A 41,435-nucleotide genomic window follows, 5' to 3' on the forward strand; every position below is an offset into this window, starting at 1 on the left:
CACCCCGACCCAGGCGCCCCCCGCGCCGACACCGAGCGTTCCGGCCGCCGAGGCCGGAGGCGCGTGCGTCTACCTCGACTTCGCCGAGCTGGTCGAGGCGACCGGCCAGTCGTTCTCGATCGCGCAGGCCGGCGGCGCCGACGTGGTGGTCAGCTGCGTCCTGTTGACTACGGCCGGATCACTGCCCGACATCACGTTCACGAAGGCGTCGACAGCGGCTGACGCCGACACCTACTGGTCGGAGATCGCTCCCGACAGCGCGGACAAGATCGAAGACCTCGGGAAGACCGCGTACAGCGCGCTTCGCAAGAAGGTCAAGGGCGGCGGCCCCGTCGTGGAGATCGGCTGGCTGACGGACGGTCACATGTACAGCCTCCGCTTCACCACCGCCAAGGGCACGAGCAAGGACGACGCCTCGGCGACCGTGAAACCCCTCGTGAAGGTCGCGCGGGCGATCGCCGAGCGCGCGGCGGCCGAGGACGAATCGGACAAGGACGACTAGCACGCGGCGCTCGCGCGATGGGCGTTTCGGAGTCCTGGGTCCCGTTCGGGCGTCCATCGCACGAGGCGGCATCGGACGTGTCGGCGGGCACCACCGTGGTCGCCGACCATCGAGACGGTTCGGTGACCTGGCCGGATCGCGAACCCTCGGCTCAGCCGACCGGGACGACGAAGACCCGGCTCGCGTCCTGCGCGGAAATCCGGGTGGTCGTCTCCCCGTGTGACAGCAGCACCTCGTTGTCGTGCTGCACGACGTCGACGACGGCGCCCGGGTTCACCCCGGCGCTGTGCAGTTCGTGCAGGAGCGCGGCGTCGGTCTGGACGCTCTCGCACAGCCGGATGACTTTGACCGAACCCGGTAGCCCCGGGGACGCCAGGTGCCGTTCGGCGGGGTCGCCCGTGGCGTCGTTGACGTCGCCGCCGAGGGCGTCGAGGCCCGGAATCGGGTTGCCGTAAGGGGAGTGGGTCGGGCCTTTCAGCAGTTCGAAGACCTTCTTCTCGACCGCGTCGCTCATGACGTGCTCCCAGCGGCAAGCCTCCTCGTGGGCATCCTCATAGGACATTCCGATGACGTTGACGAGGAGCAGTTCCGCGAGGCGGTGTTTGCGCATGACGCCGACGGCGCGTTCACGCCCGGCGGTGGTCAGCTCGAGGTTGCGGTCGCCGAGGATGGTGAGCAGGCCGTCGCGCTGCATACGGGCGACCGTCTGGCTGACCGTCGGCCCGCTCTGAGCGAGTCGCTCGGCGATGCGGGCACGCAGCGGCGCCACGCCCTCCTCTTCGAGTTCGAGGATGGTACGGAGGTACATCTCCGTCGTGTCCACAAGATCGGTCGTCACGCCCGTATTCCTTTGCCACTGGTTGGCTTGTGCCGTGATCGTTTGAGTCGCCGCCGCAGTAGGCGGCGTGAGGGTAAACGACCGCACCACCGGGAATGTTCCCGGTGGTTGCGGCGTGTTCCACAGTTGGTCAAATGGTACCGGTCGGCTATGACAGCCCCCTCGCAGCGGCGGCGGTCACTCGCTCCCTCGCCGTGGATGGTGCCCCGTTCGTTCGTGCGCCCCTGTCGTCCCCGTTGACGGCGGAAGCAGCGCCCCTGCGCCTCCTGATCGTTCGTGCTCCGTCGACGCGGAGCGTGCCCACCGTTCCTCAGTGAGCGAAGTCGGCGAGCTGTGCTGCGGTGCCCGGTTGACGCAGTTTGTGCAGCGTCAGCTTCTCGATCTGGCGAACCCGCTCGCGGGAGAGCCCGAACGCCTTGCCGACCTCTTCGAGCGTGCGCTGACGGCCGTCGTCGATCCCGTAGCGCAGGCGCAGGACGCCCTGCTCGCGCGGAGAGAGGGACATGAGCACCTTGCCGACCTCGGCACGCAGCTGCGTGTAGGAGGCACCCTCACCGGGCTGTTGGTCGGTCGGGCAACGCAGGACGTCCGACAGGGGGGTGTCCCCGTCGTCGCCGACGGGCTGGTCCAGGCTCACCGGGTCCCGGTCGTAGGACATGAGCTCCAGGACTCGGAAAGGCTCGACACCCAACTCCGCTGCGATCTCCACATGGGAGGGTTCGCGGCCGAGTGAGGCGGTGAGCTCGCGACGGACGCGCGTCATCTTGTTGATGTGCTCGACCGTGTGAGCGGGAACGCGGATCGTGCGCGCCTGGTCCGCCATGGCGCGCGTGATGGCCTGACGAATCCACCAGGTCGCGTAGGTGGAGAACTTGAAGCCCTTGGCGAAATCGAACTTCTCGACCGCGCGAATCAGTCCAAGGTTCCCCTCTTGGATCAGGTCGAGCAGCGAGACTCCGCGGTTGGTGTAGCGCTTGGCGATGCTGACGACGAGTCGCAGGTTGGACTTGAGCAACATGTCCTTCGCTCGGGATCCCTCCCGTGCCAACTGTTCCAGATCGCGACGAAGAAACTCGTCGGAGATCGGGTTGTCCGGGTCGGACAGTTTGACTTCCGCGAAGATCCCCGCTTCAATGGCCTTGGCGAGTGCGACCTCTTCGGCGGCAGTGATGAGGCGGTGCTTTCCAATCCCGTTGAGATAGGCACGAACAGAGTCGGCGGTGACGCTCGAATCCGCGCGACGCTCCTTGGTGGTGTTGTCGTTGTCGATAAGCGTGGTTCCCACGTTGCTTGCCTTCCCAGAGTGCGGCGGCGTCAGTCCCGTACGTGACGCCTGGATCAAGCATCACTCCGTGTCTGTTAAAACCACGTGAAGCGACCATCGAGGTGGCACAAACCGGGGAGAAGAAATGCCCTGATTGCCGGAAATGCCGTGAATGCGACCCCGTTCTACGCACGGTAGAATCGTGTCAGGAACCCCCGTGTCGATCGAACAGAGGAGCTGAGTGTGGCGCGACTTGGAGAACTGGAACACGCCATCATGGACGTCCTGTGGTCCGCTCCGCGGCCGCTGACCGCTCGTGAGGTGCGCACCGCGATGCCGGACCGCGACCTCGCGGCCACCACCATCCTGACGGTCCTGTCGCGCCTGGAGGCGAAGGGCCTGGTCGCGCGCGACCGCAGTCAGCGGGCGCACCGCTATTCGGCCGTCGACGGCCGCGACGCCCACGTGGTCGAACTCATGCGGCAGGCACTCGACACCGCACCCGACTCGACGGCCGCGCTCGCGCGTTTCGCCGGCTCCGTCAGCCCCAGTGAGGCCGAAGCGCTCGCCGAGGCCCTGGGCGAGGCGATGCTCCGCCGCCGGAAGGAAGGCGGCTGACCGATCGGACCACACACCCTGGCCATCGTCCTCGTACTCACCGGCGCCGCGATCGCGCTGATGGGCCCGATTCCGGCGTGGCTCGACAACGCGGCATGGGCCACCCGTGAACCGCGCGCGGCACTGATCCTGTGGCAGGCCATCGGCCTGACCGCGGGCATCACCGTGCTCGGCGCGGCCGGCGCGATGGCACTGGCGCCGCTGGACGAGTCCCCGCTGGTCGCGGCCACCGTGTTCGTCCGCAACGTCGCCGAAGGCGATCTGACGGGCGGTCTGGGAATCGGCCACCTGATCCTGTTCGCGCTCGCGTTCGCGATGTCCCTTCGGCTCGCCGTGGTCCTGCCCGTCACCGTATGGCGAACCATGCAGGCGCGGTACCGGCATCGGCACCTCGTCGGCCTCGTCTCGAGCCCCTGGCCCGCCGCGCGGCCCGGACACGGGCACGTCCTCGATCATCCGGTCGCCGCCGTCTACTGCCTTCCCGGCCGTGTCGCCGCCGACGCCCCGCGCATCGTCTTCACCAGCGGCGCTCTGGCCACATTGGATGATGAGGAACTGGCCGCCGTCCTCGAACACGAGAACGCCCACCTGACGGAGCGGCACGACCTCGTCGCGATGCCGTTCTTCGCGTGGGTCTCCGCCTTCGGCTGGTTCCCCGGCGTGCGTCGATCCCGCGCCGCCGTCGGAACACTGCTCGAACTCGTCGCCGACGACCGCGCCGCGAACGCCTGCGACCCGGCCGCGCTCGCCTCGGCACTGGTGCGCATCGGAACGGCCGGACAAGGCGGCGCGACACCCGCCGGAGCGCTCGCCATCGACGGCACCGGAGTCCTGCTGAGAGTTCGACGTCTGCTCCACCCGCCCCCGCGATCCCCGCGCTGGCGGATCACGGCCTACGCGATGGCCGTCGGACTGGTGTGCCTGCCGGCGGTCGTCCTGTTGCCCGTGTGGTGACGACTCCCGTTCAGGGTCAAGCGCTCTCGGGCGGGAGCTTCGGGAGCGGAGCCGACCAGTTCCGCTGCACCGAGACCATGCGCAGTCCGAACACGACGACCGCGCCGATCACCGACATGACCCCCTCCGGCCAGTCGAAGACACTGCCGGTCGCGACGATCAACGCGCCCACCGCCGAGGCGACCGCGTAGATCTCCCGATGCAGGACCACCGGCACCTCGTTGGTCAGCACGTCTCGGATGACGCCACCGCCGACGCCAGTGATCATCCCGACCATGCACGCGCCGATCACCGGTAGGCCCGCGTCTATCGCCGCCGCCGTGCCGACGACCGTGAACAGTCCGAGCCCCGCCGCGTCCAGCGTCAACATGGTGCGTCGCAGACGGAACACCCGGGCATGCGTCCAGAACAACGCCGAGGACGTGAGGATCGCGGTCACCGAGTACCGCCAGTCGACGAACGCCACCGGCGGGGAGACGCCGATGACGACGTCACGGATCATTCCACCGCCGAGAGCGGTGATGAAACCGACGACGACCACGCCGAACAGGTCCAAGCGCCGGGCCGCCGCAGCCGCGGCGCCGGACGCGGCGAACACGGCTGTCCCGAGCAGGCTGAGTACCAGCAACAGCACCGCGTCCCCCGATCACGAAACCTAAGACGAGGTCAGTCCTCGGAATCGCCGCCGCCACCGCCGCTGCCGCTCATCGACTCGAAGATCTCCTTGCAGAGCGGACACAGCGGGAATCGCTCCGGGTCGCGCGAAGGGACCCACAGCTTTCCGCACAGCGCGCGGATCGGGACTCCCGACACCATCGAGTCCATGAGCTTGTCCTTCGGCACATAGTGCGCGAACTTCTCCTCATCGCCGTCGTCGTAACGGTATTCGGAGCTGGTGCGCTCCTGGAGAATCGTGCCGCCGTCGCCTTGGAAAGTCTCGGTCATCGTCGTCGCCTCTGTCGTCAACCCTGTTGTTTCGTGTCCCAGTCTGTCACGTCCGACGCCGAAATCAGGAATCGACATCGATGACGCGTGACGCAGGTGACTCATCCGGTTCGGGCGCCTCGTTCGAGGTGACCTCGCGAGTCCGGGAACGTCGGCGTTTCGGCCCCACCCGGTTCGACAATCGGTGACGCTCCTTCGGCAGGCGATCGTTGGCGACCAGCACCGCCATCCAAGGCAGCAACACCATTCCCAACGCGCACAACGACAACCACAACCACAGGAGCGGCGCCTCGACGCTCACGAGTATGAACGCCACGATCAGCAGCAGTGCCCGGATCGCCATCATGACGCCGTATCGGATCTGTCGGATCCGCAGCTGTTCGTCGCGGCTCGGCTCGGCGTCGGTGATCAGGGCCGGCTTTTCGTGCGCGTTCGGCATATCGCCAGCCTTCCACCTCGCGGACGAGACCGCCACCTCAGGGCGGACTCGCCCGACCGACTTGGCACGATGGTGGGCATGCGAGCGGTGGTGCAAACGGTGAGCACGGCGTCGGTGACGGTGGGAGACGAGACCGTCGGGGAGATAACGGATGGTCTGCTGGTGCTCGTCGGCGTCAGCACCGACGACTCGGTCGACGAGGCGGCGTGGATCGCCGACAAGATCTGGACCCTGCGGATCCTCGACGACGAACGCTCGGCCTCGGACGTCGCCGCGCCGATCCTGGTGATCAGTCAGTTCACCCTCTACGCCGACACCCGAAAGGGGCGTCGTCCGAGCTGGAACAAGGCCGCTCCGGGGCCGGTGGCCGAACCGCTCGTCGAGGCCGTCGTCGAGCGATTGCGCACTCTTGGCGCCACAGTGGAGACTGGAAGGTTCGGGGCGTCGATGCTGGTGCACAGCGTCAACGTCGGCCCGCGCACCATCCTCTTGGAACGGTAATAGATACATCGCTCGATGTGATGTCGCGCAGTCCGTGTCGCCGGAAGCACCGAGCGAGGGGCGCTAAACTCGAATTCATTCGACTGCCCCCGTCGTGAAACGGCGGGGGCAGTGCCGTGGGGTTGATCCGAAAAGGAGCATGACGAACGATGCCGGTGGTCGATCGCGATTCCTTGCCACCACTGCGAGCCTGGCAGCGCAAGGCGATGGTCACCTACCATCGCAACCGCGCGCAGGACTTCCTCGCGGTGGCCACGCCCGGAGCGGGAAAGACGACGTTCGCGCTGCGAATAGCGGCGGACCTGCTGGACGACAAGGTCGTCTCGCAGGTGACCGTCGTCGCCCCGACCGAGCACCTGAAGACGCAGTGGGCGCAAGCCGCCGCGCGCGTCGGCATCGCGCTCGACCCGAACTTCCGCAACGCCGACATCCATACCGCCAGTGACTTCCACGGCGCCGTAGTGACGTACGCGCAGATCGGCGCCGACCCGGCGGTCCACCGACGCCGCACCATGACCAAGCCGACGCTCGTCATCCTCGATGAGATCCATCACGCGGGCGACGCCCGATCCTGGGGCGAAGGGGTGCAGACCGCGTTCGGGCCCGCCGAACGACGCCTCGCCCTCACCGGGACACCGTTCCGCTCCGACGACAACCCGATCCCGTTCGTCAACTACGAACGCGGCGCCGACGGAAGCCTCCGCTCGCGACCCGACTCGATCTACGGCTACACGCACGCCCTGACCGACGGCGTCGTCCGACCCGTCCTGTTCCTCGCGTACTCGGGTGAGGCGCGCTGGCGGACCAGCGCCGGAGACGAACTCGCGGTCCGTCTCGGCGAGCCGCTGACGAAGGATCTCACGTCGCAGGCGTGGCGGACGGCCCTCGACCCGGCCGGCGACTGGATTCCCCAGGTGCTGCGCGCGGCGGACGCGCGCCTGACGGCCCTGCGATCGGCGGGCATGCCGGACGCGGGCGGCCTCGTCATCTCCTCCGACCAGCAGACGGCGCGCTCCTACTCGAAGATCCTCGAACGCGTCACCGGAACGAAACCAACGTTGGTGCTCTCGGACGACGCCGGTTCGTCCGATCGCATCGCTCAGTTCACGAACTCGGACGACCGGTGGATGATCGCCGTGCGGATGGTGTCGGAAGGCGTCGACATCCCTCGTCTCGCCGTCGGCGTCTACGCCACGAACGCGCACACGCCCCTGTTCTTCGCCCAGGCGATCGGACGCTTCGTGCGCTCGCGTCGTCGCGGTGAGACCGCCTCCGTGTTCGTCCCCAGCGTCGCACCCCTGTTGGAGCTCGCCGCGGGCCTTGAGAACGAGCGCGATCACGTCATCGGTCCGAAGACGGACGCCGACCCCGAGGACCTGCTCGCCGAGGCGCAGCGCGTTCGGGACGAGCCGGGCGCGGACCTCGGCATGGGACGAGAGACCCTCGCCTCCACCGCCGAACTCGATCAGGTGATCTTCGACGGGGCGTCCTTCGGCACCCCGATCCAACCCGGCACCCCGGAGGAGGCCGAGTTCCTCGGGCTACCGGGCCTGTTGACCTCCGAGCAGGTCCAGGCGCTCCTGCGGAAGCGGCAGGCCGAACAGATCGCGGCGAGAAGCTCCGCGGCGCCGCAACAGCGCGCCGCCGCGCCCGTTCAACTGAGTCCCGCCGAGCGTCGCGTCGCGCTGCGCAAACAACTCAACGCACTTGTGTCGGCCCAGCACCATGCGACGAACGAACCACACGGCAAGATCCACGCGAAACTGCGTCAGCTGTGCGGAGGCCCACCGAGCGCGCAGGCGACGATCGAGCAGCTCGAACAGCGCATCCGCGCCATACAGAAGCTGTGAGCCGGCCGGGGAGCCGATACGGTCCCCCGACCGACAGCCGGACATGACAACGGCGCCGGGTTCCCTTGGCTTTGGGAACCCGGCGCCGTGCTGTGGCTATGGGCAGTACTAGTTCTTCGACCCCAACAGGTCGCTTCCGCGCCAATCGAATTCGCTGTCGGCGGTGAAGTCGACGGTGATCTTGACGAGCTTCTCCGCGTATTTGTTTGCGTGGTGTCCGCAGAACACCAGGTCTTCCCCGCCCGCGAGGGTAATACGGAGCTTGGCCGCAGCGCTACAACGATCGCAGCTTTCACCTGTGACGGGTCGCGTGTCCGTCTCTGGTGGGGGCGTCAGGGTGGGTGTCATTGCCTCTCCTCCGCTGTGATCGGATCTGGTCACAGTTGACACTAGTTACTTGCTTCCGCCCCAGGGATTGGGGCCCTCTGACTCATCCTGCAACACGGAATCAACGACCAGACTTCCCGAGCCGGGTTGGTAAGCGACGGGGCTCACATTCTGTTACTCGATACCCAGGAGGTCGTGGTCAGAACACGGTATACGACGCATGCACTCTTCGGCAAGCCGCAAAGCCGGGCCGCGCGCGCCGCGTCATTTCTGTTTCTTTGCGCGAGACCGAAAAGCGCCGCAGAATATCGGTTCCCGGCCCGCGAGAAACCCGACGGCCGTAGCCGTGGGCCCGCGAACCGGGAACCGTCGTGAATGAGGCCGATGGCCGTCAGTCGAGATAGTCGCGCAGGACCTGAGACCGCGACGGGTGCCGCAGTTTCGACATCGTCTTCGACTCGATCTGCCGAATGCGCTCACGCGTGACGCCGTACACCTGGCCGATCTCGTCCAGCGTGCGAGGCTGACCGTCGGTCAGGCCGAACCGCAGCCGCACGACGCCCGCCTCGCGCTCCGACAGGGTCTGCAGCACCTGCTGCAACTGGCCCTGCAACAACGAGAATGACACCGCGTCGACGGCGACGACCGCCTCGGAGTCCTCGATGAAGTCTCCGAGCTGGCTGTCACCCTCGTCGCCGATCGTCTGATCGAGCGAGATCGGCTCACGCGCGTACTGCTGTATCTCGAGGACCTTCTCCGGGGAGATGTCCATTTCCTTGGCGAGTTCCTCCGGCGCCGGTTCCCGACCGAGGTCCTGGAGGAGTTCGCGCTGAATCCGGCCGAGCTTGTTTATGACCTCGACCATGTGCACCGGTATACGGATCGTCCGGGCCTGGTCGGCCATCGCGCGTGTGATGGCCTGTCGGATCCACCACGTCGCGTACGTCGAGAACTTGAAGCCCTTGGTGTAGTCGAACTTCTCGACCGCGCGGATCAGACCCAGGTTGCCCTCCTGGATCAAGTCCAGGAACGCCATGCCTCGGCCCGTGTAGCGCTTCGCCAAGGACACGACGAGTCGCAGGTTCGCGGCGAGGAGGTGGTTCTTGGCGCGTTCGCCGTCCCGCGAGATCCATTCCAGGTCTCGGCGGTCCTGGATCGGCAGTTCCTCGCCCGCCTCACGCAGCAGCCGCAGCCGCTCACCGGCGTAGAGGCCCGCCTCGATGCGCTTGGCCAGTTCGACCTCTTGGGCCGCGTTGAGCAGCGGCACCTTTCCGATCTGCTTCAGGTACGCGCGTACCGAGTCCGCCGAAGCGGTCATCTCGGCATCCTTGCGGGCCTGCTTCAGAGCCTCGGAATCCTCGTCGTCCCAGTCGAAGTCGGAGCCGCCCTCTTCGTCATCCTTCTTGGACTTCGAGGTCTTCTTGGTGGCTTTCTTCGTGGTCTTCTTGGCCGTTTTCTTGGCGGCCTTCTTCGGCTTGTCCTCGGCACCCGGCATGTCTTCGAGACCGTCGGGGCCGGCCGCGTCGGCGGCGGCCTGCTCGGCGATGGCGACGACGTCCTCGGCGGCCGCGTCCTCGGGAGAGGCGGCGGTCTTCTTCTTCGCCGTCGTCTTCTTCGCGGTGGCCTTCTTGGCGGCCTTCTTCACCGTCTTCTTGGCGGCGCCTTCGGCGTCGGACTCGGGGGCATTCAGGTCCGACACCCCGTCGACGTCCGCGGCCTTCTTGGCGGCGGCCTTCTTCGTGGTCTTCTTAGCGCCGGTCTTGGCCGTGGCGGCCTTCGACGCCGGCGTCGCCGAGCGGGCCGCAGGCACGGTGCGGCGTGTGCTCGCGGACCCATCCACAATGACGGTTACATCGGCCTCGGCGAGGGCGCGCAGAATCTTCTTTCCCTGCGCGGGCGCGATCTGAGCGCTTTCGAGAAAACCGGCGACATCGGCTGATGTGAGTTGCCCACCTCGACCATTGGCCAGCTGGAGAAGCGACTCTGTCAGTGAACGGACGTCAGTACCGTTGGGGCTCGCGTCTGTCACGAACTACCTTCCGAGGCGTTGGGCGGGCATGGCCGTACCAGGCATCATTGTGCACTCCGGCCAGCCGTAAATTGGCATGTGACCCGACATGGCCGTGTCGGCGACCATGAGGGCAGGCGTGAATTGTAACGCCGGGTTCTACCCAACAGCCACCGTGAGTACTAGTAGGCCACGAACGACCTGTACTCGAGCGGTTTTGTCGGGGCACGGCGCGTCGTGTCACGTTCGCGCTATTCGATGGCGCAGGTGCCATCGGGAGCTTTCGGGCGACCGATGACCGAGAGCTTTTGTCGTGCATCACTTTCGGTGTTGATCTGTTGAAAACCGGGGCCGAGCACGATCTCGACATAATCCTTATCGTTCTTGGGGTCGAAGATCGGCGCCGCGTCGGCGAAATACGCCACCAGCAGATGTCCGCCGCCGACCACCTTGGGGCCGTAACGAATTTCGGCGGAGGCTTTCATTTCGTCGGCCTTGGCGTCGTCGGTCGAATCGATGACAAAGCCATACTCGGCCAGTTGGGTCGCCGCCGAATCGGCGAGCCCGATTTGATCTGTCGCGTTGAGGACCCGAACCGTCACCTCGTTCGTCTCCGGCAACGTGAGGTCAACGGTGACCGCGTCGGCGGGGCAGTCGTCACCACCGGCGGTGGATTGACTGTCGTGGGAGATCGCCCACCACGACGTGCCTCCCGCGAGCAGCACGAGGACCCCCACGATGATCAACGCGCGAACCTGCGCTATGCGCACCACTGCCTCCCCGAGTCGGTCGTCGATGGAGAGGTTATCGTGTGTCGCCGTCATAGAACCGGTCGGGCGGGGGGCGAGTCGTGACTTTGTTATGTCCGTTTTATCCGGGATTCTGGCTCGGATTTTGTGGTATGCGACTCAACCAGGGAACAACTGTCGGGTACCCGACGTACAGAGCCTTGACGCGCGGGGTAAGGTACCGCGCTCGCGGGGAGGTGTCCGTTGGGGCGGGCGCCGCTCGCGGCCACCAAGCCGTGACCACGGTGCCCGCATCAGGGTGGCGGTTTGAGGGACCCTTCGCCACAGGGCTGTTGTGACCAGCGGCGGGTTCCGCGATAAATAGACGAAGTGGGAGTGAGGCAAGAATGGCTACCGATTACGACGCACCACGCCGAGACACCGAGGAATCAGGCGACGACAGTCTTGAGGAATTGAAGGCGCGACGGGCCGACGCGCAGTCTGGCAGCGTCGATGTTGACGAGACGGAGGTCGCGGAGAACTTCGAACTTCCGGGCGCCGACCTCGCCGACGAGGAGTTGACCGTCAAGGTGCTCCCGATGCAGAACGACGAGTTCCGTTGCTCCAGTTGCTTCCTGGTTCACCACCGCAGTCAGCTCGCTTTGCAGAAGAAGGGCAAGTTGATCTGTAAAGACTGCGCGGCCTAAGGGCTCGCGGCCATCGCCTGTTTCGGTGTGTGCCGTGCTGCGGCACACACGCCACGTTCTCCCGTCCGGACCGAGCACCCGCATGAGAGTCGGTCACGCGACGGGTCGAACGTAGTGCCGCGACGGCGAACCGCCCGTTCGGATCAGGACGCCCGGACCGCGGGCTCCTCCGACTTGGCGGTCAGCGCCGCGCGGAGTCGTTCGGGGTGTCGGGTGGAGATGATCCAGTACGGTGTCGGGTCTTCCGGATCGTCGAGCCAGACTCGGACGGCGGTACGCACCCACGGCCGCTGAACGACGAACGCCAACGGATGCAACTGCGCGGTGATTGCGTCGCGCAGCTCCGTTCCCGTCAACACGTCGACGCGATCCACGCACGACAGCGGCAGAATCGCGTCATCGACGCGGAAGTGTTCCGCGTCGACCGATACCCGCAGCCGACCCAGCCACACCATCAGCGCCACCGCGGCGGGAATCATCACGACGAACGGCAGCCAGGTCGTCAAACCGGGCGCCCCGAGCCCGATCTCGACCGCGAGGATCGTCGCGAACGCCAAACCGACCGGCCACACCCACCAGGGCACGGTGAGCCGTTCGACGAAAGCGGTACGGTCTACAGGCGCCATGCTCGTGAGCGTACCGCCTCGATGATCAGGGAAGGTCGGAAGCCATTGGGGGTTAATGGAGACAGTGGACTGACGATTGCCGTCGTCCGCCTCGATCCCGCCCTGCCCTTGCCGTCGTACGCGCATCCGCTTGACGCCGGCGCGGATCTGTACGCCGTGGCGGACCTGATCCTGGAGCCCGGAGAGCGGGCGCTCGTCGGCACCGGAGTCGCACTGGCCATCCCGGCCGGTCATGTTGGACTGGTACATCCACGCTCGGGCCTGGCGGCCCGGTGCGGTGTGACGGTGCTCAATGCTCCCGGTACGGTCGACGCCGGATATCGCGGCGAGATCCGCGTCAATCTGATCAACACCGATCCGACCGAGACGGCGACGATTCGCCGGGGTGATCGGATCGCGCAGCTGGTGGTGCAACGTGTGGAACGGGCCGAGTTCCTGGAGGTCACCGACCTTCCCGACTCGGCGCGTGGAACCGGCGGACACGGGTCCACCGGTGGATTTGCGGCCCCGGAGGCGGCCCCTGCCGTCGCCCTGGGCGATATGAAGATGGAGATGTAGCGGTGTTTGGACGTCGGCGTAAGAAAGACAGCGAGCCGGAAGTCGACGAGCGCGACGTGCTCGCCACGGATGAGGACGACGCGGATGACGCCGACGAGTCGTCCGGCCCCTTCGACTCCGACGACGCCCCTGACGACGAGGTCGCCCGCCTTGATTTGGGGAGCCTGCGCGTGCCGACCCTGCCCGGTGTCGAGGCTCGGATGCAGACCGACGACCAGGGCAATGTGAAGCAGATCCTGCTTGTCAACGGTGAGAGCGGGCTGCAGCTCGGTGTGTTCGCCGCTCCGCGCACGGCGGGGATCTGGGATGAGGTTCGCGAGGAGATCGCGTCCTCGGTTGAGAAGCAGGGCGGCAACGTCGAGACCGTCGAGGACGGGCCGTTCGGCGTCGAACTGCTCGTGCACCCGGCCGGCCAGAACAACGCCGCGGTGCGTTTCGTTGGTATTGATGGACCTCGATGGTTTGTGCGCGGCCTGTTCCAGGGCCGCCGCGCCGTTGACGTGGACGCCGCGCCGGCGCTCGACGAGACCCTGCGTGGCGTCGTCGTCGAACGTGGGGCCGGAGCCATGCCGGTGCGCGAGGGTCTGCCGCTTCGTCTGCCCGCGAAGATGGCAGAGGAGGCCAAGGCACGAGTGGCCGCCGCGAAGCAGTCGAACGCCACCGGTCAGACACCCGCGGCGTCCTCGCCCGGCACGGCCGGCGCAAGTGGTGTCAACGGATCGGCGCGGACCGCCAAGCGCAAGCCGTCACCGCGTCCTAAGAAGCGTTAAGGGAACGGAAGTTCGATGCCGCGGCAGCAGTCCCGCGCCGCCCGGTTCCTCGAAGGGCTGACCGCCACCGAGGAGGAGTTGTACGCCGCCTCGGTGCGCGACGAATCCGAGGTGGCGGCGTGCTCGCGTCCCGTTCGTGGGGAGCGCGTGCACATCGTGGGGCGATTGACGACGGTCGTGATGAGTCCCGCGTCGGGGCTGCCGACCGTTCAGGCCGAACTGTTCAACGGCGATTTCACGGTCACGTTGCTGTGGATCGGGCGTGGCCGGATCGTCGGGATCGAACCGGGTCGCAAGCTGATCGCGCGTGGCCGGGTGGCAACGGGGGAGTCAGACCGTATCGTTATGTACAACCCGTGGTACGAGCTGATCGGTAATCCCGACGATGAGTGACCACTAGGCGAGCACGTGGACGAGACGTCTGCTCCGTCCATCGAAAGGAACACATGGCGAACCAGGCGCCGAACGAACCAGGCGTGGCGACCGACGAGCCGGATCTGACGGACCCGACGGTGACGGAGACCGAAGCGGCGTCCGGGCGTGCCGACGAGTCCGATGCCGACGAGCTTCCCCCGTTCACCGAGCAGCTGTCGGAGCAGCTCGGCGGCGTGCGGGGCATCATCGAGTCGGGCATTCCCGTCGGAGTGTTCGTCATCACGAACATCGTCTGGGAGGGCGGCCTGCGCTGGGCCATCGCCGCCGCCGTGGTGGTGGCGCTGACGATCGCCGGGATGCGCGCGTTCCGCGGTGAGCCCGTCCGGCACGCCATCAACGGTCTGTTCGGCATCGGTCTGGGCGCGTGGCTCGCGTGGCGTAGCGGCGAGACCCGTGACTTCTATCTGCCCGGCATCATTCAGGGCGCCGTGACCGGGCTGGCCCTGCTCGGCTCGGTCCTGGTCCGGCATCCGCTCGTCGGTTGGTTCTGGTCGGTGATCGCGGGCGGCGGCAAGGCGCAGTGGCGCGACAATCCGCGCCTGGTGCGCGTCTTCTCGTGGCTGACGGTCCTGTGGGGCGCGGTGTTCCTCGTCAAGAACGCGGCCCGCTGGTGGCTGTACGAGCTGGACCTGGACAACGTGCTCGGTGTGGTGACCTTGCTGGGCGGGTACCCGGTCACGGCCGTGCTCGTCATCATCACGCTGTGGACGATCCGGCGGGTGCACCCGAAGGAGCCCGCGGAACCCGTGGAGCCGGTCGCGGAGACCGCCTGACCCGCCGCGTCTCAGTCGTCGTCCGGGGTGCCGAGGACGGCGGCCCGCATCGCCTGTTCGGCGCCCTCCGTGCACACGAACACGAGCTCGTCCCCGACCTCGATGGTGTCCTCCGGCGATGGTGGGATCACGCGCGAGCCGCGGATGATCGCGACGAGCGCGGCGTCCGGCGGTAGCGCCAACGCGGCGACCGGCGACCCGGCGTGGGGTGTGTTCGGCGGCAGGGTGATCTCGACGAGGTTCGCCTCGCTCTGGCGGAACGTCAACAGCCGGACGAGCTCACCGACGCTGACGGCTTCCTCCACGAGTGCCGCGAGCAGTCGGGGCTTGCTGACTGACACGTCGACGCCCCACTGATCGGTGAACAACCATTCGTTCTCGGCGCGGTTGACGCGCGCCACGACTCGGGGGACCGCGAACTCGGTCTTCGCGAGTAGGGACATGACGAGGTTCGCCTTGTCGTCCCCGGTGGCGGCGACCGCGACGTCGCACTGGTCGATGTGCGCCTGTTGCAGGCTCGACAGCTCGCAGGCGTCGGCGAGGAGCCATTCGGCCTCGGGGACCCGCGACGGAGTGAAGTTGGCGGGGGAGCGTTCGATCAGCAGGACCTGATGGCCGTTGCCGATGAGTTCGGTGGCGATGGACCGTCCGACGTTGCCCGCTCCGGCGATCGCGATGCGCATCACTCGCCCTGCCCTTCCGGCGTGCCCGCCGCGACGGCCCGCACAGAGTCGACGATGTCCTCGGTGACGAGCATGAACAACTGGTCGCCGTCCTGGATCATCATGGAGTTCGTCGGGAGTGTGCCGATGCCGAACCGCATGAGATACGCGACGCGTGTGCCGGCCGCGCGTTCGAGCCGCGCGAGGGGGTGGCCGATCCATTCGCCGCTGTATCGAACCTCCACCATGGACACGGTCGACGTCGGATCGCGCCAGAGGGGCGGTTGATCGTCGGGGACGAGGTGCCGCAGCATGCGGTCGGCGGTCCACCGCACCGTCGCCACGGTCGGAATGCCCAGGCGTTCGTAGACGACCGCTCGCTGCGAGTCGTAGATTCGGGCGACGACGGTGTTCACGCCGTACACCTCGCGGGCGACACGCGCGGCGATGATGTTCGAGTTGTCACCGGAGGACACGGCGGCGAACGCGGCGGCGCGGGTGATGCCCGCGGCGGTGAGAATGCGCTTGTCGAAGCCGACTCCGGTGATGGACTGGCCGTCGAAATCCGCGCCGAGGCGCCGGAACGCCTCCGGATTGCGATCGATGATCGCCACCGAATGGCCCCGTTCGGAGATGCTGTGCGCCAGGACCGACCCGACTCGACCACATCCCATGATCACGACATGCATTGTCGACACCTCACCGTAGCGGTACCGCGATAGCGTGGTTAGGCTACCGGACGTGGTGCGCCCGACTTCGTTGGTTAAGCGGCTCTTGGTGGGACGACCGATGCGTTCCGACCGACTGGCGCGTACCCGCCTGCCGAAGCGCATCGCGCTGCCCGTGTTCTCCTCGGACGCGATGTCCTCGGTGGCGTACGCGCCCGAGCAGATCTTCCTCGCGCTGTCCGTCGCCGGCGCGGGGGCCTACGTCTACGCCGGCTGGATCGGCTTGTTGGTGGCGCTCGTGATGATCGCCGTCGTCGCCTCGTATCGCCAGAACGTCGTGGCCTATCCGAACGGTGGCGGCGGCTACCAGGTCGTCAGCGTCAATTATGGACGATCTTGGGGCCTGGTCGTGGCCAGCGCGTTGCTCGTCGACTACATCCTGACCGTCGCCGTGTCGATCTCGGCGGCTGCCGCCACGGTCGGCTCCGCCGTGCCGTTCGTCCAGGAGCACAAGGTCTTCTTCTGCGTGTGCGCGATCGTCGCGTTGGCGGCCGTGAACCTTCGGGGTGTGCGCTCGTCGGGCCGGTTCTTCGCGATTCCGACGTACGCGTTCGTCGCGGGGATCTTCGTGATGATCGGTGTCGGCCTGTTTCGCGAGTTCGTCATGGGCGAGGACCTGGTCGCCGCGAGCGCCGCTTACGAGATCGCCCCCAGCGAACCCGATCTGGCCGGGGCGGCGCTGGCGTTCCTCATGCTGCGGGCGTTCGCGTCGGGTTGCGCGGCCCTCACCGGCGTCGAGGCGATCGCCAACGGGGTGCCGCTGTTCCGCAAACCGCAGGGCCGTAACGCCGCGACGACGCTGTTGATCATGGGCGTCTTCGGCGTCGGCATGTTCCTGGGCATGATCGCGCTGGCGAAGCTCACGGGTGTCCAGATGGCCGAGAACCCCGTGACCGATCTGGTCGGCGCGGGTGTCGACTACCACCAGAAGACGCTCGTGGCGCAGTTGGCGGAGACCGTGTTCGGGGGCTTCCCACTCGGTTTCGTCTACGTCACCGCGTCGACGGGGCTGATCCTCGTGTTCGCCGCGAACACGGCGTTCAACGGCTTCCCGATGCTCGGGTCGATTCTCGCTCAGGACCGGTATCTGCCCCGGCAACTGCACACCCGTGGCGACCGCCTGGCCTACTCCAACGGCATCGTGCTCCTCGCGGCTTTCGCGCTGGTGCTCGTCCTGGTGTTCCAAGGCGATGAGACGCGCCTGATCCAGCTGTACATCGTGGGTGTCTTCGCGTCCTTCGTGTTGGCGCAGAGCGGGATGATCCGGCACTGGAGTCGCCTGTTGCGCACCGAGCGGGATCCGTCGGCGCGGCGGCGGATGCGTCGTTCGCAGAGCATCAACGGGTTCGGCCTGCTCATGACGGCGGCGGTGCTCGTCATCGTCGTCGTCGCGAAGTTCTCGCACGGCGCGTGGATCTCGATCGCGGTGATGGCGATCCTGTACGTGCTGATGCGGGCGATCCAGCGCCACTACGCGGCCGTCTCCGCCGAGTTGGAGCCGCCGTCCGGGAAACCACCGCTGCCGCCGCGAAACCACGTCGTCGTGCTCGTCAGCCGGGTCCACAAGCCGATGATTCGGGCGTTGTCCTACGCCAAGGCGACTCGTCCGGACACGATCACCGCGCTGACGGTCAATGTGGATGATGGGGACACGCGCGCCCTGCAGGTTGAATGGGAGCGCCGCAAGATCCCCATTCCATTGACAATTGTCGATTCACCGTATCGAGAGATCACTCGGCCGATCGTCGACTACGTCACGACGCTGAAACGCTCCTCACCACGCGATCTGGTGACGGTGTTCATCCCCGAGTACGTCGTCGGGCACTGGTGGGAGAATCTACTGCACAATCAAAGCGCGTTGCGGATTAAGAGTCGGCTGCGCTTCGAACGGGGCGTGCTGATCACGAGCGTGCCCTGGCAACTCGAATCGAGCGAGACCCTCGACCTGGATCGATGGGACGACAGATTGGCGGGACGTTAGTGATCGTGGATGTTGGGCCGGTGGCCCACGGAGGTCACTGCGTCGCGCGGGCCGATGGGGTTGTGATCTTCGTGCGGCACGCGTTGCCGGGCGAGCGCGTCCGGATCGAGGTGACGGACCGCAAGAAGACGTACTGGTTGGCCGACGCCGTCGAGATTCTCACGCCGTCCCCCGACCGCGTCGAGGCACCATGTCGATTCGCGGGGCTGTGCGGCGGCTGCGACTTCCAGCACGTCTCCGCCGAGGGTCAACTGAGCCTCAAGACGACGGTTCTGAGGGAGCAGCTGACCCGACTCGGCGGACTGAGTGAGTCCGATGTGGCCGGTTTCGAGGTAGAGGCACTCCCCGGCGGTCTGCTCGACTGGCGCACCCGCGTTCAGTACGCCGTGACCCGGGACGGGCGTCCCGGTCTGAGGATGCACCACTCCCACGACATCGTCCACATCGACGAGTGCGTCATCGCCGATCCGAAGATCCGCGCGACCGACACGCTCGACCGCACCTGGCCTGGTTCCTCCCACGTCGGTGTCGTGGCGGGCGACAACGGCGAGGTCTCCGTCTACACCCAACGCGGACGGCAGAAGCGCGGCATCGTGAAGTCCGGCCCGAAGACCGTCGTCGAGTCCCTTCCGCCGCACCAGTTCCACATCGACGCCGACGCGTTCTGGCAGGTTCACCCCGCCGCCGCGGGGATACTGGCCGCGACCGTGACCGGAATGCTCGGCCCGCTGCCGGGCGAGACCGCCTGGGACCTGTACGCCGGAGCCGGCCTGTTCACCGTCGCGCTCGCCGAGGCCATCGGTGACCACGGAGCCGTCGTCGCCGTGGAGTCGGACCCGCGCTGTCGCGCCGAGGAGAACCTCGCCAAGGTGCCGGGCGCGAGCGTCATGACGTCGACGGTGCAGTCGGCCATCGATCGCCTACCCAAGCCCGACGTCGTCGTGATGGACCCGCCCCGCTCGGGTGCCGGGAAGGAACTCGTCGCCGCGATCGCGGCGGCCCGTCCTCGTTCGGTCGTGTACGTCGCGTGCGATCCGGCGGCGCTGGCGCGAGACCTCCGGGAGTTCGCCGGTCTCGGCTATCGACTCGCCGACCTCGCGTCCTTCGACGCCTTCCCGATGACGCATCACTTCGAGACCGTCGCGCAATTCGATCGGGTCTCCTAGCGGCGGTCGTCGGCGGTCGACCTCCGCGTCGGAGGGTCCCGCGTCCGTCCACGGACGCCGACCCGATCAGGCCAGGCGGCTCGCCCGCTCCGACCCGTCCACCAACGCCATGAGGGCGTCACGGCGCTGCTGTGACGTGAACGCGGCCCGCACGCCGTTCCGCGTCAGGTCGCTCAGTTCCCCGGCCGACAGGCCCAACTGAGCGGCCTGGCCGTACTCCCGATCGATGCTCGTCCCGAACTGGACCGGATTGTCCGTGCCGAGCGCCACGGGCACTCCCGCGTCGAGGAACGCGCGAAGCGGGTGCTCCGCGAGCGACGGGACCGAACCGAGCACCAGATTCGCCGTCAGGCAGACCTCGACGGTTATGCCCCTGTCGGCGAGCAGACGCAGCAACTTCGGGTCGTAGGCGGCGTGTGTGGCGTGCCCGATCCGACTGACACCGTCGATCGACGCGACCGCCGCGATGTTCGCGGGGGAGAACTCCCCGGCGTGCACGGTGACCCCGAGCCCGGCGCTCGCCGCCTCGGCCGCGACGGCGCGCCCCACCCGCCAGTCGGCCTCCTCTGCGTACGGCACGTAGAGCAGGTCCACCCCGGCGAGCCCCTCGTCGGCCGCCCGGCGGCACGCGTTGACCGCGCGCCGCAGCCGCTGCCGCTCATGCCACATCACCAGGCTCGCCACGGGTTCCGCGTGAAAGTCGGGAAACTCTTGGCGCACAGCCTGTTCGGCGCGACGGAACAGCGGCATGAATCGGGGCCTGCGGACCGTCTCCTCGCTGAACCGGACCTCGGCGTAACACCCGCCGGCAGCCGCCGAATCCGTCAACGCGTCGGCGACGCGGTCCACGAACGCGTCGTCGGTGTCGGCGTCCGCGGGCGCGGGTTGGGTTCGTGTCAAATGCTGGAGCCGTGCCATGCCCGGCGAGACCTCGGTCGTCAACGTTCGACGCCACGCGCCCCAGTCGAACGGCGCGCGGTGGTGTCGGCGGGCGAGCACCCGATCCAGACGGGGTGACCACTCCTGATGCAGGTGGAGGTCGGCTTTCGGCAGCATGGCGGGATCATCTCACTGTGTGCGGAGGCTACCGGTATATCCGTTGAGCGCGTCGATCGGAAGTTAGTGCCGGATATCCGACATATCGCCGCGAATGAGTGACGGGTTCCTCGCAGTGGTCGTGGACGTGTTGTGCCCCAGTGTGGTGCGGATAGACTCGCGTGTCATGAAGCGCGCAGACGGAAATCCGGTACCGGACCTGCTCGGCACCGTCACGGACCTCAAGGCATTCAAGAAGCTTCCGGCGGAGGCCCTGCCACAGCTCGCCGAGGAGATCCGAGGCTTTCTGGTCGACCAGGTGTCGCGCACCGGCGGGCACATCGGCCCGAATCTCGGTGTCGTGGAGCTGACGATGGCGATGCATCGCGTGTTCGATTCACCGCGTGATCGCCTCATCTTCGACACCGGCCACCAGTCGTACGTTCACAAGATCCTGACGGGTCGGGCCGACCGGTTCGACGGCCTGCGCAAGCGGGACGGCCTCACCGGCTATCCCTCGCGGGACGAGAGCCCCCACGACTTCGTGGAGAACTCCCACGCGTCGACGGCGCTCTCCTACGCCGACGGGCTCGCCAAGGCCAACGTCCTGCGCGGTGACGGACACCACGTCGTCGCGGTCGTCGGCGACGGCGCCCTCACCGGCGGCATGTGCTGGGAGGCCCTCAACAACATCGCCGCCCGCAAGGACCTCCCGCTCGTCATCGTGGTCAACGACAACGGCCGGTCCTACGCGCCGACCATCGGCGGCCTCGCCAACCACCTCGCGACGCTGCGGCTGAACCCGTCGTACGAGAAGCTGCTCGACGGCATCCGCGAGCGCGTCGGCGGCACACCGATCGTCGGACCGCCGCTGTTCGAGGCCATGCACGCGCTCAAACGCGGCATCAAGGACGCCGTGTCGCCGCAGGTCATGTTCGAAGACCTCGGCCTGAAGTACGTCGGGCCCGTCGACGGCCACGACATCGACGCCGTGACGAGCGCGTTGGAGCGGGCGAAGCGCTTCGGCGGGCCCGTCATCGTGCACGCCATCACCCGCAAGGGTCAGGGTTACCAGCCCGCGGAAGACGACGTGGACGACTGCCTGCACTCGCCGTCGTCCGCCTTCGATCCCGAGACCGGCAAGTCCCTCGCCGCCAGCGCCACCAAGTGGACGAACGTCTTCGCCGACGAACTCGTGTCGGTGGCGAGCGTCCGCGACGACGTGGTGGGCATCACCGCGGCCATGGCGATCCCCACCGGCATCGACAAACTCGCCAAGGTGTTCCCTGACCGTGTGTTCGACGTCGGCATCGCCGAGCAGCACGCCGCCACCTCGGCGGCGGGTCTGGCCATGGGCGGCATGCACCCGGTCGTGGCGATCTACTCGACCTTCCTCAACCGCGCCTTCGACCAGGTGTTGTTGGACGTCGCGATGCACAAGCTCGGCGTCACCTTCGTCCTCGACCGCGCCGGCATCACCGGACCGGACGGCCCGAGCCACTACGGCATCTGGGACATGTCGGTGTTCCGCGTCATTCCGGGCGTGCGAATCGCCGCTCCCCGCGACGAGGCGACCCTGCGGGAGGAGCTTCGCGAGGCCGTCGACGTCGTGGACGGCCCGACGATCGTCCGATTCCCGACCGGTGCCGTCGGTGAGCCGTTGCCCGCGATCGAACGCGTCGGCGGCGTCGACGTCCTCGCGCGCGGCGACGGCGCCGACGTCCTCCTCGTCGCGTGCGGCGCCTTCGGGCATCTCGCGATGCAGGCCGCGGAGCGGGTCACCGAGCACGGCTTCGGCGTCACCGTCGTCGACCCGCGATGGGTCGCGCCGGTGCCGGAGGCGTTGCTGGAGCTCGCCGCCGGGCACAAGCTCGTCGTCACACTGGAGGACGGCATCCGCACCGGGGGCTTCGGCGACGCGCTCGCCAAGGCGATGAGGGACGCGTCGATCGACACCCCGCTGCGGGACCTCGGCGTCGAGCCGGGCTGGTATCCGCACGGCACCCGCGCGCAGCTGCTGGCCGACCTCGGCCTGACCCCGCAGGACGTCGCGCGGGCGATCACCGAGACGGCGTTGCGGGGCACCGCCGCCGACAGTGGTTCCGAGCTGACCGTCTGACGGATCGACATCGACGGGNGCCCGCTGACGAGAGTCGGCGGGCACCCGTCATCGCGTCGTGGCCCGGCGGGCGTCCGCGCTCGGCGCACAGAAAAGCGCGCCTGGTCGGAGATCCGACCAGGCNCCCATGCCGGGAGGCTCAGCGAGTCCTTGTTACTTGTTGACTTCGTCGATGATCTTGTAGGCGAGGTCTTCCCACTTCGCGTAAGCGTCGGGGTAGGCCGAGACCTGAACCGCCTGGGCGGCCGCGGTCAGGGACATGTCGTCCCAGCCCTTGATCTGCTTCAGCGACTTGAAGAACGCGGTGGCGGCGTACTCGACGTCCATGCATTCCTCGATGGAACCCCAGCCGGAGCTGGGCCGCTGCTGGAAGATGCCGACCGAGTCGTGGTCACCACCGGTGCCCTGGTTGGGGATGTCCAACGACGAGGGCATGTAGTGGTTGGCCAGGTTTCGCATCTGGCTCTCCTGCATCGCGGTGGCCAGGCCGATCGCCTGTCCCTTCTCGTCCAGGCCAAGGTCCTTGGCGACTTCGACGATCGTGACGGCGTTGGCCATCTGCTCCTTGTCGAGTCCACCCACCGGCTTCGGCGGGGTGTCCTTCTTGGGCTCTTCCGACTTCTCGGACTTCTCGGCCTCTTCCTTCGTGGTCGATTCGTCCTCGTTCTCGTCGGCCTCTTCCTCGGTGGCGTCGGGCCGCTCGTTCGAGCGGTCGGCGCGATCCTCGGACCGGTCCGTGTCGGTGGCCAGCGTCGAGCTCGCCGGTGAGTCGTTGTTCGTTCCCGCGAGCGGCCCGCCGACGAGGGTGACGGCGAGGACCGCCAGAACGAAGAGACCGAGGATGCCGCGCCACACGGTCACGGTGTCGGAGGTCTCGGCCAGCGCCGCGCGCGCGGACTGGGCGGACTGACGCGTGAAGCTAGCGGCCTTCCGGGACAGGAACGACACGGTGTCGGGGCGACCCTTGGCTTCCTTCCAAGTCGCCTTCGTGCGCCGCTCGATGTCGACGGCCTTGTCGGCGATGTGGGTGTAGGTGGTCGAGGACAGGATGCTGTCCCGGGTGTTACCCGCGACCGACCGGGCTTGCTCGACGGCGCGCTTGGCGCGCTGTCCAACCGACTGCCACAGCTCGGCGACGGCCTCCTGACCGCGCCCGATGAGGGAGTCGTGCTGCTTCGGCGTGATGCGCCGGTGGCGGCCTCCTCCGCCGTTCGTGAGGGAGTTGCTTGTGGAGGTGTCTGCCGGGTCGTGCTCGTGGTGTTTTGGCATTTGGCCACCATAGGAGCCAAATCAAGCCACCAACAGGCCACTGTGTACGAATGAGTAACCGCACTGTTGAGTCGTCTGGCAGGAGGCAACTAGCGCCGGATTTGCCGGATTTGGCGTGATATGCCGGTATTGTTTGCCCTTGGGCATTTATGGGGTCTGATGTCCTCATCCGCCGGTGTTTCGGCGATGGGCCGAATGGATGAATTACATCCATGTAATTTCCAATTGTGATGCTCGTCTCATTTTTGAAAATGTCCCGTGGTCCCGGCCACAATCGGCCTATTTGAGGCCGCCGTAGTGCTATCGGGCGCGAGGCGCCTTTCTGCTGGTCGAGCGTGTCGTGACGCTACGTGCGATACCTCTTTACTAGCAGTCATGTTCGTCGAGCTCGCGCCCGCCACCCCGTGACATGCGTGCACGGTGCCTCTAACCTTGCCGAAGACGAACGACGACCGACACGCGTGAGGCGAAGATGCGGGTATTGGTGGTAGAGGACGAGCACCACTTGGCCAATGCGATCGTGCGCGGCCTGCGCCGACAAGGCATGGCCGTGGACGTCGCTTTCGACGGCATCGAGGGCCACGAGGCGGCCACGACCACGCGATACGACGTGGTCATTCTCGACCGGGACCTCCCGGGCATGCACGGGGACCGCATCTGCGCCGACATCGCCGCGCGCGGCGAGCTCACGCGGGTTCTCATGCTCACCGCGAGCAGCACCGTCGCCGACCGCGTCCGTGGCCTGTCGATCGGGGCCGACGACTACCTCGCGAAGCCCTTCGCGTTCGATGAGCTCATCGCCAGGGTCAAGGCCCTCGGGCGCCGGGCCACCCCGCCCGCGCCGCCGGTCCTCCGACTCGCGGGTATCGAACTCAATCCCGCCGCGCATCGGGCGACGCGGGACGGTCGTTCGCTCGACCTCACCCACAAGGAGTTCGGGGTCCTCGAGGAACTCATGAAGGCCGGTGGGGCGCTCGTGTCGACCGAGGAACTGCTCGACCGGGTTTGGGACTCGAACGCCGATCCGTTCACCACGACTGTGCGCGTCACGATGATGACCTTGCGCCGCAAGCTCGGTGACCCGCCGCTCATCCAGAACGTGCCCCGCGTCGGATACCGCATCGCCGAACCCGAGGAGCCCGAGACGGCTGAGTCGGTCGCATGACAGGTGCGATCCGGCCGACCCTGCGGCTGCGCCTGGCGCTGTGGTTCGGCGGGGTCGCCCTCGCCGCGGGTGTACTCACCTCCCTGTTCGCGTGGATCCTGCCGAACCAGATCCTGTCGACCGTCATCGTCGCCGCGGCCGGAGCCGCGCTGGGCTACGCCGTAACCGGCCGCGCGCTGCGGCCGCTCCAGGACGTCACCGCGACCGCCCGCCGCCTGTCGACGAAGAACCTCGACGAACGCATCCGTCTCGACGGCCCCAAGGACGAGGTCGGCGAGCTCGCGGACACCTTCGACGCGATGCTCGACCGGATCGCCGACTCCTTCGCGGCGCAGCGCCGCTTCGTCGCGAACGCCAGTCACGAGCTGCGGACCCCGCTGGCGGTCATGCGCACCGAGATCGACGTGGCCCTGTCGAACCCCGATGACGACGTCGAAGAACTTCGTCGCATGGGCGAGGTCGTCCGCGACGGCTGTGTTCGCGCCAACGACCTCATCGAGTCGCTGCTGTGGTTGGCCCGAGCCGAGGCCGGGGGAGTCACCGAGACCGCCGCGTTGCCGGTGGACCTGAGCGACTGCGCGCAGGCCGCGGTCGACGCGGCGGCGCCCCTCGCGGACACGGTCGGCCTGTCTCTGGCCTCGTCGCTCACGGCGGCACCGGTCTTGGGGGATCGCTCACTCCTGGAGCGTGTCGCCGGGAACCTCATCGAGAACGCGATCCGGCACAACGTTCCCGGCGGGCGGATCTGGGTCCTCGCCGGCGCCAACGCCGACTTCGCCTGGATGGTGGTCGGCAACACTGGTTCCGAGATCGACGCCGACAGCGTCCCGCGCCTGTTCGAGCCGTTCAGCAGGGGCGGGGAGGCGCGTGTCGGTCGTCGCGGCGCGGGGCTCGGACTCTCGATCGTCCGCGCGGTATGCGACGCGCATCATGGAACGGTCAACGCGGCGGCGCTTCCCGACGGTGGCGGGCTGGAGGTTCGGGTGGAGATACCACTGGCCCGCGAACCACGCGTAACCGTCGACGTCAGACAGTCTGCAATTGAATGATTCGCATTGGTCGACACGCCCCGATGCCATCTGATCGGTATCGGGGCGGTCGTCGTCAATCCGACAGCAGCGCCCGGGCGAAATCATCCAATGGGGATGATGGCAGTGCGATCGAGGATTCCTTGAGCCACCGCGTGAAGCGGTCGGCGGCGATCGCGGAGCCGTCGGGTGGTGGTGGTCCCGCCGATTCGAAGAACGACAGCAGGCCCGCCGCGCCGTCGAGCGTATCGACCTGGGCTCGAAGTAGATCCAGCCACTTCGGTAGCGGGACGACGCGCGCGTTCGGCACCGACGGTGTGAGCCGTTCCCACAGCCGGGTGAGCGGTACGCCCGCCGAAGGCAGGTGGTTCCACACGCCGGTGCCTCCGTCGACGACGAGTCCGGCGATCGCGGCGGCGGCGACGTCGACGCTGATCCACGGCTCCGAGACCGGCAGGTCGGGGAATACCCCCGTGTCAACGCCGACCCGGCCGATCCGCCACACCAGGTCGTTGCTGGAGCGCGCGCCGGTGGCGCGGGCCGGGATGACCCTGCCGAGCCGGTGGCACGACACCGTCAGCCCCGTGGAACCCGCGTGCCGCACGAGTTCCTCCGCGACCCATTTGCTGCGTTGGTAACCGTCGGCCAGCCCGTCATGGGCGTCGATGAAGTCCTCCGGCAGAACGGTGCCCGCGCCGACCGCGATCGTCGAGACGTGATGGAACTCCGCCCCGTTGGCGCACGCTGCGGCGAGGAGTGTCCGGGTCGCGTCGACGTTGACGCGTCGCAGACTCCGGTAGCCGCGGCTGAGGTTCACATCGGCAGCACAGTGGACGAACCGACGCGCGGTGCGCAGGATCGACGGCTCGGACAGGGCCAGATCCTCGGCCGTCAGATCGCAATCGACGGCCGCGACGCGAGCGGCATCGAGCTCCGGGAGCCCGTACTCGCTCGCCACCGAGGCGAGCCGTTCCATGCCACCCCTGGTCAGACAGGCGATCCTGTCGTCGGTGCGTTCCAGCAGCTCTGCGAGTACATGCGCCCCAACGAAACCGGTCGCTCCGGTGAGGACGGTGACGGGTTCCGTCCGACGAGCGCCGAGTACGGGTGGCGTCCAATCCGCGTCGGTCAGCATCAGGGACGCGTCGGTCGAACCGTCGCCGTCGCCCGTCAGCGCGGCGGCCAGGGTCGCGACGGTCGGATGGTCGAACAGCTCGGCGGCGGTCACGGTCCTGCCGAGGAGCGCGCCGAGCCGAGACGCGGCGGCGACCGCGCTCAGCGAGGTTCCTCCGCTGGCGAAGAAATCGGTGTCCATCGTGGTCGGAGCGGTCCCGTTGACCTCGGTGAAGACCTCCAGAACCGTCGCCTCCATCGGGGTCGACGGCGTCGGCGACGAATCCTGCACCACGTGTGTCAGCGCGGCGCGGTCGATCTTTCCCGTCGAGGTGCGCGGCAGCGCGTCGGTCACGTGGATCGCCGTCGGCAGCGCCGGTCCGGCGAGCCGCGAGCGGGCGGCCCCACGCAGTTCCTCGCCGGTCGCGTCGGCCTCGACGTGCGCGAACAGGCGGGGCGCTCCGCGATGGTGATCCACGACGACGGCCGCGTGTCGCACGCGGGGGTCGGCCAGCAGCGCCGCCTCCACCTCCGCCGGATGGACCCGGTGCCCGGAGATCTTGACCTCCGTGTCGATCCGACCGTGGAACCGCAGCGCCCCTCCGTCGAACCTGACGCGGTCGCCGGTGCGGTAGTACCGGCGCCCCGCGATCGTGACGAACGGGTCGTCGTCGTGAACACCGAGGTAGCCGGTGGCGAGCCCGGCGCCGGCGATGTACAGCTCGTCGCCGGGGCCGACGGCTGCCGTCACACCCGGTAGGGGTTCGCCGAGCGTCACGGGCTCGCCCGGCGCAAGAGTCGCCGCCAGACAGACGACGGTCGCCTCGGTCGGCCCGTACGAGTTGACGAGGGTGATCCCGCTGGTCGTGGCGTGCCAATCGGCGGTGCGTTCGGTGGAGGCGGCCTCGCCGCCGATGATGACGAGCCGCACGGACGATCCGATCTCGGTCCGCTTGTGGCGCAACGCCCACACGAGTTCGTGCCAGTAGGCCGTCGGCAGGTCGAGGACCGTGACTCCGGAGCGGCCGACGAAGTGCACGAACTCCTCGATGGAGCGCGTGGCGGAGTCGTCGCGAACGACGAGCGTGGCGCCCGCCGCCAACGTCACGAAGACCTCCTCGACGTGCGCGTCGAAGTGCAACGGCGCGAACTGGAGCACCCGGTCGTCGGCCGTGACCTCGTATCGACGCAGGGCCGTGCCGACGAAGAAGTCGAGCGCGGAGCGCGGCACGATGACGCCCTTCGGCCTGCCGGTCGAGCCCGAGGTGTAGATGACGTAGGCGGGCCCGTCTGATTCGGACTCGTCCGCTTCGACTGCGGCGGACAGGTTCCCGTCGTCGGTCGTAGGTCGGTCGCTTGTAGGTGGTTCCGCGAGGACGAGACGAGGTGCCGCCTCTGCGAGGATCGCCGCGTTGCGTTCGGGGGCGCCGTCCGGGTCGATCGGCAGGTATCCGGCTCCGGCCAGGTGCGCGCCGAGGATGGCGATGACGGCGTCCGCTCCCCGGGGGAGCGCGATTCCCACGAGTTCCCCGGGGCGCACGCCCTGTCGGCGCAGCCAGGTCGCGACCGCTCGTGCCGCGGTGTCGAGCTCGACATAGGACCAGGTTCGGTCGCCGTCGGCGAGGGCTGGATGATCGGGAGTGCCGATCACGTTGGCGGCGAAGCGTTCGGTGAACGGCCGCGTTGGTTCGGCGACGGGTCCGTCGATGACCCGCCAGGTGCCGACGGGTCGTTCGGGGTGGTCGAGGATGTCGCGCAAGTCCTCGCCGATGGACCGCAGATCATCCACTGTATATAGTTGTGGATTGGCCTCGATGACGAGATCGCGGGGTCCCCGGGCGGTGATCGACAGGTCGTCGACCGGCCCGGCGCTGACGTGCCGCATCGTCACGGTGTGGCCGTCGAACCGCGGTGGTTCGGCGAAGGGAATGACGTTGACGACGGGGCCGAAGAGTCTCCGTCCGCCGGACAGCAGGCCCAGATCGCGCCGCAACTGCTCATAGCGATACCGCTGATGTTTGCGGGCCGCCGACATCGCCGTCGCGATCGTCGTCGTGACGTCGGAGAGCGTCGCGCCCGGCGCCACCGGCACCGGCAGGGGGTTGATGTTCATCACCATCGCCGGGATCGTCGCCGCCGGAGTCCCGAGTCGCCCAGCGACCGGAAGCCCGAGAACCGGCAGTGGAACCCCGGTGCGACGGTGCAAGGCGCCCGCCACGGCCGCGAGAAGCACGTGCGGCCACCGATGTCCGACGGCCTCTAGCGCGGCGGTCTCGACCCGCAGCGCGATCGGCCGGTCGACGCCCGTCGCCGTCGACCCGGCGAAACCGGACGCCGCGACGCCGGAAAGCCGATCCATCCAGAAGCGACGGTCGCGCGCGCGTGCCTCCTCGTCGTACGAGGCCTCGTGCTCGACCAGGTCGTGAAGTCGCCCGAAGGAGTCGCCGGGCGCGAGCCGTCCACGGTATCGGCGTTCGACCTGGCGGTACAGCAGCGCGTAGCCGAAGCCGTCGAGGACCACGTGGTGAGCTTGGAGGTACCACAACACGGCCTCCGGTGTCACGAAGAGGACACAGTGGAACAACGGGCCGCGTTCGAGGTCGGCGGCGGTGCCACGGAGCGTCTCGATCACGGCGTCGGCTTCGGCCTCGTCGGCGATCCGGCGGACCTCCGGGCGCCACGCCCTGTCCACGGTCAGTCGTTGGCGCGGGTTGCCATGGGCGTCATGGATCGTCGCGTGCAGCACCTCGGCGTCGACGATGGTCCCCGCGATCGCGTCCACCAGACGGTCGACGTCGACTCCGCCGCCGATACGGCAGAGCTCGGCCGTCCAGTAGGCCGGATTCGCCGGATCGAGCAACTGTCCACGAAGGATGCCCTCGGCTGCGGGGGTCAACGGCAGCTCCGTCATGACCGCGCCGATCCGGCCGTCGCGGTACGACCGAGGCGGCACCGCGCCGCGTCCGCCAGCTCCTCGATGACCTCGGTCGTGCGCCCCAGGCTCAAGCAGGAGTCGGTGACGCTGACGCCGTGCCGGAGGGCGCCACCGATCGACTGACTTCCCTCGTGCAGGAACGATTCCAGCATGACGCCCGCGACGTCGCGTCCACCGTCGGCGACGCGGGCCGCGACCGCCGACGCCACCTGCGGCTGTCGGCGGTGGTCCTTCCCGCTGTTGCCGTGCGAGCAGTCGACGACGACTCGGCTCGGCGCGCCGAGGGCGGCGAGCGCCTCGGCCGCGTCGGCGATGACATCGCCCTCGTAGTTCGGCCCGGTCTCTCCACCTCGCAACACCAGGTGAGCATGCCGGTTGCCGGGGCTGTCGAGGCAGACGGGCCGCCCCGCGTCGTCGAGGGTCACGACGGGTTGGCGGGCGCGGGCCGCCGCGATCGCGTCGATCGCGGGCGCGACGGCGCCGTCGGTGCGGTTCTTCACCCCGATCGGCATCGGCAGGGCCGACGCCATCCGTCGGTGAACGGGGCTCTCGACGGTGCGAGCTCCGATGCCGCCCCACGCGATGAGGTCACTCGTGAACGGCGTCAGCATCGGGTCGACGAACTCGGCCGCGATCGGCAGGCCCGTTTCGGCGACGGACGACAGCATGGCGCGGACGCGGGCGATGCCGCCCGGCACGTCGTGCCCGCCGTCCATTCCGGGGTCGAGGAGCATGCCCGGCCAGCCCAGGCGGGTGCGGGGTTTCTCCGTGTAGACGCGGACGACGACGAGCAGGTCGTCGGCGAATCGGGCCGCGGCCTCGGCGAGGCCGTGCGCGTACTCGACCATCGCGGTCTCCTCGTGCGCGGAGCACGGACCGGTGATGACGAGCAGTCGGTCGTCGGTGCCGTCGAGGATGTCACCGATGGCGCGCCGGTGTTCCGTCACGGACGGTCCGGCCGGGTGCGGAGCGGCGAGTCGGGACTGGGCGGGTGTCTGCAGTGGAGTCATCGTCGCCCCGCGATGGTCTGGTGGAAGCCCGCGATGGTGGGTTCGGCCGCCAGATCGGCGAAACCGACGTCATAACCGTCCATTTTCCACTGTTCGATGAGGCCCATGACCGCGATCGAGTCGAGGCCCGCGTCGATGAGGTTCTCGTCGTCGTCGGCGGGCTCCTCGAGCAGCGCGAGGATGGCCGCCCGAACCTCGGCCAGCGACGGCGCCTCGGCGCCTCGGCCACCGGAGGTCAGCGCGGCCGTCGTCGTCACGACCGCGCAGGTCGCGGCGAGGTGTTCGAGAGCCGCCTCGTGCGCCCGCGGTGTGAAGTCGGCGATCGCGTCCGCCGGGACGAACGGCGCGATGTTCCAGGAGAAGGCGTCGAGAGCGGTCGCGGTGACGCCGATGCCGGCGTAGACGCCGCAGATGACGAGCTGGTCGCGTCCGTGCTCGGCGAGCCAGGTCCGTAGTTCGTCGGAGCCCCAGAACGCGCTGTACCGGCGCTTCCGGAGGACGAGGTCTCCGGTGCGGGGCGCCAGCGCGGGCAGGATCTCGTGCCGGTCCTGGAGACCCGGACCCCAGCGGTCGACGAGGAGGCCGCGTTCCTCGGCCGGTTGACACGGCGGTTGGGCGGTGTAGGCGCGGGGCAGGTCCAGATCGACGAGCGCGCCGATGTTGTCGACGAGCGGAGCGAAGCCGTCCTCGTAGAAGTCGAGGAAGTATCGCTGCATGTCGTGCACGAGCAGCGCCGCGCGATCGGGATCGAAGTCCCAACTCAGCCGGGCGGCGGGTAGCGCGTCGGCGCCGGGCAGCGGGTACGACGACAGGCGGGGGATGCTCATGATTCCAGGCTCGCTTTCAGCTGCAACTTATCGATTTTTCCGACGGGTGTGCGGGGCAGACTCTCGACGAACCGCACCAGATCGGGGATCTTGTACGCGGCGAGCCCACGCCCGCGCAGGTACGCCCGGACCCCCTTGGCCGTGAGCGCGCCGTCGGTGACGCAGAACGCGGCGCTGCGCTCTCCGAGCGCGGGGTCGGGCACGGCGACCAGTGCGGCGTCGTGAATGGACGGATGGCCGCGCAGGTGGTCTTCGATCTCGGCGGCGGCGATCTTCTCTCCGGCGCGGTTGATCTGGTCCTTGGCGCGCCCGGTCACGGTCAGGTGCCCGGTGGGGTGGCGGCGCACGATGTCGCCGGTCCGGTAGTAGCCGTCCGTTGTGAACGCCCGCGTGTTGTGGTCGTCCGCGCGGTAGTACCCGCGAATCGTGTAGGGCCCGCGGGTCAGCAGGTGCCCGTCCTGCCCGTCGGGCACGGGCCGGTCCGCGTCGTCGACCACGAGCACCTCGTCGGAGTCGGACGCGGGACGGCCCTGCGTCTCGAAAACAGTCTCCTGTGGATCGTCGAAGCGGGTGTAACAGACGAGGCCCTCCGCCATTCCGAAGACCTGTTGCAGCCGCGCGCCGAGCAGCGGCGCGACGCGCGCCGCGTCCTCGGCCCCGAGCCGTGCTCCGCCGACCTGGAGGACGTCGAGGCTCGGCAGTTCGACCCGACGCGCCTCGGCGGACTTCAACCACAACAGCGCCAACGCGGGCACGACGGCCGTCATCGTCACGTCGTGTTCCCGGATCAGCCGGAACGCGGTGTCCGGACTCGGATCGGGCGCCATGACGACGGTGCCACCCGCGTACAGCACACCGAGCAGACCCGGCGACGACAGCGGGAAGTTGTGCGCCACCGGCAACGCGCACAGGTACACGGTGGACGAGCCCAGCTCGCAGACCTCGGCCGCGATCCGAACGCTGTAGTGATAGTCGTCGTACGTGCGCGGGATCAACTTCGGCACGCCCGTCGAACCGCCGGACAACTGCAGCAGCGCGAGCGCGTCCGAGCGCGGCGGCTCCGGCAGCGCCGAACCGTCCCCCTTGAGCGCGACAGCCTCGGCGACGGTCAGCCGCAGCGGCACCTCCGACGCGACGGCGGCGTCCACTCGGTCGTGGTCGGGGCCGCCGGGGCGGATGTAAGCGGCGGCCTCGGCGTGCGAGCAGAAGTAGCCGATCTCGGCTTCCCGATGGGCGGGCAGGGCGCATACCGGCACCGCGCCGAGCCGGAACAGGGCGAACAACAACACTGGGTAGTCCGCGTCGTTGGCGGCCTGCACGACCACCCGGTCACCCGGACGCAGTCCGCGCGCGTGCAGACCGGCGGCGCACGCGGCGGCCCGATCCGTGAGCGCCCGATACGTCACGGTCTCGGCGTCGGTCACGATCGCGGGGCGTTCGCCGTGATCGTCGGCGCGCTCGGTGAGCAACTCCCAGAAGCCTTGCCCGGCCCAGTATCCGCGCTCGCGGTACTCGGTGGCGGTGTCCTCGGGCCAGGGCGTGTACGACGGATTCATCGCGCCACCGCCTCCTGTCGATGTCCGAGCGCGGCGAGCATGGTCGCGAGCTTCGCCTCGGTCTCGGCGAGTTCGGCGTCCGGGTCCGAGCCCGCGACGATGCCCGCGCCCGCGAACAACCGCACGGAGTCGTCGGCGATCTCGGCGCAGCGGATCGTCACGGCCCATTCGCCGTTGCCGGCGCTGTCGCACCAGCCGACCATTCCGGAGTAGAACCCTCGGTCGAACTCCTCCAGTCGGGCGATCGCCGACGCGGCGGTCGCCGTCGGGGTGCCGCACACGGCGGGCGTCGGGTGCAGGGCGCTCGCCAGTTCGAGCGCGGACGGGAGCGGGTCGGCGAGGCGTCCGGTGATGCGCGTTCCCAGGTGCAGCATGTGCGCGGTGGCGACGATGTCGGGTGTGGACGGTGCGGAGAGTTTCACGCAGTACGGCGTCAGCACACGGGCGATGGTGTCGACGACGTGGGCGTGCTCGCGACGATCCTTCTCACTGGCCAGCAGTTCGGCGCGGCTGACGGCGTCGACCTCCGGGTCTCCGGTGCGCGGCCGCGAACCCGCCAGCGGAAACGCCGTCACGACGTCGCGTTCCCTCGACACCAGCAGTTCGGGACTGCCTCCGACGAGACTGACCCCGTCGGGAAGCTCGCAGGCGAACACGAAGCCCGCCTCCTGACGGTGCCGCAGGCGGCGCAGCAGCGACGGGATGTCGGGCCGCGTCGGCGGTGTGATCCGCACACTGCGCGCGAGCACCACCTTGGACAGTTCACTGTCGTCGATGTCGTGCAGGGCCTTCTCCACCGCGAGCCGGTACCGGGCGGGCTCGGGTTCGTGTCGCGTCGCCACCGGAGTGACGTCGCGGGAGGCCGCCTTCGGCGGCAGTGGCGGTCCCCAGCGGTGCTCCTCGGGGACGATCAGTCGCGCGGGCGCGTCGTCGGCGAACGGCACGGCGCCAACGAGAATCTGATCGGGGCCGAGCGCTCGCAGCACCGTGTCGGCGCGCTTGGGCGCCAATCCGCCGCGTCCGGGAAGGACCACGGCGCTGCCGGTGGCGAGCAGCGAGCGGGCGCTGGTGCCGAAGAAGAAACCGGAACCGGGACGGTAATCGTCCACGAGATGCATGACGCTCCCAAGAGATGGAGGGTGTACGGAGGACGGAACACGGGTGCCGTGCGGAGCGGGATCGGAGATCACCGCAGGGAGGCTCCACCGTCGACGAAGAGTTCCTGCATCGTCAGGTGCGCGGCCTCGGCGGACGCCAGGAAGCACACGACACGGGCGATGTCGTCGGGATCGGCGACCCGGCCGAGCGGAATGCCGAGACGGAAACGTTCGGGCTGTCCCGTGACGGCGTCGGCGACGGCCGCGTCGCCGTCGCCCGGCCACAGTGACCTGAACATCGGCGTATCGGTCGATCCGGGCGAGACGACGTTGCAGCGGATGCCGTGTTCGGCCAGTTCCAGGCCGAAGCACTTCGTCAGGTGAGCAGAGGCGGCCTTGCTCGCCGCGTAGCCGCCGATCCCGTGCCGGGGCACACCGCCCGCGTTCGACGCGACCGTGACGACCGAACCGGCGCGGCGTTGGCGCATCCGGGTCGTGACGCTTCGGGTCACGGCGAAGACCCCGGTGGTGTTGACGGCGAACATCGCCGCGAAGTCCGCGTCGCTGGTCTGGTTCAGGGGCCCGGCGCGGAGGATTCCGGCCGCGTTGACGAGCACGCCGATCGGCCCGACACGGCGCTCCGCGTCGGCGACGGCGCGTTCGACGGCGCCCGCGTCGGTCACGTCGAGCACCACTCCATCGGGGTCGTCGGTGATCCGGGTGTCCCGGTCGCACGCGACGACGCGGTGTCCCCGGCTCCTCAGCATCGCGGTGGCAGCGGCGCCGATGCCGGAAGCGGCGCCGGTGACCATCGCGATTGCGGGAGTCGATCCATTGTGTTTCACATGGCCTCCTAAATTGCGAAGGTTAGCCTAACCTAATCAATATCAATCGTTCGTTCGAGGGTGACTTTCCTTGCCGCTCACCGTTACTCATTCATCCAAAATGAACGCACGACGGTGCGCTCCACTGTCCATAAGTGGAGTTCTGGCTGGAGGCGATCAGATGACGCGGGGCACGACCACCGGAGCGCCGTCACCGGGCGCGGCCAGGACGTCCGCCTCGATGTCGTACAGCCGCCGAACGAGCTCGGACGTGACGACGTCGCGGGCGTCTCCGATGTCGACGACCTCGCCGCCGCGCATCGCCACGACCACGTCCGCGTAGCGCGCGGCGGCGGCCAGATCGTGGACCACCATGACGACGGTCCGGCCCGCGCGCGCGACCGATCGGACGAGCGTCAGCACCTCCACCGCGTGCCCGAGGTCCAAGGCGCTGGTCGGTTCGTCCAACAACACGACGGGTGTGTCCTGGGCGAGCACCATCGCCAGCCAACAACGCTGCCGCTGCCCGCCGGAGAGGGTTTCGAGTCGACGGTCGGCGAGCTCGGCGACGCCGGTGTCGGCGAGCGCCCGTTCACAGGCCTCGGCATCGGAGCGCGACCATTGCCGGAACAGGCCCTGATGCGGGTGCCGTCCATATGCGACGAGACCGGCGACGGTGATCGCCTCCGGCGCGACGGGCGCCTGCGGCAGCAGCCCGATGTGCTTGGCGGCCTCGCGGGGGCGCATGTTCCAGACGTCGCGATCATCGATGGCGATCGTCCCCGAGTCGGGACGGTGCAGGCGTGCCATGCAACGCAGCAGTGTGGACTTGCCGCAGCCGTTCGGCCCGACGATCGCGACGATGCTGCCCGAGGCGATCGACACATCGACACCATTGACGGCGGTGACGCCGGGGTAGGAGGCCGTAAGGCCCGAGATCCGTATATCCACCGTCTTCTCAGACCTTCCTCGACAATAGAACCCACAGTAGGAACGGGCCGCCCAGCACGCTCGTCAGGACGCCCACGGGCAGTTCGACGTCACCCACGGCGCGGCCGATCGTGTCCGCGACGACGACGAGCAGGCCACCGAGCAGGCCCGCCACGAGAATCGGAACGCCGCCGTCACCGGCGACGCGGCTGGCGATGACGGGCGCGGCCATCGCGACGAAGGCGATCGGCCCCCCGACGCCGACGGCGAGCCCGGCGAGCAGGACGGCTGCGATGAGCGCGAGCAGCCGAACGCGCGTGACGGACACTCCGAGCGTCGTCGCGGTGTCGTCGCCGAACCGCAGCAGATTCAGCCGCCGCGCCGCGATGAGCGCGACCGGCAGGACGACGGCGAGCCCGGCGGCGACCGGCAACGCGACGTCGTAGTCACGGCCGTTCAGGTTGCCGAGCGTCCACGTGTACAGGCTGCGCGCGGAGTCGATGTCCTGTTTGGCGAGGATCAGCTCCGTGATCGCGTCGATCGCCACCGACAGACCGATACCGACGACGAGTACGCGATAACCCGTCGTGCCGAGTCCGCCCGCGAGCGCGACGACGAGGGCGGCGGCGACCATGGCACCGATCGGGCCGGCCCACCACGCCCCGATCGCGCCGGACGCCGAGCCGAGCACCGTCAGCAGCACACCGACGGTCGCGCCGTCGTTGACGCCCACGAGATCCGGTGTGGCCAAGCGATTCCGGGCGAGCGTCTGAATGAGACAACCGGCGATGCCGAGCGCGGCACCGGCGACGAGTCCGGCGACGAACCTCGGCATCCGCAGTACGTGGACGATCTGGAAGGCCGCGAAGTCGCCTCCGCCGAACAGCGCCTCGACGGCCCGCCACCCGGTGGTGCGGCCGTTGCCGACGGCGACCGACGTCGCGCACGCGACGACGAGCGCGAGGACCACCCCGAGCGCGGTCAGGAGCGGTCGGACGCGCACGACGATCGACCATCGCCGGGCGCGCACGGTGAATGCGCCGGGGGGATTCACGCGGCACCTCCGGGGACGCGCAGGCTCAGCATCCGGCTGGACCGGACGATGAGGATGAGAAGTGGGCCGCCGACCGCGGCCAGCAGGACGCTGACGGGGGCCTCGTACGGCGCCAGGACGAGTCGGGCCCCCAGATCGGCGACGATCATGATGGCGGCCCCGGCGACCGCCGACAACGCCAGTTGAGCGCCGAGGCGCGGCCCGACGAGCGCTCGCGCGGCGAACGGCGCGAGCAGTCCGAGGAAACCGATCGGTCCGCACAGGCTGACGGCCGCGCCCGTGAGGAGCGTGACGGCGATCGTCGTGTAGGCGCGCGTCCGTTTCGGACTATGGCCGAGCGCGGACGCGACGTCGTCGCCGAGTCCGAGGGCGCCGAGCGGGCGCGTGAGCAGCACCGTGATGACGACGCCGACGCCGAGCGCGGGTCCGACCCAGACGACCTGCTCCAGGGTCACGCCCGACAGCGAGCCGAGGACCCAGAAACGGTAGCTGTCGTAGGTCGCGGCGCTCGACATGAGGATGAACGACGACAACCCGCGAAAGGTCGCCGAGAGCGCGACCCCGGCGAGGATGAGCCGCAGCGGCGACAATCTCGCACGGGATCCCGCCGCGATGAGGAGCACGGCACCGCTGGCCGTGAACGCCCCGAGTAGGGCGAAACCGAGGACGGCGAGCGCTCCGTCGGTCGCGAGGAAGGTGATTCCGGCGACGACGCCGAGCGCGGCCCCGGCGTTGACGCCGAGCAGCCCCGTCTCGGCGAGCGGATTGCGGGTGGCCGACTGCAGGAGGCACCCGGCGAGTCCGAGGGCCGCCCCCGCGAGCAGCGCGACGAGGGTGCGTGGGAGTCGCAGGTCGACCATGACCATGGTGAGGTGCGAATCGCCGCCGCCGTCGAGCAGAAAGCGAATTGATTCAGGTATGCCGATGTCTCCACCGCCAATGACCATCGAGGCGATCGATAGCCCACACAGGAGCAGAAACGCCAAAATGGAGAATCCCGCCGTCGTGATTCGGTGACGGGACCCGAGGGGAGTCCGTTGCATTAGGTTAGGCTAACCTAAGTTCATTCGTCACGGCGGAGCCCCTCCGTGACGGTACCGGAACCACTTCTGTAGGAGATACACCCTATGCGCCGAAACGCTTTCGCGCGACTGGCAGTCGCCGCGAGTGTGGCATTGATCGCTTTGTCCGGTTGCGGCGGCGGCGAGAAGCCCGCCGACGCCTCCGATGAGGCGGCCACTCGCACCATTGAGGACTCGACCGGTACCGAGGTCACCGTCCCGACCAAACCGGAGCGTGTCGTCGCGCTGTCCGAACAGGACCTCGACGCGGCGCTCGCGCTCGGCGTCACGCCGGTCGGAACGATCAACGGCCGCGGTCAGACCGGCCCGTCCGAGTACCTCGGCGACGCCACCGAGGGAATCGAGATCGTCGGCGACGTCGGCAAACCGACCGTCGACAAGATCCTCGAACTCGAACCCGACCTCGTGCTCTTCGGCGCGGCCATGGACGAGGAGCAGCTGGCGCAGATGCGCGAGCTCGTCCCGGCCACCGTCGTCACCTACGGCGTGGAGGACGACTGGAAGACCGCCTTCGCCAACACCGCGGACGCGCTCAACCTCGCCGACGAGGCCACCCAGTGGCTCACCGACTACGACACCAAGGTCGCCGAGGTCTCCGGCACCTTCGGCGACAACGCCGGTGCGACCGTCTCCATCGTCCGGTGGAACCCGGACGGCCCCGGAATCATGCTGCACGAGGCGTTCGCGAGCCTCGTGATCCAGGACCTCGGTCTGGTTCGACCCGAGAACCAGCAGGAGCCCGGCTTCGCCCACACCGAGCCGTTGAGTCTCGAGAACCTCAAGCGGATCGACGCCGACTGGCTGTTCGTCGGTACGCTGGTGCCCGGTAGCGAGGAGAAGCTGGCCGAGGCCAAGGAGAACCCGGCCTTCGCCGAACTCGACTCCGTCAAGAACGACCGTTTCATCGAGGTCGACGGAACCCTGTGGACGTCGCGCGGTGGCCCGCTCGGCGCCCTCCAGATCGTCGACACCATCGCCGAACACCTCGGGAGCTAGCGCACGTGTACACCTCAGTCGCCAGCGTCGCCACTGATCGCGGCGGACGCTACATCAAGCAGCTGTGCAGCCATTTCAACCAGAAGGCCGACTCGACCTTCGACGAGAAGACCGGACATACCGTCTTCGCGTTCGGCGAGGCGCGGATGACCGCCGAATCCGAGACGCTGGAACTCCAGGTGTCGGCCGAATCCGAGGAACTGCTCGGCCGCGTCGAGTACGTCGTCGCCGATCATCTCGAGCGTTTCGCCAAGCGAGACCAGCTCACCGTGACCTGGACGCGCGGCTGACCGGTTTCACGACGAGGGGCCCGGCGGTATCGCACCGCGCGGGCCCCACGTGACATCCATGATGGATTATTAGTCCTCGGCGGGTCGAAGTTCGATCAGATCGACGCGAATGGCGTTGGTGGCGCGATCCAGGACCACGCTCTCCGGGACGACCATGTCGGACAAGGCGACGGAGGTGTTCCCGTACATCAGCGGAACGACCGGCATGAGCTCGTCGAGACGCCGTTGCGCCTCGCCGAAACCGCCCGCCGCCCCCTGCACGTTTCCGGCTGCGTTGCCCTCGTCGACGAGCGCGGCGAGTTCCTCGTCGTCGACCCCGAGATACTCCTGGTAGTACTGCCGCAGAAACGATTCGGCCGTCGCCTGGTCGGGAAGCCAACTCCCGATCATCGGATACGACGGCGAGGCCATCCGTTCCAGGTAGGCGACGTAGTCCGACTCGGGTTTCAGCTCGCAGTCGACACCGAGGGCACTACTCAGCTGTCGGCACAACACCTCCGCGGTCGTCGTCTGCATCGACGACTCGAAGTGTCCGATCCGCAGCTTGGTCTTCTTTGGCCACTTGGCGTCCTTGAACGCCGCCTTCGCGCCCTCGGGATCGTGGACGCAGTTCTCGCACGACCCCTCCAGGGCCCCCGGCAGCATCGGCGGGACGAAGCCGTCGGCCGCCGTCGCGGCGGAACCGAAGGCGCCCGTCAACTCGGCGCGGTCGATCGCACCCGAAATCGCCTCGCGGATCGCGGTCTTCTTGTACGGCTTCTCATCCGGCAGGACGAGTGACGTCAAACGGGACGACGGCAGTGTGACCGTCGACGGGACCTCCGCCAGGTCTCGTTCCTCGGAGACGACCATGTCGGCGTCGTTGGAGGCGAGCATGGCGAGGAAGCGCTCCTGGTCGTCGCCGAACGTGAACTCGATGCCCCCGTACTGGACCGGACCGTCGTGATGCTCCTTCCAGGCCGTCAACCGCAGTGACTCGCCCGGCGCCCACTCGCTCTGCATGTGGAACGGCCCGTTGCCGATGGCGAGGTGCGCGCACGCGTCGACGGACGTCACGCAATCGTCGGGGAGCGGGGCGAACGCGGGGTCCGCCAGCGCGATCGGGAAGGTCGACCACGGCTCCGCCAGCTTGACCGTCAGCTCCGTGTCCGAGGTGGCGGTCACGCCGATGATGCCCGACCCGTATCCCTCGAACATCGAGAACTGGTACTGGCCGTACTGGTTGTGGCTGGGATTCGCCGTGAACTCCCACGCGTCGACGAAGGATTGGGCCGTCACCGGATCGCCATTGTGGAATGTCATGCCGTCGCGCAACGTGAACGTCCACGACTGCTGATCGCTCGAGGACCAGTGCTCGGCCGCCGCCGCGACCGGTTCGCCGGTCTCTGGATCGATCCGCGTCAGACCCTCGTACAGCGCCGTGGCCAGGGAGCCGGTGCTGCCGAAGTGCGTGTTGCCGGGCAGCAGGTCGGTCGGTTCGGGCGCGGTGAATCGCAGCCATTCGCTCGTGAAGACTCGATCGGGTGCCGAGAAGGTCGCCTCGGCCGGGGAGCCCACGCCGACGACGGCGAAGGCCACCGCGACCGCCGCGAGCCCGGCGATGACGGCCGTTCCCGTCCACAGACCCGTTCTGCCGGAACGCTTCGGCGGCGGTGTCGGAGCGATGCGGCTCGGCCACCCGGTGCCGGGGTGAGGTGGCGGCGCCGCGAACGCCGGGGGCGGGGG

40 protein-coding genes are annotated in these 41,435 nt (G+C 68.3%); 17 read left to right on the top strand and 23 right to left on the bottom strand.

Annotated elements, in window-relative coordinates:
* A partial coding sequence (locus ACM9NP_RS18440; protein WP_415647981.1) for a hypothetical protein occupies window positions 1-502 on the top strand: 502 nt, incomplete at its 5' end.
* A 151-nt stretch (window positions 503-653) separates the two neighbouring features.
* On the opposite strand, the gene ACM9NP_RS18445 is transcribed toward ACM9NP_RS18440, so the two are convergent.
* Both ACM9NP_RS18445 and ACM9NP_RS18450 read right to left on the bottom strand, forming a co-directional pair.
* On the bottom strand, window positions 654-1,340 hold the full coding sequence (locus tag ACM9NP_RS18445; RefSeq protein WP_415647982.1) for a metal-dependent transcriptional regulator: 687 nt from the start codon (window positions 1,338-1,340) through the stop codon (window positions 654-656).
* Window positions 1,341-1,650: 310 nt separating this feature from the next.
* A complete protein-coding gene (locus ACM9NP_RS18450; RefSeq protein WP_415647983.1) occupies window positions 1,651-2,625 on the bottom strand; it encodes a sigma-70 family RNA polymerase sigma factor in 975 nt (324 codons plus the stop codon).
* Between the two features lie 222 nt (window positions 2,626-2,847).
* On the opposite strand from ACM9NP_RS18450, the gene ACM9NP_RS18455 reads away from it, so the two are divergent.
* Both ACM9NP_RS18455 and ACM9NP_RS18460 read left to right on the top strand, forming a co-directional pair.
* A complete protein-coding gene (locus tag ACM9NP_RS18455) occupies window positions 2,848-3,222 on the top strand; it encodes a BlaI/MecI/CopY family transcriptional regulator (protein ID WP_415647984.1) in 375 nt (124 codons plus the stop codon).
* 60 nt (window positions 3,223-3,282) lie between these two features.
* Window positions 3,283-4,176, top strand: a complete 894-nt coding sequence (locus ACM9NP_RS18460; RefSeq protein WP_415647985.1) for a M56 family metallopeptidase — start codon at window positions 3,283-3,285, stop codon at window positions 4,174-4,176.
* 16 nt (window positions 4,177-4,192) lie between these two features.
* Here the strand turns inward: ACM9NP_RS18460 and ACM9NP_RS18465 are convergent, their stop codons facing one another.
* From ACM9NP_RS18465 to ACM9NP_RS18475, 3 genes are all read right to left on the bottom strand, one after another.
* Window positions 4,193-4,810 carry a trimeric intracellular cation channel family protein gene (locus tag ACM9NP_RS18465; protein ID WP_415647986.1) on the bottom strand — a complete coding sequence of 206 codons (618 nt, stop codon included), beginning with the start codon at window positions 4,808-4,810 and terminating at the stop codon, window positions 4,193-4,195.
* A gap of 32 nt (window positions 4,811-4,842) precedes the next feature.
* Window positions 4,843-5,121, bottom strand: coding sequence for a DUF3039 domain-containing protein (locus ACM9NP_RS18470; protein WP_415647987.1), 279 nt, complete (start codon window positions 5,119-5,121; stop codon window positions 4,843-4,845).
* A gap of 64 nt (window positions 5,122-5,185) precedes the next feature.
* Window positions 5,186-5,560 carry a DUF3099 domain-containing protein gene (locus ACM9NP_RS18475; RefSeq protein ID WP_415647988.1) on the bottom strand — a complete coding sequence of 125 codons (375 nt, stop codon included), beginning with the start codon at window positions 5,558-5,560 and terminating at the stop codon, window positions 5,186-5,188.
* Between the two features lie 78 nt (window positions 5,561-5,638).
* On the opposite strand from ACM9NP_RS18475, the gene dtd reads away from it, so the two are divergent.
* Both dtd and ACM9NP_RS18485 read left to right on the top strand, forming a co-directional pair.
* The gene (gene dtd / locus ACM9NP_RS18480; RefSeq protein WP_415647989.1) at window positions 5,639-6,061 is read left to right on the top strand and encodes a D-aminoacyl-tRNA deacylase; all 423 of its coding nucleotides are present in this window, start codon (window positions 5,639-5,641) and stop codon (window positions 6,059-6,061) included.
* A 149-nt stretch (window positions 6,062-6,210) separates the two neighbouring features.
* The gene (locus ACM9NP_RS18485; protein WP_415647990.1) at window positions 6,211-7,911 is read left to right on the top strand and encodes a DEAD/DEAH box helicase; all 1,701 of its coding nucleotides are present in this window, start codon (window positions 6,211-6,213) and stop codon (window positions 7,909-7,911) included.
* Window positions 7,912-8,019: 108 nt separating this feature from the next.
* On the opposite strand, the gene ACM9NP_RS18490 is transcribed toward ACM9NP_RS18485, so the two are convergent.
* The 3 genes from ACM9NP_RS18490 to ACM9NP_RS18500 form a co-directional block, all read right to left on the bottom strand.
* Entirely contained in the window at window positions 8,020-8,259 is a 240-nt protein-coding gene (locus tag ACM9NP_RS18490; protein WP_415647991.1) for a DUF7455 domain-containing protein, read from the bottom strand.
* A 370-nt stretch (window positions 8,260-8,629) separates the two neighbouring features.
* On the bottom strand, window positions 8,630-10,267 hold the full coding sequence (locus tag ACM9NP_RS18495; RefSeq protein WP_415647992.1) for an RNA polymerase sigma factor: 1,638 nt from the start codon (window positions 10,265-10,267) through the stop codon (window positions 8,630-8,632).
* A gap of 230 nt (window positions 10,268-10,497) precedes the next feature.
* Entirely contained in the window at window positions 10,498-11,016 is a 519-nt protein-coding gene (locus ACM9NP_RS18500; protein ID WP_415647993.1) for a LytR C-terminal domain-containing protein, read from the bottom strand.
* Window positions 11,017-11,381: 365 nt separating this feature from the next.
* On the opposite strand from ACM9NP_RS18500, the gene ACM9NP_RS18505 reads away from it, so the two are divergent.
* Entirely contained in the window at window positions 11,382-11,681 is a 300-nt protein-coding gene (locus tag ACM9NP_RS18505; protein ID WP_415647994.1) for a DUF4193 domain-containing protein, read from the top strand.
* A gap of 143 nt (window positions 11,682-11,824) precedes the next feature.
* Here the strand turns inward: ACM9NP_RS18505 and ACM9NP_RS18510 are convergent, their stop codons facing one another.
* A complete protein-coding gene (locus ACM9NP_RS18510) occupies window positions 11,825-12,307 on the bottom strand; it encodes a DUF3093 domain-containing protein (protein ID WP_415647995.1) in 483 nt (160 codons plus the stop codon).
* 21 nt (window positions 12,308-12,328) lie between these two features.
* Here ACM9NP_RS18510 and dut point away from each other — a divergent pair, with 21 nt between their 5' ends.
* The 4 genes from dut to ACM9NP_RS18530 all read left to right on the top strand — a co-directional run bounded on the left by dut (window position 12,329) and on the right by ACM9NP_RS18530 (window position 14,843).
* Entirely contained in the window at window positions 12,329-12,865 is a 537-nt protein-coding gene (gene dut, locus ACM9NP_RS18515) for a dUTP diphosphatase (RefSeq protein WP_415647996.1), read from the top strand.
* 2 nt (window positions 12,866-12,867) lie between these two features.
* Window positions 12,868-13,635 (top strand): DUF3710 domain-containing protein, encoded by a 768-nt coding sequence (locus tag ACM9NP_RS18520; protein WP_415647997.1) that lies wholly within the window; start codon window positions 12,868-12,870, stop codon window positions 13,633-13,635.
* Between the two features lie 15 nt (window positions 13,636-13,650).
* The gene (locus ACM9NP_RS18525; RefSeq protein ID WP_415647998.1) at window positions 13,651-14,028 is read left to right on the top strand and encodes a single stranded DNA-binding domain-containing protein; all 378 of its coding nucleotides are present in this window, start codon (window positions 13,651-13,653) and stop codon (window positions 14,026-14,028) included.
* 119 nt (window positions 14,029-14,147) lie between these two features.
* Window positions 14,148-14,843 carry a DUF3159 domain-containing protein gene (locus ACM9NP_RS18530; protein ID WP_415648019.1) on the top strand — a complete coding sequence of 232 codons (696 nt, stop codon included), beginning with the start codon at window positions 14,148-14,150 and terminating at the stop codon, window positions 14,841-14,843.
* Between the two features lie 11 nt (window positions 14,844-14,854).
* Here the strand turns inward: ACM9NP_RS18530 and ACM9NP_RS18535 are convergent, their stop codons facing one another.
* Together ACM9NP_RS18535 and ACM9NP_RS18540 are read right to left on the bottom strand one after the other, a co-directional pair.
* The gene (locus ACM9NP_RS18535; protein WP_415647999.1) at window positions 14,855-15,526 is read right to left on the bottom strand and encodes a potassium channel family protein; all 672 of its coding nucleotides are present in this window, start codon (window positions 15,524-15,526) and stop codon (window positions 14,855-14,857) included.
* Window positions 15,526-16,194, bottom strand: a complete 669-nt coding sequence (locus ACM9NP_RS18540; RefSeq protein WP_415648000.1) for a potassium channel family protein — start codon at window positions 16,192-16,194, stop codon at window positions 15,526-15,528. Before ACM9NP_RS18540 ends, ACM9NP_RS18535 begins: the two co-directional genes overlap by 1 nt.
* A gap of 52 nt (window positions 16,195-16,246) precedes the next feature.
* Here ACM9NP_RS18540 and ACM9NP_RS18545 point away from each other — a divergent pair, with 52 nt between their 5' ends.
* Window positions 16,247-18,214, top strand: a complete 1,968-nt coding sequence (locus ACM9NP_RS18545; RefSeq protein WP_415648001.1) for an APC family permease — start codon at window positions 16,247-16,249, stop codon at window positions 18,212-18,214.
* Window positions 18,187-19,380, top strand: coding sequence for a class I SAM-dependent RNA methyltransferase (locus ACM9NP_RS18550; protein WP_415648002.1), 1,194 nt, complete (start codon window positions 18,187-18,189; stop codon window positions 19,378-19,380). The genes ACM9NP_RS18545 and ACM9NP_RS18550 overlap by 28 nt, the downstream gene beginning before the upstream one ends.
* 66 nt (window positions 19,381-19,446) lie before the next feature.
* On the opposite strand, the gene ACM9NP_RS18555 is transcribed toward ACM9NP_RS18550, so the two are convergent.
* On the bottom strand, window positions 19,447-20,436 hold the full coding sequence (locus ACM9NP_RS18555) for an amidohydrolase family protein (protein ID WP_415648003.1): 990 nt from the start codon (window positions 20,434-20,436) through the stop codon (window positions 19,447-19,449).
* Between the two features lie 166 nt (window positions 20,437-20,602).
* Here ACM9NP_RS18555 and dxs point away from each other — a divergent pair, with 166 nt between their 5' ends.
* Window positions 20,603-22,534, top strand: coding sequence for a 1-deoxy-D-xylulose-5-phosphate synthase (gene dxs, locus ACM9NP_RS18560; protein WP_415648004.1), 1,932 nt, complete (start codon window positions 20,603-20,605; stop codon window positions 22,532-22,534).
* A gap of 153 nt (window positions 22,535-22,687) precedes the next feature.
* Here the strand turns inward: dxs and ACM9NP_RS18565 are convergent, their stop codons facing one another.
* Window positions 22,688-23,803, bottom strand: a complete 1,116-nt coding sequence (locus ACM9NP_RS18565) for a hypothetical protein (RefSeq protein ID WP_415648005.1) — start codon at window positions 23,801-23,803, stop codon at window positions 22,688-22,690.
* 472 nt (window positions 23,804-24,275) lie between these two features.
* Between ACM9NP_RS18565 and ACM9NP_RS18570 the strand changes: the two genes are divergently transcribed.
* The gene (locus ACM9NP_RS18570; RefSeq protein WP_415648006.1) at window positions 24,276-24,968 is read left to right on the top strand and encodes a response regulator transcription factor; all 693 of its coding nucleotides are present in this window, start codon (window positions 24,276-24,278) and stop codon (window positions 24,966-24,968) included.
* On the top strand, window positions 24,965-26,017 hold the full coding sequence (locus ACM9NP_RS18575; RefSeq protein WP_415648007.1) for a sensor histidine kinase: 1,053 nt from the start codon (window positions 24,965-24,967) through the stop codon (window positions 26,015-26,017). Before ACM9NP_RS18570 ends, ACM9NP_RS18575 begins: the two co-directional genes overlap by 4 nt.
* A gap of 55 nt (window positions 26,018-26,072) precedes the next feature.
* On the opposite strand, the gene ACM9NP_RS18580 is transcribed toward ACM9NP_RS18575, so the two are convergent.
* The 9 genes from ACM9NP_RS18580 to ACM9NP_RS18620 form a co-directional block, all read right to left on the bottom strand.
* The gene (locus ACM9NP_RS18580; protein ID WP_415648008.1) at window positions 26,073-30,062 is read right to left on the bottom strand and encodes an AMP-binding protein; all 3,990 of its coding nucleotides are present in this window, start codon (window positions 30,060-30,062) and stop codon (window positions 26,073-26,075) included.
* Complete coding sequence (locus ACM9NP_RS18585) at window positions 30,017-31,054, bottom strand: 3-deoxy-7-phosphoheptulonate synthase (protein WP_415648009.1); 1,038 nt, start codon at window positions 31,052-31,054, stop codon at window positions 30,017-30,019. The genes ACM9NP_RS18580 and ACM9NP_RS18585 overlap by 46 nt, the downstream gene beginning before the upstream one ends.
* Window positions 31,051-31,881, bottom strand: coding sequence for an isochorismatase (locus ACM9NP_RS18590; RefSeq protein WP_415648010.1), 831 nt, complete (start codon window positions 31,879-31,881; stop codon window positions 31,051-31,053). The genes ACM9NP_RS18585 and ACM9NP_RS18590 overlap by 4 nt, the downstream gene beginning before the upstream one ends.
* A complete protein-coding gene (locus ACM9NP_RS18595; RefSeq protein ID WP_415648011.1) occupies window positions 31,878-33,437 on the bottom strand; it encodes a (2,3-dihydroxybenzoyl)adenylate synthase in 1,560 nt (519 codons plus the stop codon). The genes ACM9NP_RS18590 and ACM9NP_RS18595 overlap by 4 nt, the downstream gene beginning before the upstream one ends.
* Window positions 33,434-34,555: an isochorismate synthase gene (locus ACM9NP_RS18600; RefSeq protein ID WP_415648012.1), complete on the bottom strand. Its 1,122-nt coding sequence runs from the start codon at window positions 34,553-34,555 to the stop codon at window positions 33,434-33,436. The genes ACM9NP_RS18595 and ACM9NP_RS18600 overlap by 4 nt, the downstream gene beginning before the upstream one ends.
* Before the next feature lie 68 nt (window positions 34,556-34,623).
* On the bottom strand, window positions 34,624-35,346 hold the full coding sequence (locus ACM9NP_RS18605; protein WP_415648020.1) for an SDR family oxidoreductase: 723 nt from the start codon (window positions 35,344-35,346) through the stop codon (window positions 34,624-34,626).
* Between the two features lie 189 nt (window positions 35,347-35,535).
* Window positions 35,536-36,309 (bottom strand): ABC transporter ATP-binding protein, encoded by a 774-nt coding sequence (locus tag ACM9NP_RS18610; RefSeq protein ID WP_415648013.1) that lies wholly within the window; start codon window positions 36,307-36,309, stop codon window positions 35,536-35,538.
* A 7-nt stretch (window positions 36,310-36,316) separates the two neighbouring features.
* On the bottom strand, window positions 36,317-37,342 hold the full coding sequence (locus ACM9NP_RS18615) for a FecCD family ABC transporter permease (protein ID WP_415648014.1): 1,026 nt from the start codon (window positions 37,340-37,342) through the stop codon (window positions 36,317-36,319).
* Window positions 37,339-38,385, bottom strand: coding sequence for a FecCD family ABC transporter permease (locus ACM9NP_RS18620; protein WP_415648015.1), 1,047 nt, complete (start codon window positions 38,383-38,385; stop codon window positions 37,339-37,341). The genes ACM9NP_RS18615 and ACM9NP_RS18620 overlap by 4 nt, the downstream gene beginning before the upstream one ends.
* An 84-nt stretch (window positions 38,386-38,469) precedes the next feature.
* Between ACM9NP_RS18620 and ACM9NP_RS18625 the strand changes: the two genes are divergently transcribed.
* On the top strand, window positions 38,470-39,420 hold the full coding sequence (locus tag ACM9NP_RS18625) for an ABC transporter substrate-binding protein (protein ID WP_415648016.1): 951 nt from the start codon (window positions 38,470-38,472) through the stop codon (window positions 39,418-39,420).
* 5 nt (window positions 39,421-39,425) lie between these two features.
* Entirely contained in the window at window positions 39,426-39,710 is a 285-nt protein-coding gene (locus ACM9NP_RS18630; protein WP_415648017.1) for a DUF2218 domain-containing protein, read from the top strand.
* Window positions 39,711-39,779: 69 nt separating this feature from the next.
* On the opposite strand, the gene ACM9NP_RS18635 is transcribed toward ACM9NP_RS18630, so the two are convergent.
* Window positions 39,780-41,435 (bottom strand): ABC transporter substrate-binding protein (locus tag ACM9NP_RS18635; protein WP_415648018.1); only part of this gene is annotated, 1,656 nt, incomplete at its 5' end.

The organism is Stackebrandtia soli, from assembly GCF_965137155.1.
Classification (GTDB): domain Bacteria; phylum Actinomycetota; class Actinomycetes; order Mycobacteriales; family Micromonosporaceae; genus Stackebrandtia; species Stackebrandtia soli.

Coding starts and splice junctions, on each gene's coding strand:
- dtd (WP_415647989.1), top strand. CDS start 5,639: ATGCGAGCGGTGGTGCAAACGGTGAGCACGGCGTCGGTGACGGTGGGA.
- ACM9NP_RS18575 (WP_415648007.1), top strand. CDS start 24,965: ATGACAGGTGCGATCCGGCCGACCCTGCGGCTGCGCCTGGCGCTGTGG.
- ACM9NP_RS18595 (WP_415648011.1), bottom strand. CDS start 33,437: ATGAATCCGTCGTACACGCCCTGGCCCGAGGACACCGCCACCGAGTAC.
- ACM9NP_RS18540 (WP_415648000.1), bottom strand. CDS start 16,194: ATGCATGTCGTGATCATGGGATGTGGTCGAGTCGGGTCGGTCCTGGCG.
- ACM9NP_RS18525 (WP_415647998.1), top strand. CDS start 13,651: ATGCCGCGGCAGCAGTCCCGCGCCGCCCGGTTCCTCGAAGGGCTGACC.
- ACM9NP_RS18570 (WP_415648006.1), top strand. CDS start 24,276: ATGCGGGTATTGGTGGTAGAGGACGAGCACCACTTGGCCAATGCGATC.
- ACM9NP_RS18490 (WP_415647991.1), bottom strand. CDS start 8,259: ATGACACCCACCCTGACGCCCCCACCAGAGACGGACACGCGACCCGTC.
- ACM9NP_RS18585 (WP_415648009.1), bottom strand. CDS start 31,054: ATGACTCCACTGCAGACACCCGCCCAGTCCCGACTCGCCGCTCCGCAC.
- ACM9NP_RS18620 (WP_415648015.1), bottom strand. CDS start 38,385: ATGCAACGGACTCCCCTCGGGTCCCGTCACCGAATCACGACGGCGGGA.
- ACM9NP_RS18475 (WP_415647988.1), bottom strand. CDS start 5,560: ATGCCGAACGCGCACGAAAAGCCGGCCCTGATCACCGACGCCGAGCCG.
- ACM9NP_RS18590 (WP_415648010.1), bottom strand. CDS start 31,881: ATGAGCATCCCCCGCCTGTCGTCGTACCCGCTGCCCGGCGCCGACGCG.
- ACM9NP_RS18625 (WP_415648016.1), top strand. CDS start 38,470: ATGCGCCGAAACGCTTTCGCGCGACTGGCAGTCGCCGCGAGTGTGGCA.
- dxs (WP_415648004.1), top strand. CDS start 20,603: ATGAAGCGCGCAGACGGAAATCCGGTACCGGACCTGCTCGGCACCGTC.
- ACM9NP_RS18555 (WP_415648003.1), bottom strand. CDS start 20,436: ATGCTGCCGAAAGCCGACCTCCACCTGCATCAGGAGTGGTCACCCCGT.
- ACM9NP_RS18510 (WP_415647995.1), bottom strand. CDS start 12,307: ATGGCGCCTGTAGACCGTACCGCTTTCGTCGAACGGCTCACCGTGCCC.
- ACM9NP_RS18600 (WP_415648012.1), bottom strand. CDS start 34,555: ATGCATCTCGTGGACGATTACCGTCCCGGTTCCGGTTTCTTCTTCGGC.
- ACM9NP_RS18460 (WP_415647985.1), top strand. CDS start 3,283: ATGGGCCCGATTCCGGCGTGGCTCGACAACGCGGCATGGGCCACCCGT.
- ACM9NP_RS18535 (WP_415647999.1), bottom strand. CDS start 15,526: ATGCGCATCGCGATCGCCGGAGCGGGCAACGTCGGACGGTCCATCGCC.
- ACM9NP_RS18605 (WP_415648020.1), bottom strand. CDS start 35,346: ATGGTCACCGGCGCCGCTTCCGGCATCGGCGCCGCTGCCACCGCGATG.
- dut (WP_415647996.1), top strand. CDS start 12,329: ATGATCAGGGAAGGTCGGAAGCCATTGGGGGTTAATGGAGACAGTGGA.
- ACM9NP_RS18565 (WP_415648005.1), bottom strand. CDS start 23,803: ATGCCAAAACACCACGAGCACGACCCGGCAGACACCTCCACAAGCAAC.
- ACM9NP_RS18485 (WP_415647990.1), top strand. CDS start 6,211: ATGCCGGTGGTCGATCGCGATTCCTTGCCACCACTGCGAGCCTGGCAG.
- ACM9NP_RS18505 (WP_415647994.1), top strand. CDS start 11,382: ATGGCTACCGATTACGACGCACCACGCCGAGACACCGAGGAATCAGGC.
- ACM9NP_RS18470 (WP_415647987.1), bottom strand. CDS start 5,121: ATGACCGAGACTTTCCAAGGCGACGGCGGCACGATTCTCCAGGAGCGC.
- ACM9NP_RS18550 (WP_415648002.1), top strand. CDS start 18,187: ATGGGACGACAGATTGGCGGGACGTTAGTGATCGTGGATGTTGGGCCG.